The sequence below is a fragment of the Sphingobacterium sp. UBA865 genome, from assembly GCF_002295765.1.
Classification (GTDB): Bacteria; Bacteroidota; Bacteroidia; order Sphingobacteriales; family Sphingobacteriaceae; genus Sphingobacterium; species Sphingobacterium multivorum.
The window spans coordinates 172,557-230,227 of sequence record NZ_DBGB01000041.1 but is presented as its reverse complement, the minus strand read 5'-3'; the positions used below and the strand labels follow the sequence as shown (position 1 = coordinate 230,227).

General features: G+C 40.3%; 51 protein-coding genes and 3 tRNA genes (2 of these 54 cut by a window edge). 38 read left to right on the top strand and 16 right to left on the bottom strand.

Going from position 1 to position 57,671, the window contains the following annotated elements; translation table 11 throughout:
- The 5 genes from B2O97_RS23090 to B2O97_RS23070 all read left to right on the top strand — a co-directional run.
- Window positions 1-486, top strand: partial view of a sigma-70 family RNA polymerase sigma factor gene (locus B2O97_RS23090; RefSeq protein ID WP_115047393.1) — the 3' portion only. Its footprint begins 84 nt before the window's first position; only the last 486 of its 570 coding nucleotides appear in the window; the start codon falls outside the window, past its left edge; it ends in the stop codon at window positions 484-486.
- A gap of 64 nt (window positions 487-550) precedes the next feature.
- Window positions 551-1,735 (top strand): FecR family protein, encoded by a 1,185-nt coding sequence (locus B2O97_RS23085; protein ID WP_115047395.1) that lies wholly within the window; start codon window positions 551-553, stop codon window positions 1,733-1,735.
- 116 nt (window positions 1,736-1,851) lie between these two features.
- Window positions 1,852-5,340 (top strand): SusC/RagA family TonB-linked outer membrane protein, encoded by a 3,489-nt coding sequence (locus tag B2O97_RS23080; RefSeq protein ID WP_115047397.1) that lies wholly within the window; start codon window positions 1,852-1,854, stop codon window positions 5,338-5,340.
- 18 nt (window positions 5,341-5,358) lie between these two features.
- Window positions 5,359-7,101, top strand: a complete 1,743-nt coding sequence (locus B2O97_RS23075) for a RagB/SusD family nutrient uptake outer membrane protein (protein ID WP_201303574.1) — start codon at window positions 5,359-5,361, stop codon at window positions 7,099-7,101.
- 27 nt (window positions 7,102-7,128) lie between these two features.
- Complete coding sequence (locus B2O97_RS23070; RefSeq protein ID WP_115047401.1) at window positions 7,129-8,037, top strand: glycerophosphodiester phosphodiesterase family protein; 909 nt, start codon at window positions 7,129-7,131, stop codon at window positions 8,035-8,037.
- 85 nt (window positions 8,038-8,122) lie between these two features.
- Here B2O97_RS23070 and B2O97_RS23065 read toward each other — a convergent pair whose 3' ends face one another.
- Together B2O97_RS23065 and B2O97_RS23060 are read right to left on the bottom strand one after the other, a co-directional pair.
- Window positions 8,123-9,208 carry an SGNH/GDSL hydrolase family protein gene (locus B2O97_RS23065; protein WP_115047402.1) on the bottom strand — a complete coding sequence of 362 codons (1,086 nt, stop codon included), beginning with the start codon at window positions 9,206-9,208 and terminating at the stop codon, window positions 8,123-8,125.
- 237 nt (window positions 9,209-9,445) lie between these two features.
- Window positions 9,446-10,294 (bottom strand): helix-turn-helix domain-containing protein, encoded by an 849-nt coding sequence (locus tag B2O97_RS23060; RefSeq protein ID WP_115047403.1) that lies wholly within the window; start codon window positions 10,292-10,294, stop codon window positions 9,446-9,448.
- Window positions 10,295-10,493: 199 nt separating this feature from the next.
- On the opposite strand from B2O97_RS23060, the gene aroE reads away from it, so the two are divergent.
- Both aroE and B2O97_RS23050 read left to right on the top strand, forming a co-directional pair.
- The gene (aroE, locus tag B2O97_RS23055) at window positions 10,494-11,279 is read left to right on the top strand and encodes a shikimate dehydrogenase (RefSeq protein WP_201303573.1); all 786 of its coding nucleotides are present in this window, start codon (window positions 10,494-10,496) and stop codon (window positions 11,277-11,279) included.
- Window positions 11,279-11,641, top strand: a complete 363-nt coding sequence (locus tag B2O97_RS23050) for a phage portal protein (RefSeq protein WP_070563767.1) — start codon at window positions 11,279-11,281, stop codon at window positions 11,639-11,641. Before aroE ends, B2O97_RS23050 begins: the two co-directional genes overlap by 1 nt.
- A gap of 277 nt (window positions 11,642-11,918) precedes the next feature.
- Here the strand turns inward: B2O97_RS23050 and B2O97_RS23045 are convergent.
- A tRNA-Ile gene (locus B2O97_RS23045) sits at window positions 11,919-11,992 on the bottom strand.
- 89 nt (window positions 11,993-12,081) lie between these two features.
- Here B2O97_RS23045 and B2O97_RS23040 point away from each other — a divergent pair.
- The 8 genes from B2O97_RS23040 to B2O97_RS23005 all read left to right on the top strand — a co-directional run bounded on the left by B2O97_RS23040 (window position 12,082) and on the right by B2O97_RS23005 (window position 19,764).
- Window positions 12,082-12,714 (top strand): HAD family hydrolase, encoded by a 633-nt coding sequence (locus B2O97_RS23040; RefSeq protein WP_175441966.1) that lies wholly within the window; start codon window positions 12,082-12,084, stop codon window positions 12,712-12,714.
- Between the two features lie 90 nt (window positions 12,715-12,804).
- On the top strand, window positions 12,805-12,999 hold the full coding sequence (rpsU, locus tag B2O97_RS23035; RefSeq protein WP_046672133.1) for a 30S ribosomal protein S21: 195 nt from the start codon (window positions 12,805-12,807) through the stop codon (window positions 12,997-12,999).
- Window positions 13,000-13,100: 101 nt separating this feature from the next.
- Entirely contained in the window at window positions 13,101-13,982 is an 882-nt protein-coding gene (locus B2O97_RS23030) for a tyrosine-type recombinase/integrase (RefSeq protein WP_070563761.1), read from the top strand.
- A 14-nt stretch (window positions 13,983-13,996) separates the two neighbouring features.
- Window positions 13,997-14,356 carry a ribosome hibernation-promoting factor, HPF/YfiA family gene (gene hpf / locus B2O97_RS23025; RefSeq protein ID WP_070563758.1) on the top strand — a complete coding sequence of 120 codons (360 nt, stop codon included), beginning with the start codon at window positions 13,997-13,999 and terminating at the stop codon, window positions 14,354-14,356.
- Window positions 14,357-14,599: 243 nt separating this feature from the next.
- On the top strand, window positions 14,600-14,992 hold the full coding sequence (locus B2O97_RS23020) for a DUF6686 family protein (RefSeq protein ID WP_236560268.1): 393 nt from the start codon (window positions 14,600-14,602) through the stop codon (window positions 14,990-14,992).
- 373 nt (window positions 14,993-15,365) lie between these two features.
- Window positions 15,366-15,893, top strand: a complete 528-nt coding sequence (locus B2O97_RS23015) for a ferritin (RefSeq protein WP_070563752.1) — start codon at window positions 15,366-15,368, stop codon at window positions 15,891-15,893.
- 224 nt (window positions 15,894-16,117) lie between these two features.
- Window positions 16,118-18,796, top strand: a complete 2,679-nt coding sequence (locus B2O97_RS23010) for a TonB-dependent receptor (RefSeq protein WP_236560267.1) — start codon at window positions 16,118-16,120, stop codon at window positions 18,794-18,796.
- Window positions 18,793-19,764, top strand: coding sequence for an NAD(P)H-quinone oxidoreductase (locus tag B2O97_RS23005; RefSeq protein ID WP_312128085.1), 972 nt, complete (start codon window positions 18,793-18,795; stop codon window positions 19,762-19,764). The genes B2O97_RS23010 and B2O97_RS23005 overlap by 4 nt, the downstream gene beginning before the upstream one ends.
- Here B2O97_RS23005 and B2O97_RS23000 read toward each other — a convergent pair.
- Window positions 19,753-20,616, bottom strand: a complete 864-nt coding sequence (locus B2O97_RS23000) for an AraC family transcriptional regulator (protein WP_070563746.1) — start codon at window positions 20,614-20,616, stop codon at window positions 19,753-19,755. The two genes, B2O97_RS23005 and B2O97_RS23000, sit on opposite strands and share 12 nt — an antisense overlap.
- Before the next feature lie 144 nt (window positions 20,617-20,760).
- Between B2O97_RS23000 and fucP the strand changes: the two genes are divergently transcribed.
- The 8 genes from fucP to B2O97_RS22960 all read left to right on the top strand — a co-directional run bounded on the left by fucP (window position 20,761) and on the right by B2O97_RS22960 (window position 28,883).
- Window positions 20,761-22,026 (top strand): L-fucose:H+ symporter permease, encoded by a 1,266-nt coding sequence (gene fucP / locus B2O97_RS22995; protein ID WP_070563743.1) that lies wholly within the window; start codon window positions 20,761-20,763, stop codon window positions 22,024-22,026.
- A 10-nt stretch (window positions 22,027-22,036) separates the two neighbouring features.
- Window positions 22,037-22,369, top strand: a complete 333-nt coding sequence (locus tag B2O97_RS22990; RefSeq protein WP_046672141.1) for an L-rhamnose mutarotase — start codon at window positions 22,037-22,039, stop codon at window positions 22,367-22,369.
- 2 nt (window positions 22,370-22,371) lie between these two features.
- Complete coding sequence (locus tag B2O97_RS22985; RefSeq protein ID WP_070563740.1) at window positions 22,372-24,030, top strand: UxaA family hydrolase; 1,659 nt, start codon at window positions 22,372-22,374, stop codon at window positions 24,028-24,030.
- Between the two features lie 49 nt (window positions 24,031-24,079).
- Window positions 24,080-25,393 carry an alpha-L-fucosidase gene (locus B2O97_RS22980; protein ID WP_286710414.1) on the top strand — a complete coding sequence of 438 codons (1,314 nt, stop codon included), beginning with the start codon at window positions 24,080-24,082 and terminating at the stop codon, window positions 25,391-25,393.
- Window positions 25,394-25,395: 2 nt separating this feature from the next.
- On the top strand, window positions 25,396-26,160 hold the full coding sequence (locus B2O97_RS22975; RefSeq protein ID WP_046672143.1) for an SDR family NAD(P)-dependent oxidoreductase: 765 nt from the start codon (window positions 25,396-25,398) through the stop codon (window positions 26,158-26,160).
- A 41-nt stretch (window positions 26,161-26,201) separates the two neighbouring features.
- Window positions 26,202-27,059 (top strand): fumarylacetoacetate hydrolase family protein, encoded by an 858-nt coding sequence (locus tag B2O97_RS22970; protein WP_070563737.1) that lies wholly within the window; start codon window positions 26,202-26,204, stop codon window positions 27,057-27,059.
- 25 nt (window positions 27,060-27,084) lie between these two features.
- On the top strand, window positions 27,085-27,912 hold the full coding sequence (locus B2O97_RS22965) for an amidohydrolase family protein (protein ID WP_286768255.1): 828 nt from the start codon (window positions 27,085-27,087) through the stop codon (window positions 27,910-27,912).
- A 179-nt stretch (window positions 27,913-28,091) separates the two neighbouring features.
- Window positions 28,092-28,883 carry an SDR family oxidoreductase gene (locus B2O97_RS22960; protein ID WP_070563731.1) on the top strand — a complete coding sequence of 264 codons (792 nt, stop codon included), beginning with the start codon at window positions 28,092-28,094 and terminating at the stop codon, window positions 28,881-28,883.
- A gap of 248 nt (window positions 28,884-29,131) precedes the next feature.
- On the opposite strand, the gene B2O97_RS22955 is transcribed toward B2O97_RS22960, so the two are convergent.
- Window positions 29,132-29,204: transfer RNA gene (locus B2O97_RS22955), tRNA-Phe, on the bottom strand.
- A 42-nt stretch (window positions 29,205-29,246) separates the two neighbouring features.
- Window positions 29,247-29,319 (bottom strand) — tRNA-Phe (locus B2O97_RS22950).
- 188 nt (window positions 29,320-29,507) lie between these two features.
- Between B2O97_RS22950 and mnmA the strand changes: the two genes are divergently transcribed.
- From mnmA to B2O97_RS22930, 4 genes are all read left to right on the top strand, one after another.
- Entirely contained in the window at window positions 29,508-30,599 is a 1,092-nt protein-coding gene (mnmA, locus tag B2O97_RS22945; RefSeq protein ID WP_046672147.1) for a tRNA 2-thiouridine(34) synthase MnmA, read from the top strand.
- Window positions 30,600-30,786: 187 nt separating this feature from the next.
- Window positions 30,787-31,851 (top strand): PA0069 family radical SAM protein, encoded by a 1,065-nt coding sequence (locus tag B2O97_RS22940; RefSeq protein WP_070563728.1) that lies wholly within the window; start codon window positions 30,787-30,789, stop codon window positions 31,849-31,851.
- A 52-nt stretch (window positions 31,852-31,903) separates the two neighbouring features.
- Window positions 31,904-32,143 (top strand): hypothetical protein, encoded by a 240-nt coding sequence (locus tag B2O97_RS22935; RefSeq protein WP_115047412.1) that lies wholly within the window; start codon window positions 31,904-31,906, stop codon window positions 32,141-32,143.
- Window positions 32,134-32,445, top strand: coding sequence for a GNAT family N-acetyltransferase (locus B2O97_RS22930; RefSeq protein ID WP_115047413.1), 312 nt, complete (start codon window positions 32,134-32,136; stop codon window positions 32,443-32,445). Before B2O97_RS22935 ends, B2O97_RS22930 begins: the two co-directional genes overlap by 10 nt.
- Before the next feature lie 72 nt (window positions 32,446-32,517).
- Here B2O97_RS22930 and B2O97_RS22925 read toward each other — a convergent pair whose 3' ends face one another.
- The 4 genes from B2O97_RS22925 to B2O97_RS22910 form a co-directional block, all read right to left on the bottom strand.
- A complete protein-coding gene (locus tag B2O97_RS22925) occupies window positions 32,518-33,936 on the bottom strand; it encodes an amino acid permease (RefSeq protein ID WP_046672150.1) in 1,419 nt (472 codons plus the stop codon).
- Between the two features lie 387 nt (window positions 33,937-34,323).
- Window positions 34,324-34,485, bottom strand: a complete 162-nt coding sequence (locus B2O97_RS22920) for a FeoB-associated Cys-rich membrane protein (RefSeq protein WP_083295845.1) — start codon at window positions 34,483-34,485, stop codon at window positions 34,324-34,326.
- Window positions 34,486-34,491: 6 nt separating this feature from the next.
- Entirely contained in the window at window positions 34,492-36,594 is a 2,103-nt protein-coding gene (feoB, locus tag B2O97_RS22915) for a ferrous iron transport protein B (protein ID WP_115047414.1), read from the bottom strand.
- Complete coding sequence (locus tag B2O97_RS22910; protein ID WP_046672175.1) at window positions 36,594-36,833, bottom strand: FeoA family protein; 240 nt, start codon at window positions 36,831-36,833, stop codon at window positions 36,594-36,596. Before B2O97_RS22910 ends, feoB begins: the two co-directional genes overlap by 1 nt.
- Before the next feature lie 128 nt (window positions 36,834-36,961).
- Here B2O97_RS22910 and B2O97_RS22905 point away from each other — a divergent pair, with 128 nt between their 5' ends.
- Window positions 36,962-37,411, top strand: a complete 450-nt coding sequence (locus B2O97_RS22905; RefSeq protein WP_201638729.1) for a MarR family winged helix-turn-helix transcriptional regulator — start codon at window positions 36,962-36,964, stop codon at window positions 37,409-37,411.
- Between the two features lie 5 nt (window positions 37,412-37,416).
- On the opposite strand, the gene B2O97_RS22900 is transcribed toward B2O97_RS22905, so the two are convergent.
- Both B2O97_RS22900 and B2O97_RS22895 read right to left on the bottom strand, forming a co-directional pair.
- Window positions 37,417-38,226, bottom strand: a complete 810-nt coding sequence (locus B2O97_RS22900; protein WP_075993914.1) for a ZIP family metal transporter — start codon at window positions 38,224-38,226, stop codon at window positions 37,417-37,419.
- Window positions 38,226-38,807: a phosphatase PAP2 family protein gene (locus B2O97_RS22895; RefSeq protein WP_120336230.1), complete on the bottom strand. Its 582-nt coding sequence runs from the start codon at window positions 38,805-38,807 to the stop codon at window positions 38,226-38,228. Before B2O97_RS22895 ends, B2O97_RS22900 begins: the two co-directional genes overlap by 1 nt.
- A 200-nt stretch (window positions 38,808-39,007) precedes the next feature.
- On the opposite strand from B2O97_RS22895, the gene glmM reads away from it, so the two are divergent.
- Both glmM and B2O97_RS22885 read left to right on the top strand, forming a co-directional pair.
- Window positions 39,008-40,390, top strand: coding sequence for a phosphoglucosamine mutase (glmM, locus tag B2O97_RS22890; RefSeq protein WP_286768254.1), 1,383 nt, complete (start codon window positions 39,008-39,010; stop codon window positions 40,388-40,390).
- An 88-nt stretch (window positions 40,391-40,478) separates the two neighbouring features.
- Window positions 40,479-42,554: a Na+/H+ antiporter gene (locus B2O97_RS22885; RefSeq protein WP_286768253.1), complete on the top strand. Its 2,076-nt coding sequence runs from the start codon at window positions 40,479-40,481 to the stop codon at window positions 42,552-42,554.
- Window positions 42,555-42,698: 144 nt separating this feature from the next.
- Here B2O97_RS22885 and B2O97_RS22880 read toward each other — a convergent pair whose 3' ends face one another.
- From B2O97_RS22880 to B2O97_RS22865, 4 genes are read right to left on the bottom strand one after another with little or no spacing between them, the layout of a single operon-like run.
- Entirely contained in the window at window positions 42,699-43,721 is a 1,023-nt protein-coding gene (locus tag B2O97_RS22880) for a WD40/YVTN/BNR-like repeat-containing protein (protein WP_286768252.1), read from the bottom strand.
- Between the two features lie 13 nt (window positions 43,722-43,734).
- A complete protein-coding gene (locus B2O97_RS22875; RefSeq protein ID WP_248932455.1) occupies window positions 43,735-44,208 on the bottom strand; it encodes a hypothetical protein in 474 nt (157 codons plus the stop codon).
- A gap of 1 nt (window position 44,209) precedes the next feature.
- A complete protein-coding gene (locus B2O97_RS22870; protein ID WP_075993909.1) occupies window positions 44,210-44,767 on the bottom strand; it encodes a hypothetical protein in 558 nt (185 codons plus the stop codon).
- 27 nt (window positions 44,768-44,794) lie between these two features.
- Window positions 44,795-45,817, bottom strand: coding sequence for a LacI family DNA-binding transcriptional regulator (locus tag B2O97_RS22865; RefSeq protein ID WP_286768251.1), 1,023 nt, complete (start codon window positions 45,815-45,817; stop codon window positions 44,795-44,797).
- A gap of 120 nt (window positions 45,818-45,937) precedes the next feature.
- On the opposite strand from B2O97_RS22865, the gene B2O97_RS22860 reads away from it, so the two are divergent.
- The 8 genes from B2O97_RS22860 to dctA all read left to right on the top strand — a co-directional run.
- Window positions 45,938-47,422, top strand: coding sequence for a xylulokinase (locus tag B2O97_RS22860; protein ID WP_286768250.1), 1,485 nt, complete (start codon window positions 45,938-45,940; stop codon window positions 47,420-47,422).
- Between the two features lies 1 nt (window position 47,423).
- Window positions 47,424-48,752 carry a xylose isomerase gene (xylA, locus tag B2O97_RS22855; protein ID WP_286768249.1) on the top strand — a complete coding sequence of 443 codons (1,329 nt, stop codon included), beginning with the start codon at window positions 47,424-47,426 and terminating at the stop codon, window positions 48,750-48,752.
- A 51-nt stretch (window positions 48,753-48,803) separates the two neighbouring features.
- Window positions 48,804-50,480: a sodium/sugar symporter gene (locus B2O97_RS22850; protein WP_088162628.1), complete on the top strand. Its 1,677-nt coding sequence runs from the start codon at window positions 48,804-48,806 to the stop codon at window positions 50,478-50,480.
- Window positions 50,481-50,601: 121 nt separating this feature from the next.
- Window positions 50,602-52,557 (top strand): gamma-glutamyltransferase family protein, encoded by a 1,956-nt coding sequence (locus B2O97_RS22845; RefSeq protein WP_286768248.1) that lies wholly within the window; start codon window positions 50,602-50,604, stop codon window positions 52,555-52,557.
- A 42-nt stretch (window positions 52,558-52,599) separates the two neighbouring features.
- On the top strand, window positions 52,600-53,247 hold the full coding sequence (locus tag B2O97_RS22840) for a 2'-5' RNA ligase family protein (protein ID WP_075993905.1): 648 nt from the start codon (window positions 52,600-52,602) through the stop codon (window positions 53,245-53,247).
- A gap of 84 nt (window positions 53,248-53,331) precedes the next feature.
- A complete protein-coding gene (locus B2O97_RS22835; protein WP_286735337.1) occupies window positions 53,332-55,209 on the top strand; it encodes an Nramp family divalent metal transporter in 1,878 nt (625 codons plus the stop codon).
- Window positions 55,210-55,329: 120 nt separating this feature from the next.
- Window positions 55,330-57,240, top strand: coding sequence for a class II glutamine amidotransferase (locus B2O97_RS22830; protein ID WP_286768247.1), 1,911 nt, complete (start codon window positions 55,330-55,332; stop codon window positions 57,238-57,240).
- A 131-nt stretch (window positions 57,241-57,371) separates the two neighbouring features.
- Window positions 57,372-57,671, top strand: partial view of a C4-dicarboxylate transporter DctA gene (gene dctA / locus B2O97_RS22825; protein ID WP_145329722.1) — the 5' end (the start) only. It continues 963 nt past the right edge of the window; 300 of the gene's 1,263 nt are visible here — the first part of the coding sequence; its start codon is at window positions 57,372-57,374; its stop codon lies beyond the right edge, outside the window.

The window sequence follows — 57,671 nt, the reverse complement described above, 5'->3', positions numbered from 1 at the left end:
TTATTACATTTTGCACGTACATTTATTCATGTAGAAGCGGCTGAAGAGGTTGTCAGCGATGCTTTCTTTGGTTTATGGAAGCATCGTATTAAGATAGATAATGATCGTCACCTAAAATCATTTTTGTATGTGACCGTAAAAAACATGTGTATTGATGTGTTGAGAAATGTTAAGTCTCTAGCAACATTTCCTATAGAAGATTTCGATTTTGCAAATGAAAAGCCGGAAATATTGGTCAAAATACTTTATTCTGATCTGTTGATGCATTTAGAACAAAAGCTTCAAAAGCTTCCTAATGCACAGCAAAAGGTATTCCGAATGAGCATTTTGGAAGGGATGAGCACGGAGGAAATCATAAGAGAGACAAATATGTCCGCGGAATCAATTTTTGTCCAAAAATCAAAAGCTATTTCCTCACTGCGCAAATCATTTGTGTACAATCCTTTGATGCTAATTGTGCTACAATATCTTATAGATCATAGATAATTTAATTTTTTTGGTAAGGTTGTAAACCTGTTTACGTATTAGAAGTAAATAGATTAAAAAGGAAGTGAAAGATTTAGCGGATTTACTAGAGAAAAAAGCAACAGGAGAATTAACCCCCGCTGGAGAGAAGGCACTTCAGGATTGGGCGAATAAAGATCCTTTATTCAAAAGTCTGATTGAACGTATAGATAACGAAGAACTATTTCTAAAAGACCTTAAAGAATTCCAGGATATCTCCACAAAACCTTTGTCAGAAGATCATCGTTTGTGGGATGCTATCCGTAGGGATGACAACACTAGAAAAAATAGATTCCGTTACAGTTGGATTGCTGTGGTCGCAGCAATTTTGGTTTGCTTTATCTACTTTTCTCCATATTTTTTGGTTTTTAGAGACAAGCAAATTTTTCAGACAGCACCTTTAGCCGATACTCGCAAAGATATTCTCCCCGGCAGAGACATCGCTTTTATCACGCTATCTAATGGAAATAGACTTACATTGGATGACATGGCTGTAGGAGCGGAGGTTACAGCAAATGATTTGCATATCCGAAAGGATCAAGATGGTTCATTAATTTGTGAAACACAAGAAAATGGAGGAGACCAGCGTGGCATGCTATTAAATCATGTTATAGAAACACCGCTTTCGGGTCAATATAAAATAACATTGACAGATGGTACACGAGTATGGTTAAATGCAGGATCACGGCTCTCGTTTCCATCACGCTTTAAAGGGGACGAACGATCGGTAATTTTAGAAGGTGAGGCTTTCTTTGACGTTAGAAGAATGCCTGAAAAACCATTTAAAATAGCGGTTAAACAACAGTTGGTTACAGTGCTAGGTACATCTTTTAATATCAATGCATATCCTAATGAGCCAAATGTGAAAACCACTCTTGTTGAAGGTAGTCTAAAGGTTGCTGCCGGAAACCAATCAAAAATTATAAAACCTGGACAGCAACTATTGGTATCGAATGGACTTCAGATGTCTGTTCATTCTACCATTGTGGAGGATGAAATTGCCTGGAAATTGGGTTATTTTAGTTTTAGATCAGATAACTCCATGGTTGTGCTAAGGCAATTGGAACGTTGGTATAACATTCATATTGTTATGAGTGAGGCTGTAAAAAAAGAGTTGAAATTGATAGGTAAAATAGATCGTAAAGCATCATTGGACCAAGTTATACGGATGTTTCGGACAAGTAATATTGATTGCAAGCTACAAGGGCATACCTTGATACTCGATATTTAACCACTAAAAATTTTCTCAACAATAATGAATATCCCCAAAGAGTAGTTGGCAGGATATGGGGACGCCCATGTCATATCCACGACTTTACTATATTTTTTATATGACAACATTGTAAAATGAATATTAAATCATTTCTTTCTACCTGCTGTTTGCTGCTTGGAGTCGCGGCAGTAAATGGTCAACAAATTACCTATAAAGCTCAAAATGTTGCTTTAGATCGGGTACTATTGGAAATAGAAAAGCAGAGTAACTGCTTCTTTCTATATCAACAAAAAGATGTTCAGAACAAGAGTTTAAAAGTTATAAATTGGGAAAAAGTCTCACTAAGGCATGCCTTAGATAGTATAGCTTACACACAAAACATGCAATACAGTATCGAAGGCAAAACAATTGTGTTTTCCATCGATACAAAGAAGAAGAAAAATGATTTCAACGGGTTAAAAGTGGAAGGATTGATTGTAGATCATAAGCAAGAACCATTAATAGGAGCAACTATACGTGTCAAAAACAAAGAAGATATCACGGTGGCTGACGAGTATGGCCGATTTGAATTCTTGTCGTTACATCAAAATGATATTTTAATTATTTCTTCTACGGGCTATGAAGAAAAGGAAGTTAATATAGGTAGCAATAATAGGCTACGGGTTGTACTAAATCAAAAAATAACGGCTTTAGAGCAAGTTATTGTTCAAGTAGGTTATGGACAGCAAAAAGCGAAAAACCTAACGGGAGCAGTGTCTGTCGTCCAAGCAAAGGATATTGAAAATAGGATCGTTTCGGGAACAGCACAAGCTCTACAGGGAATGGATCCTGCATTAAATATTACGTTTGGCACGGGGGCAATGGATGGTGGCTATGGAATCAATGTCAGAGGTACACCTTCAATCAATGGCGGTACGCCTCTGGTTTTAGCAGATGGTATTGAGGTCAGCCTAAGTCAGATCAACCCAAATGATATTGAGAGTGTGTCGATTTTGAAAGACGCATCTTCAGCCGCGATTTATGGCGCCAAAGCTTCTTCTGGTGTTATTTTGATAACAACTAAACAAGGGCGCGATCGAGGTGGTAATGGAGTAATTACATATAGTGGGCGCAAAGGTTTTTTACAAAATACGACATCGACAGACTTTATCAATACGGGCTATGATCATGTATCCATTGTGAATAAATTTTATAACATCTATCAGGGGACAGATATGGCAATCTATACAGAAGATGAAATGAAAATGCTGGAAGAACGAAAAAATGATAAGGTTGAGAATCCGGACCGACCATGGACCTATGTGCGAGATGACGGAAAGTATGCTTATTACGGCAATACCGACTGGTATAACCATTTCTATCGAAAAACCAGGCCAATGCAAGAGCATAATCTGACAGCTAATGGGGGGAATGAAAAGATCAAATATCATGTAAGCGGTAGACTATGGTCGCAAGATGGAATTTTTAATATTTACGAGGACCGCTTTCAAAGTTACTCGATGTTTTCAAAACTTGATGCACAAATCAAACCGTGGCTGAAGTATACTGGAACATTGAATTTCACTTCGTCCAATTATAAGTATGCAGGATATTATGATGAACAATTTACCATCAGAGCTTTACAAAGCAATATTTTATCTTCATTTGTACCTTTGAATCCGGATGGCTCCATTATGCAGTATCCCAATCAATTGAATGCTAATTCGCCGATAGGAGCTGGACATGGTGGCTTTTTAACAGCAAATAAAGCACGGAACTCCCGGGGTAACACGTATACAGTGTTGTCGAATAGGCTGGATGCTGAAATCACCAAGGGGTTGGTGTTGACTGCACATCATGCATATGGAAATAGGAAAAGATTGTATAAGTACCGCAATTTACCTTTTGATTATTCCCGTGAAGAAGGAGTATTGCTGAATTTTACGTCAGGAACAATTTCTAATTACTATCAAGAAAACCATTATCAGGTTCAGGATCACAACTTAAATGTGTATGCGACTTATGACCGCGATTGGGGGGCAAAGCATCATCTTACAGCGATGAGCGGTATTCAATATGAAAATTACCGGGAGACAAATCTCTCTGCACGGAAAAATGATCTTCTGAGCGAATCTCTAAGCTCTTTCTCTTTAGCTACAGGAGAGGCAACGGTCGGTCAAGCGATAGCTGCTTTTCGAACTTTAGGTATTTTTAGTCGTGCAAATTATAGTTACGCGGGAAAATATCTTTTGGAAATGACCGGTCGCTGGGATGCGACATCACGATTTGAACCCAATCAACGATGGGGATTTTTTCCATCGGTATCTGCTGGTTGGCTGATGAGCGACGAAAGTTTCTGGCAACCTTTGAAACAGATTTGGAATTCAAGTAAGTTACGAATTTCGTACGGTAGTTTGGGGAATCAGCAAGTTGGCAATTATGCTTACATCGAGGAGATTAAAACCTCTAATAGTATGAATTATACCTTTGATGGGACAACGAAGGCCAACTATGCGAATGTTTCGGATCCTATCTCATCGTCTTTAACTTGGGAGACTGTCAATACATCCAATCTTGGAGCCGACTTTTTGTTTTTGAATAGTAAGCTTTCATTTTCAGGTGATTATTTTATCCGAGATACAAAGAATATGCTGGCTCAATCGCTCACTCTACCTGCTGTCTATGGAGCGAATACCCCAAAAGGAAATGTTGCTGATTTAAGAACAAAAGGATGGGAACTTAAATTGAGCTGGCAAGACCAAATTAAACTGGATCATCCTTTACGATATCATGTAACGGCAACCTTGGGTGACTATAAAACAACCATTACTAAATATAATAATCCGGACAAACTGATTAGTGAGTATTACGTCGGAAGACAATTCGGTGAAATATGGGGCTATCGTGTAAAGGGATTGTTTGCAACTGATGAAGATGCTGCAGCCTATCAAGCGAGGCTGAATGATAAAGCAGTTAACAACAGAGTTTATACGAGTAAAAAGGAGAATTACCTCCGCGCTGGCGATGTGGAATTTATCGATCTTAATGGTGATGGCATTATCAATCAAGGCTCTGGGACAGTTGGAGATCCTGGAGATAAACAAATTATCGGCAGTACGCAACCGCGTTACAATTATTCGTTACGATTTGGTGCGGATTGGAACGGATTTGATGTGTCTATTTTCCTGCAGGGTGTCGGAAAGCGGAACTGGTATCCCACCGAATATGCCTATGATTTTTGGGGTCCATATTCCTTTCCTTCACTATCGTTTATTCACAGGGATTTTATGAATAATACGTGGTCTGAAGAAAATCCAGAAGGATATTTTCCCAAGCCGAGGGGGTATGCTTCTTATTCTTCAGGGGCATTAGGAGAAGTAAATGACCGTTATTTGCAGGACGTAGGCTATTTACGTCTAAAAAATCTCACAATAGGCTATACATTCAAATGGAAGGAAAAATCATCCACAAATATTCGGGTATACGCTTCAGGGGAAAATTTATATTATTGGTCCAAGTTGAAAAAATATAGTAAAACAGTAGATCCGGAATTGACGGTAACTTCTTCTACCTATGATGCAAACAGTGGTGTAGGCTATAATTTTTCGAAAACGATGATTTTCGGTTTGAATATCGTTTTCTAATTCTTTAAATAAAAAGCTATGATAACTATAACTATAACTAAAAGGGTAATTTTCGTGTTTGCTGTCCTATTGCTAATGGGCTGTAAAGATCAGCTTACACTAATGCCAGAGGATACGTTGAGTCCAAATAATTACTTTTCGAGTCGGGAAGAGCTGCGATTGTGGACGAATCAGTTTTACGGTCAATTGGATGAAGCGGATGAGCTGGCAGGTCAAAATGCTGACGATCATGTTGATAATTCTTTGGGAGCTTTGATTTTAGGACAACGTGATGCTGCAAGTGAAACTGGTTGGAACTGGTCACTTTTGCGGAGTATTAATTACTATTTACAAAATTCGTCCAATTGTGCTGATTTGGAAGCAAGAAAGCAGTATGATGGTGTAGCATATTTTATGCGGGCTTACTTCTACTTCAATAAAGTTAGGCGTTTTGGTGATGTACCCTGGTATGATCAAGTGCTGTCGTCTTCTGACGATGAGCTACTCTTTAAATTGAGAGATAACAGGACGCTTGTCATGGATTCAGTTATGGCAGATTTAGATAGAGCCATTGGTATGTTACCAATTGCCAAATCGGTATCAACTGTGACCCGTTGGACAGCTTTGGCATTGAAAACTAGAGCTGCTTTGTTTGAGGGTACGTATAGAAAATATCGGGGTATTGCTGAAGCTGATAAATATTTGTTGCAGGCAGTTCAAGCAGGCGATGAATTTATAACCAATAGCGGTTACACGCTTTATAAGGCTACATCAGGTATGAGTTATAGAGAGTTGTTTGTAAGTGATGATGCGATTGCGCAAGAGGTAATTTTGGCAAGGATATATAGTTCAACCGTTAACCTTATGCATGGTATACAGTTTAATATTATCAATAGTAAGCAGGGGATGACAAAACGTTTTATGAATCATTATCTCATGAAAGATGGTACCCGTTTTACGGAGCAGCAAGGATGGCAACAATTAACTTATAGTAATGAATTCGGCAATCGTGATCCACGGATGGCTCAGACCATCCTTCATCCAGGCTATAAACAGATTGGTAGCACGCAGGTTACTAAAAATCAATTAAGTTCTGCGACGGGATATCAGCCCATCAAGTTTGTTTCTTCATCGGCTTTTAGTGGCGCCTCAAAGGGAGTTAGTGATTTCCCATTATTTAGAGCTGCTGAAGTTTATCTCAATTTTGCAGAAGCAAAAGCTGAATTGGGAACACTGACACAAGGAGATCTAGATAAGTCAATCAATAAAATACGGGAACGTGCGGAAATGGCATCACTCCAATTAAACTGGGCTAATCAGTATCCCGATGAACTCCTATTAACTTACTATCCGCAGGTATCAAAAGACAATATGAAAGGTGTAATTTTAGAAATAAGGCGAGAACGAACGGTGGAACTTGTTATGGAAGGATTCAGGCAGTGGGATATTATCCGCTGGCACGAGGGGCAGCAGTTGGCCATGCCTTATTATGGCTGTTATTTCCCAGGCCCCGGCCGTTATGATATGGATAATGATGGTGTGGATGATCTTGTCTTATGGACAGGTGTCAAAGAATCAATAGCTAATGGAGTCAGCAAAGAAATTGGAGTAGACATCATTTTATCCCAGGGAACAAACGGATATGTTATAGCCTATCCCACAGTTAAAATTACTTGGAATGATAATCGCGATTATCTTTGGCCGATTCCCACAAGTGAACGGGTGCTCTCAGGTGGACGTCTGGTACAAAATCCAGGATGGGAAGATAGCTCAGGTTTTTAAGATTGTTCAAATTTAAAAGTTACTAAAATGGGAAAAGTGAAAAATATATTACTACTATTAGTTTTATTGTTAAATGGACTCGTTCAAGCACAAAACACAGTAGATAGAGCTCGTGTAATACGTCGGGCGCTATTGGAGCGAAATTCTGATCATGTTTTTGTAGTGACGCACCGAGGTGATTGGCGAAATTATCCCGAAAATTCTATTTCTGCTATAAAGAGTGCCATTCAAATGGGAGCGGATATTGTAGAGTTGGATGTACAGCGGACAAAAGACGGCGTGTTAATTCTGATGCATGACAAAACTTTAGATCGCACTACAACTGGCAGTGGTCTGGTAAAAGATACTGAATTTAATACTATTCAGACTATGTATCTGAAGAACGGAGCCGCTATTCGGACCAAAGAAAAAGTGCCGACATTAGAAGAAGCTTTGATTGTGTCAAAGGGTAAGGTTTTACTCAACTTAGATAAAGCTGACGATTATTTTGATGAAATATATGAATTACTAAAAAAAACAGGAATGTCGCATCAAATAATTATGAAGGGAAATCGATCAGCTACTGAAGTAAAAGAAAAATATGGTTCATACTTGACGGATATATTATATATGCCCATCGTTGATCTAGATAAGCCAAATGCCTTAACGAGTGTCGCTCAATTTTTAACAGAAATAAATCCGGTGGCGATTGAATTCGTGTTTTCTGATAAAAAAAACACAAAGGTTACTACCTTGCCGAAGCTTTTAGAAAATAAAAGTTTGATTTGGTACAACACACTTTGGGACACATTGTCAGGAGGGAATGATGATGATTCAGCATTAGCTAATCCGGATGCAATCTATGGTTATTTAATCAATCAATTGCATGCACGTATTATTCAAACCGATAGACCTATATTTTTGATTGATTATTTAAAAAAAATCGGAAAGCACTAATTGTAAAGACATTTTATAACAGATCTATGTGGATGCAAAAATGAGTGAAGCTTGTTTGGGTTTCACTTATTTTTGCATTTTGACTTTACTTCAATGCTTTTAAAATAGCTTTTTGGATAGTGTTAGCAATTCTTTTAAAACCTAAATCACTAAGGTGGACACCATCGGTAGTCGCTTCGTGGTCTGTTCCGATCAACTCGTCCGAGGAAATATAATAAATTTTCTTGACACCGTCTTTTACTAGCTTATCATATCCTTTTTTTGCGTTGTCGTTTTGTTGTTTCACACGCTTTCCAAGAACTAGGTCAAAATTTCCGTTTTCTCGAGATACAGTTTCCACCAGTATAATCGGAGTTGAGGGATTTTTTATCCTAACCTGTTTGATAAAAGGTATAATCCGTTCTTCAATTTCTTGTGGGCTTGGATTTGGGATACAATCTAGTACATAACAATCTGCCGGTACTGACGCTACATATTCGCCCACCTCTTTCTCCATTTTTGCACTTCCACTGAATCCGAGATTGATGACATCAACTCCTAGTTCTCGCTGTAAAATGGCAGGGTATGCCATACCCGGACGACTTGCAGAAGCCCCTTGCACTATACTTGAACCATAGATAACAATCCGTTTGTTTGGATCTATTTTTGGAGATCTTGGGATTGCAATATGCGCATGAGTAGATACTCCTACAGCTATCGATGTCGTGGTATTGTAAAGAGGTAAGTAAAGCATAAATTGTTTGAGACTGTTATCCATATTGTTGATTAATATATGCTCATTATTTGTGCTATCTTTCAGTGGTTTGCCTACATTTACGAATTGCCATTTCCCATCTTTTAGACAATATAAATCTAAACCACTATGACCAATAGGAGTCATATTTGCAGCATATCTAGCCGATTCAAGCTGCCATTTTGCTGCAATGAACCGGGAATCAGTTTCAAATAAGAATGCGATTCCAGCACTATTTTTTGCTAACTTTTGGACAGCGCTTGGTAGATCAATTTTTTCGTCATTGGGTATACGTTCATAAATTGGTGAAGATTTCTTTGCTTTGCCAATGATTTGAAGTTCAGAGGCAGGGATATATTTAATGTTTTCTTGAGCTTGTAAAGAATAGAATAGCAGGAGACTTGAGATAGAGCTCAATAAAGGTTTTATGTAATGCATTGTAGATTTTTCTTCTCTAAAAATAGTTTTTTTTGTCCGTTTGAGTATTTGTTTTAGGTTAAGTTTTAATGAATAAAATGTAAATTTTTAAAAATATCTGTTGATCAGACTTTAGAGGAATACGATAAATTCTTTTATAATTAATTACCGACTATTTTTCGATATGAAATCATGGAAATATATCTTAAAAGTGTTTTTTCGATGATTTTTTTGACAGTTAAAGGTTATTATAGATGCTTAAACTGTATTTTCAAGGTGTAAATTTCTATATACTTTTGGGGTCAGACCTATATGGTTTTTAAAAAATTTGTTTAAATGGCTTTCATCGGTAAAACCAAATTCATATACGATCTGCGATAGTGAAACGGTCGGAACAGTTAATCGAGTTTGAATTAAGTTTATGCGGTATTCGTTGACATAATTTCGATAACTTATACCAAACTTTTTTTTGAAATAATCACTGAAATAACTATTTGCAATAGAGAAGTGAGCGGCGATGTTTTTAATCTGAATAATTGACGGTTGGTAGATATGTTGATGTATGAAGGAAATGAGCTCTTCTTTACCGGGCTGACCATTGTCAATTCTTATATGAAGTTTAGCAGCAGCTTCGCTAATTAAGACTAAGATAGATCGTATCTGATAAAATATGAGCGCTGAACGAGAGATATCCTTCGAAAATTTGTACAATACTATATTCTCAATAATATTTCGAAGTATAGCATTGGGAGGTTCATCTATTTTTAATTTCACTTCCTTTAATAACTTATTCTTCATTATTCGGACAGGTTCATATAAATTGAAATTATCTACTGTATGCTGTGAGTGTTCTGACAGATATGCGTCTGTGAACTTTATAAATGTGAAGTGAGTACTTTTGTTTATCTCAAAATAATGTTCGTCTTCTGGACTTATTATAAACAGATCTCCTTCCCCATATTGAAACCTATTATTGTTCAGTAAATGAATGCCACTACCTTTGTGGATATAAACCAGTTCATAATAAGTATGGCTATGAAGGGGTAAATGAAAAGTCTTTTCTTCATAATCATGAATAACGAGTTGATCAAACTGTATTTTCTTCATTTTAAAAGTGCTTACGATAAAAATACAAAAAATACCTTTAAATATACCTGGGCGTGGCGCCGGTAATATGCAATCTTTGTAATAGAAGATTTATCATTTTGTATCAATTACTTTATTTCACATTTATGCAAGATAACATTGATTTTTTGCCTTTTATTACGGGCTCTTTTGCCAAACCAGCTTCTGAGATCCAACTGTAATGATGATTGAAGCAGCTTATAGATATCACAGTATCAACGCTCGTTATCTGAATTGCGAGGTTGAGCCTATGCATCTGGCAGATGCTATCAAAGGAGCAAAAGCCATGGGATGGATTGGTTTCAATTGTTCTATTCCACACAAAATAGCGGTCGTTCCATATCTTGATGAATTAGGAGGCTCTGCACGATTGATAGGTGCGGTTAATACTGTAGTTAGAAGGGGGAACCTTTGGATAGGTGAGAATACAGATGGAAAAGGATTTTTAAAAGCGCTAGAAATTATTGAAGATCCTAAGGACAAGTGTATTACAATATTTGGTGCTGGAGGCGCTGCTCGCGCAATTGCAGTTGAATTGGCGTTAGCGGGAGCCCATACAATTATTATTGTAAATAGGGACAAATCTAAAGGTGAAGAACTTGCCGATCTGATAAATAGTAATACTAAAACTAACGCGTTATTTAACTGTTGGGAAGGAAGGTATAAGATAAAATTATCAACGAATATTTTGATCAATGCAACTAGTGTAGGGCTGTTTCCCAATGTGGATCAAAAACTCGATATTGAATTTGATCTTATCGGAAAGGAGATGATTATCGCAGATGTTATACCCAATCCCCCAGATACTCATTTTATAAGAACCGCTCGAGAAAAGGGATGTAGCGTTTTAAATGGTCTTAGTATGCTCGTTAATCAAGGCAGAATAGCAATTAAATATTGGATGGATATGGACGTCGAGCCTTCTGTTATGCATTCAGCGTTGGCCAATGTTTTAAAAATACACTAATGATCAAATTTAAACGTGTAGAGCATATACTCATAAGTGTTCCTTTAGGCGGGCTAGCTTCAGCGCAAAGGTTTTATGCTGAGATATTGCGTTTGAATCAAATCCTTGGTAATCATCCCAGGGGGGCTATTTGGTTTGAAATCGGAGATATCCAGCTTCATATTCGTGAAGAAAAGTACCATCAAACAAATTCTGATATACATCCTGCGTTTGAAGTTTTCGACTTATCCCATGCTAAATTATTTTTGAAGAATCAGAATATAATCGTAAAATACTCGTCCAAGATAGATGGTCGAGAACGATTTTTTTTTCGAGATCCATTCGGAAATAGGTTTGAATTGATCGAATATCTAAGGTGCTAATATAGTGTAAACTTTACAGAAAAGGTATTATTTCCACATCGTAGGTACCATCTGATTTCTTGTGGTGTTCATAAACTTTTGCGCTGACGGTTGCTATAGTTTTTTCTTTAGCAGGTGAAAAATCCCGTTAGATATCTTTTTACGTGAAGTTCAATAAAAAACTATGCAAAACAGGCTGAAATGGTGTGATTCTCCTAGACCTTTACATCGTCGGAAAACGATGCGTAGAAACGAAAAAAGTCGCTTTTCTATATAGAAAAGCGACTTTTTTGTTCTGTGCTCCCACCTGGGCTCGAACCAGGGACCAAAAGATTATGAGTCTTCTACTCTAACCGACTGAGCTATAGGAGCAGGTCTTTTGTTTTGTCAATTTAAACAGCTGTTGTGCCGTTTTGACGATGCAATTATCGATATTTGTATTGATATTTCAAAATAATTCGATGGAAAAAATTAAAAATATTGTTCTTGATTATGGGAATGTGATCTTTATGATCGACTTTGTAAAATTGAAAGATGCTTTTACTCAGTTAGGTATAGAAAATGTTGATGCCGTATTTGGACATCATGGTCAAAGTGCACTTTTTGATAATTTTGATAAAGGAAAAATTGATTCGACGCAATTTCGTGAAGGGATAAGAGAATTAACCCAAAACCCAGCACTGACGGACGCACAGATTGATACGGCCTGGAACAGTTTACTGATCGGTGTACCACAGGGAAATCATGAGATTTTAGTCCAGTTGAAAGATCGATACCGTACCTTTTTGTTAAGTAACAACAATGCAATTCATTATGCCTATTGTATGAATGATATTCATGAGAAATATGGTGTTGCCGACAATGAAGGTTTTTTTGAAAAGACCTATTACTCTCATTTGGTAGGGATGCGCAAACCTGATGCGGAGATTTTTGAATTGGTTATGCAAGAGCAACAATTGGATCCGGCGGAGACTTTATTTATTGATGACAGCCCTCAACATCTAGCGACAGCAAAACAATTGGGTTGGCATACGGCATTGTGTACGAAGGAGAAACCGCTAAGAATTTTGTTGGAAGAATTCGAATTGCTATAAAAAATAATTTTGTTTTCCTTTTTAAAAATAAATAGCTTACCTTTGTCCCACTTTAAATTTAAAAGCGGCGAAAGGAGGTATATATAACGCATGATTATCGTAAATGTAAAAGAAGGAGAATCTTTAGATAGAGCATTGAAACGTTTCAAAAAGAAATTCGAAAAAACTGGAGTTTTAAGAGAGTTGCGTTCACGTCAAGCTTACGAAAAGAGATCTGTAACTCGTCGCATTCAAGTGAAAAAAGCGATTTACAAACAATCTTTGAATCAAGATGTAGCTAACTAATTGATTCGCTGAGAATTTTAAAATATAAAGGGAAAAGCAATGCTTTTCCCTTTTTTTTGTGCTTTTAAGTTTGTAATTTAAGCTATATAGCAAGGGAAAATATGTTGGAAAAGGAGTTTATTCGGTTTTTGCAGATTGAAAAAAGGTATTCAGAACATACGGTTATTGCCTATAAGCATGAGTTGGAGATGTTCCAGTCTTTTTTGGATCGTGAGGGACTGACTGTGCAGGATATCGTATACCGTGATTTACGTCATTATTTCGCGCAAATGGTAGAGTCCGGAAAAAATGCAAGTTCAGTCAACCGGAGTATGTCCTCCATGCGAACTTATTTTAAATTTTTGCAAAGAGAAGAGTGTATTGCGAAAAATCCCATGACGCTTATTAAAGCGTTAAAAACTGCTAAAAAATTACCGGTTGTTGTTGAAAAGGAAAAGCTGGTCCGTTTGTTGGATCAGATGGGGCAGGAGCAGGATGGGTTTGAATCCTGCCGCGATTATATGGTTATGGAATTGTTGTTCGGTACCGGGATTCGGTTGGCAGAATTGTTGAAAATTAAGGAGCAGGATATAGATTTTTTTAATAAAAATATTCTTATATTAGGTAAAAGGAACAAAGAACGCTTGGTTCCGATCAATAATCTTTTATTGAAAGAATTGAAAAACTATTTGCAACAAAAGGCGACGCAATTTGTTGATACTAATAACAGCTTACTAATCGTTACGAAAGAAGGAAAGCCAGCATATGCCAAGCTGATCTATGCTATTGTACATCGGCAATTGACGCTGATTTCTACTCAAGGTAAGAGAAGTCCTCATATTTTGAGACATACTTTCGCAACGGCCCTGTTGGACAACGGGGCGGATTTAAATGCAATTAAAGAGCTGCTGGGGCATGCAGGGCTTGCGGCAACACAAGTGTATACGCATAACTCAGCAGAACGATTGAAGTCAATTTATAAACAAGCTCATCCAAAAGCTTAAAAAAAGGAGGAAAAATGAACATTACTGTGCAATCCATTCGATTTACTGCTGATCAAAAGCTAATCGAGTTTATCAAAAAGAAAACAGGAAAATTGGAGCAGTTTTTGGATTCCATTATTGGTGGCGAATGCTACCTGCGATTGGAAAATGTCGATGATGAGGCAAATAAAATTTCAGAAATTAAATTAAATATCCCGGGAAGCCAGCTTTTTGCGAAAGGGCAAGCGAAGAGCTTTGAGGAGGCGACAGATATTGCTGTCGAATCCTTGCGTAGACAGATTAATAAACATAAAACAAAGACAAAAAATACAGTTATCAATGGACGTAATGAAGTTCTTACCCTAGAGGAAGAAGAAGAGGAAGAATACGATTAATAACTATTAAAATATAGATGTAAATGTAGGAGGTCAGTTATAGAAACTGGCCTCTTTTTTTGTACCGCTCTATTGTAATTGGTCCGTAAGAACCTAACGTGGATTTTCGGGGCTGTTGATCCATGTGAAATTAGGAAGGATTTATTTCCATTACTCGCTGAAAGGCTTATTTATATTAAATCAAAATAATCTTCTGTTTTACTTGGATTGATTATAAATAATATTTATTTTTGATCGATTTAAATGATAAGGGAAATAGAAATGTCAAAATTGGTTTGTCCGTTAGCACATGTTGAGGAAGTGTTTTCAACTATAGTAGGTACAGTTTATCAATGTAGCCGCAAAAATTGTTTCTGGTTGGAATATAATAATGAAACAACGTCTTTCTCGGTATCGGATTTTTTGAAATTTAAGAAACGTATCGATGGGATTGATGTTGAGCATATGCTTCATGATACAACACGCTCATCTGATTTTGAAATCATTATGCCTTTTCGTACAGAAAGATGTTTCATCTTAACTGTAGCGGATGTGCTCCAGTTGCGCGAATTATTAGATGGCGCTAAATTTATGATGGAATTGAATAGCGTTGTCAGAACTTGTTTGCAGGTTTCGCCATTTGCGGTTTTCGCTTAGGTAGTATATATAAACGAATTTAAAAAGCGGTGTACGTCTATGATGTACACCGCTTTTTGTTTTGTGGTGACCTTATTTAATTTTAATTTAAATAAGTCTCAATGGACTACCTTTTGTTTTTTGGTTGGCATTCCTGATTTTAAGTCCTTTCTGCCACTTATTGTTTTATTTGATGGCTTATTGAAAGTATCAATATTACGTATTTGTAATTGTATTGATTCTAAACAAGTTGTGGTTTGTTTGTCTAATTTAGACTGAATTTGTATTACATATTCTTGATACACATTTTGAATATCTGCTGTATCTTTGTGATGTAGTCAGGTGATCATGTGTTTCACTTGTTCATGTTTTAGAAATTAAACTTAAGGTAAATATGAAAGATTTATTGAAATTAAAATCTTCTTTGAAAGAAGAGATCGAAAATATATTGAATGCACAGATTAAAGTTGAAGCTCATTCTTCAGCATTATATTTGGCAATGTCTTCATGGTGTGATGATCAGGGTTTGGAAAATGCTTCCGAGTTTTTTGCGAAACAATCCAACGAAGAACGCGAGCACATGTTGAAGCTTTTCAATTATATTAACAACCGCGGTGGTCGTGCAATTTCTCCGGAAGTTACAGGTATTCCTCAAGATTTTGAATCATTCCGTGGTGTATTTGAGCAAACATTGGAACAAGAGATGTTTGTTACTGAACAATTCAATAATATTGCGGATAGATGTGCGAAGGAAAAAGACTACGTAACTTTTAACTTTGTTCAATGGTTCTTGGAAGAGCAAGTGGAGGAGGAGTTTGTTGCAAGACGTATTCTTGAATTATTCGATGTAATCGGTGAAGATGGTACTGGCCGTTGGGAAATTGATAAGCACCTCGTTAAGGTTACCTTTGCGGGTGAATAATAAATTGTAAAAAATAGTGTAAGAAACGAGCTGTTGAGAAAACAGCTCGTTTTTTTTATATACAAAATCACAACTTTTTACGTTAATAGCTTAAGAATTCTTATATTGAATTGTATTATTGCAAAGTCTATTTGATGGAACTAAAGGACGGGAATATTATCCGGTTAGTACTTTTTTTAGCTATAACGAACTTGTTTTTTTTACCCAAAACCACTTTAGGGCAGGTGTCAAAAAAAGAGGTTTATGGCATTGTTGTCGATACAGCTGGAAGGCCCCTAAATGGTGTAAGTGTTCACCTGACGAGTTCCCGCGATACCTTGTTCTCATCAACTTCCGCAACAGGTTATTTTCATTTTAATCGTGTACTGGGTAATGATATTCGTATTAGCTGTAGCCAGCTGGGCCTTAGTATCTTGGAACGTAGTTATCCCTTGTACAATAGCACGACAGCTAAATTGGATGTTGGAAAATTGACCATGTTTCCCCATGTATCCCTTTTAAAAGAAGTTGTTGTACTAAAATATAAACCCATTGTTTATAAGCAGGATACTGTTCAATTTAATCTGGATGCTTTTCAATTTGATCGTCGGGCACTCTTAGAAGAGGCTCTTAAGGCATTACCCAATATTCAGGTCTCGCGGGATGGTTCTGTCTACGCCTTCGGTAAGCCCATATCCTCTGTTAAGGTGGATGGTAAAAAATTCTTTGGTGGCGATGTGCTCACCGCCACACGCAATCTTCCTGCAGATTTTGTGAAAAGCGTTCAAGTTATTGATTTTTATGGTGACGAGGCGACGGCAAAAGGAATTAAAAGTGCTGAATCCGAAAAAGTTCTGAATATTGTGCTCAAAGATGATAAGAAGAAAATTACTTTTGGTCAAGCTACGCTTGGCGGTGGTTCGGTAGATCGTTACTTGGGGAGTGCTGGACTGAATCGTTTCAATGACGGTAAAGAGTACTCTGTTATCGCCTCGGTCAATAATACCAATACCAACCTTTTTTCTTTCGGTTCGCCCAATGGCGGGGAACGGGAGCGGGAAATGGGCGAGCTAGCGGATTTTGCGGACCCGACAGACGGCGTCAATAAAATCGGCTCTGTAGGTGGTAGTTTCTCTAGTCCGCTTTCTAAAACGGTAACAGCAAGCGGAAAATATAGCTTTACGCAACGTAATAATTATATCCAGGGAAATTCCTTATTACAATCGATATATGGGTATGGCAAAGCCGCGAATAATCTGATTAGTAATTTTGAAGATTACAAAATAAAATCAATCGATCGTATCCATAAAATGGACTGGGATTTTGATATGAAGCTGTCGCCCAAAGATCAGCTTAAAATATCGCCCAAACTATCTTGGACCAATTCGACCAGCAATACGTTAAAAGATAGAAGGATCCAAAATAATCGGTTAAGTAGTACGGGGAACTACGGCGCGGCCAATAGTACAGAAAGCCCTGCTGCGGCTTTAGATCTTTTTTACGTGCGAAGTTTTACTAAACCGGGGCGGAAAGTACTTTATACTTTGCATACGGATTTTAATTCCTTGGATAAAGATGAGGAAGTGCGCGATTTTAATAGAGCGATCGACAGCAGCTTGAAGGTGCCAAAAATAACGGAAACTTACCTGAATCAAATGGTCCGTTCCAGCAATGAGAATAAAAATATCCAAAGTCGCTTGTCGTTGGTGGAGCCCGTTGATTTAGGTGGTACCTTGGAGATCAATTACGATTTCGATTATACCAAAATTGATGCCCGTCGCTCTACTTTTGACAATAACAATAATTTTAACAACGGGCCCATACTGGTGGATTCACTTAGTTTGAAGTACGACTATTCTTTCGCAAGCAATAAAGTCGGCATGATTTACCGCCAAGACTTAAGCGAAAAAGTAAAGGTAAACTTCGGTTTTGCAGTTCAGCCGTCCGAATTAACGGGAAGTTCAACAGATAAACTGATAAAAACCTCCTATTCAAATGTTAATCTCGTGCCCTCTGCTGGATTGAAATGGAAGTTTACCAAAGAAGAGGATCTTTCTATGGACTATTATGGACGTAATAACCAGCCTAGTTTCTATCAGATACAGCCGGTGGTGGACAATACCAACACACAGAATATTGTGATCGGAAATAAGGATTTGAAATCTGAATTTGCACATAGTATTGTTTCAAAGTATCGCAAATCCATCACGCGGAGGGGACAATATCTGGAAGCCAGTCTTGCTTTTAACTTAGTAAATGATAAGATTGTAGCCAACCGGACAATTGAACCTAATTCAACGATACAGAAAACGACTTATCGCAATACAGAAGGCTACTATGATATTAAGAGCTATTATTTGTTTACAGCTTCTTTATTGTCGGATAATTTGCAGATGAGCTTAAATGGCAATGCAGATTATTACAACAATATTTCGTACGTCAATGATAAAAAGAGCTTTGGTGGACACTTTTTGTTTACACAAGCCCTTCAATTCCGCTATACCTGGAGTGATATTTTTGAAGCGGAATTAAATGGCAACTATTCGTTGAACAGGGCCACATTTGACTGGCCTGTACAAGATAATATCACGGCGCATTCTGGAATCGTTGGTTTGGGATCTAAAGCTTATTTGGGCAAACATTTTACCATGGGACTTGAACTTTCTCAAAAATTTAATGCGGGTTATTCGAGCTCATGGAACAATATTAATCCAACGATAATCAACGCCTATATGGAATATACTTTTGGAAGGAATAACTTGGGTATGTTGAGATTTCAGGGATTCGATCTAATGAATCAGAATACTGGAATTTCACGTGCCGTGGTGGGAAATGATATTTTAGACGTTCGAAACAATCGTTTGGCTCGTTATTTTATGCTTTCGCTCAATATAAGATTACAGAAATATCCCAAAAAATCATGATGAAAGCTGTCATTATTACTGAACCGGGCGGACCCGAAGTTTTGGAAGTCCGCGATGTGGAGATGCCGCAGATCGGTGAACTGGAAGTTTTAGTAGAAGTAAAGGCTGCAGGTGTAAATAGACCTGATGTTTTTCAGCGTAAAGGGAACTATCCGGCACCTGCCGGGGTGGATGCGCGGATACCTGGATTAGAAATAGCAGGGGTTATTGTCGCAAAGGGAACCGGGGTCGCTGACTGGAACATTGGTGATCGTGTATGTGCACTCGTAGCGGGTGGAGGTTATGCAAACTATGCTAAGGTCTATCAGGGACATTGTTTGCCTATTCCCGATCATTTAGATTTCGCGGAAGCAGCCTCGCTGCCTGAGACCGTATTTACAGTATGGGACAATGTCTTTCGAAGAGGGAATTTGCAGACCGGCGATCATTTTTTGGTACACGGTGGTGCTGGTGGGATTGGCAGTACGGCAATTCAGTTAGCGGCCTTGTTTGGTGCAGCAGTATATACGACAGTCAGCTCATCTGAAAAGGCTAGCTTTTGTAAATCATTGGGAGCAACCAAAACAATAAATTATAAAACGGAGGATTTTCTGGAGGCGCTGAAGCCTTTGGGGGTTGATGTTATTTTAGACAGTATTGGTGGTTCATATTTTGAGAAAAATATCAACCTTTTGAACCCCGATGGTCGTTTAGTATATATTAATGCGATGGAAAGCGCAATAGTCGAGTTAAACTTGCTCAAATTAATGCAGAAACGGATTGTTTTAACGGGAAGTACATTACGGGCGAGAGACCGTGAATTTAAGCAAGTGCTACGGGATGATATCTGGTCTCAGGTATGGCCGAAACTTAGCGCTGGCGATTTCAAACCGACCTTATACCGGGTGCTTCCTTTTGCCGAGGCTGCTGAAGCCCATCGATTGATGGAAGATTCAAGCTTATTGGGTAAAATCGTCTTAAGTTTTTGATCGCTGAAAGCTGAGCGGCGTGGTGCCGGTTACATTTTTGAAGTATTTATGGAAGCTTGAAAAGTTTTGAAAACCTGATTCAAAGCAGATCTGCTTCACCGTCTGTTTGTTTTCTATTAATAAATTGCAAGCGGTTTTCACGCGCATTTCGATCAGAAATTGAAAGAGCGTTTTTCCGATCTGTGATTTGAAATAACGGCAGAAGGAATTTGGGGTCATTCCCGTGAGAGAGGCAAGTTCTTGCAGGCGTATCTGGTCGCGATAATTTTCACCGATATATTGCATGGCAATCTGCATACGGTTGGCATCCTGATCTTGCAGCTGGATGGTAAAAGTGGGGCTCGTTAACAGATCATGTTGTTCTTCGGCCGAAATATACTGTAATATTTCTAATAAATGAATAATACGTGGGGTACCTGTTGCTGCCAAGATAGCGTCAATTAATTGCGCAGTTTTTAGTCGGCTGCACTCCAATAATGAAATGCCTCTTTTGGAGACGCGAATAAGGTCTTTGATGGATTTATTTTCAGGTAAATTAATAAAATCATTTCCCCAAAAGTTCTCTTTAAAATGAAGCACACGAATATCTGCGCTTTCTGCTTCTTCCTCTTGAAGATAAATTTCGTCAAATAACCAATAATGAGGTAGGTTTGAACCCACAAGGGTGATATCGCCCGATTCAAAGCGCCGGACACTATCGCCAATAAATTGGGTGCCTGAGCCTTTGGCGAAATAAATTAATTCCAGTTCTTCGTGGTAATGCCAAAGATTATGGTACTGAGGTGTATTGTCTCTACGCGCGTTGAACGAATGCTCAAGATTGCTGTTTAAATGAAGCAGCTGTGCTTTCATAATTATGAAATATATGCAGTAAAGTTACATAATTCAGTTTAGCTATGGTAATATAGCTTAATAATTTGATAATATACTTGAATATTGTCTAGCATTTTTAAGCTTATTTTACATTAAATAACTACTTATAACCATTTGAAAAATATGACGAATAAAAAGAGTTACGCATTTGCCTTGATTTTGGTGACATCCTTGTTCTTTTTCTGGGGATTTATTCATAACCTTGATCCGATCTTAATTCCGCATTTGAGGAATGCGTTTAGTTTATCCCATTTCCAGGCTTCCTTAGTCGATTCGGCTGTATTTATCGCTTATTTTGTGATGGCGATTCCTGCTGGAATTATCATGAAAAAATATGGCTATAAAGCGGGTATTTTGATCGGATTGATCTTTTTTGCCATTGGCTGTTTTCTTTTTGTACCTGCGGCCAATACGATAAGTTATGTTTTCTTTTTGGGGGCATTGTTCGTTGTAGCCTGTGGTCTTACCATTCTGGAAACCGCTGCAAATCCGTATGTAGCGATTTTGGGAGATCCAGCTTCTTCGGCGCAACGGCTTAATTTTGCGCAGTCCTTTAATGGACTAGCAGCCTTTGTTGCTCCGATTTTTGGTGGAAAATTTATTTTATCCCATGAACCCAAATCACAGGAAGAACTGGCGCAAATGGCTGAGCAGGCAAAGATGGCGTATATTCAGTCGGAAACAGCTGCTGTGAAATTGCCTTATGTAGTATTGGGAATATTGATTTTATTGATCGCTGCCTTGTTTTTCTTTACCAAATTACCTGATATCAAAGATGCCGAGGAAGAAGGTAGAGCTGGTTTTTTCCACGCGTTGCGTCATAAAAATGTGCGTTGGGCCGTGGTGGCTCAATTTTTCTATGTGGGAGCGCAAGTCTGTATTTTAAGCTTCCTGGTATTGTATGCAACAGAAGCTGCGGGCATATCGGGTAAGGATGGGGCCGATTATGCTGGGTTTGCGGGATTGGCTTTTATGTTGGGCCGGTTTATCGGTACATTTTTTATGCGTTTTGTATCAGCATCCCAGCTTCTGATCATCTATTCCGCTATAGCGATCGTTCTATCCCTATTTGTCATCTTCGGATCAGGTATTCAGACCTTGTATGCATTGATCGGTATTGCATTCTTTATGTCTATTATGTTTCCGACGATATTCGCGTTTGGTGTACAAGGTATCGGTGCCGATACCAAATCTGCTTCCAGTTTGATCGTCATGTCTATTGTTGGTGGTGCTTTGTTACCTCCAATTTTGGGCTTTATCTCGGATAAAACAGGACATTTCCAGTATGGCTATTTTGTGCCATTGGTTTGTTTTATTGTTGTCTTATTGTTTGCTTTCCAAAATAGAAATGTCAGTATTGCGGAAACCGAAAATCTTAAATCACATTAATTAGTTAGTAATGAAAAGATATGTCATGGCTTTAGATCTTGTGGACGATCCACAATTGATCAAGGAATATGAGGATTACCACCGTGAGGTTTGGCCGGAAATAAAACGTTCGATTCTGGATGCAGGTATTCTGCAGATGGAGATCTATCGTTTTGAAAATAGATTGTTTATGAACATGGAGGTGGGTGAAGACTTTTCATTTGAGAAAAAATCGGCTATGGATGCTGCCAATGAAAAAGTACAGGAATGGGAACAGCTGATGTGGAAATACCAGGCGGCCATTCCGGGGGCAAAGCCGGGAGAGAAATGGGTAATGATGACAAAAATATTTGAATTAGTATAATTATGGCTATACAGCGCTATTTACAGATCCATCCAATGGATAATGTCCTTGTTGCATTACAGGACTTGGCTGCGGGAACAACGATTGTTTTTGAAGGTAAGGAATTTACATTAAAGCAAGCTGTTGCTGCCAAACATAAATTCACCATCCAGCCAATGGAACAAGATACGGAGATATTGATGTATGGTGTTCTGGTAGGAAAATTGAATACTCCCCTAGCTGAAGGGGAACTCATTACCACTGAAAACTTGCGCCATGCGTCGGAAGATTTTAAAATGGGCAATCGCAAGACAGCCTGGACAAGACCTGATGTTTCTGCATTTAAAGATAAAACGTTCAATGGATTCCACCGTTCAAATGGGACTGTTGGAACGGCCAATTACTGGTTGGTTATTCCATTGGTTTTTTGCGAAAATAGAAATGTATTGACCCTGAAGGCTGCTTTTGAAGAAAAGTTGGGCTATAAAGTAAAAGCCAATAATTACGTGTCTGAGGTAGAAGATCTCATTAGCTTATATAAGTCTGGTGCTGATGTAAATGCGATTCTTAGTCAGGATCTACTTGCTAATTCGACTTCCAGTGAGCAGGAACGCCTGTTCAAAAATGTCGATGGAATCAAGTTTTTAAACCATGAAATGGGCTGCGGCGGAACCCGCATGGATTCGGATGCCTTATGTGGCCTTTTGGCTGGTTATATCACCCATCCGAATGTGGCGGGGGCAACGGTATTGAGTTTAGGATGTCAGCATGCGCAGGCTTCCATTCTGAAAGCTGAAATTGAAAAGCGAAGTCCAGGTTTTGATCGCCCACTGTATATTTTCGAACAACAGAAAGAAGGAACTGAAAAAGAGCTTATGCAAAAGGCGATTAAAGCAACTTTTGCAGGGATGATGCAAGCGGATAAAAATGAGCGCAAACCAGCCTCATTGGACAAATTGTGTATAGGTCTGGAATGTGGTGGTTCAGACGGATTTTCGGGCATCTCGGCCAATCCGGCGCTCGGATTTGTATCAGATATTTTGGTGACTTTAGGCGGATCGGTGATTCTGGCGGAGTTTCCTGAATTATGCGGCGTGGAACAGGAGTTGAGTGATCGTTGTATCGATGAGCCAACGGCGGAGCGTTTTATGTCGCTGATGCGTACTTACAATGCAAAAGCTGAAGCTGATGGTTCGGGATTCTATATGAATCCTTCTCCGGGCAATATTCGTGATGGTTTAATTACTGACGCAATTAAGTCTGCTGGGGCCGCCAAAAAAGGAGGAACATCACCTGTTGCAGCAGTGATTGATTATCCTGAATTGGCCAACGGTCCGGGGTTAAACTTATTATGTACGCCTGGTAACGATGTGGAAAGTACAACTGCAGAAGTGGCAGCAGGTGCCAATATCGTCTTGTTTACGACGGGCTTGGGTACACCTACAGGTAACCCGATTACACCGGTTGTGAAACTTTCCACAAATACCAAGACTTTTGAGAAAATGCCTGATATCCTGGATTTGAACTGTGGTACCATAATCGAAGGTACAGAGACTATTGAGGAAGCCGCACACCGTATTTTGGATTATGTAATAGAAGTTGCTTCTGGTGAAGTGAAACCGAAGGCGGTGTTGTTGGGGCAAGACGATTTCATACCATGGCGTAGAGGTGTTTCTTTGTAGTTGGGTATAATGAGTTTATTGAAAATCCATGACAACTAATCATTTACATATGAAACTTAAACATGTAATCTGTGGTTTAGCCTTGCTGATGGGATCAGTATCCGCGAGCTATAGCCAGCAACATTATCAACCGAGTCCCGAAAATCTGAAAAATAGGGAGTGGTTTGAACAATCTCGGTTTGGTGTTTTTATCCATTGGGGGGTATATAGTGTGCTGGGGGATGGTGAGTGGGTCATGAACAACCAGAATATCAGTTTGGATGAATATGCATTGCTGCCTAAATTTTTCAATCCAATTTCCTTTAATGCGAAAGAATGGGCGAAGTTATTTAAACAGGCAGGGGCAAAGTATATCACCTTTACGACCAGACATCATGATGGATTTTCGATGTGGAACAGCCAGGTTTCGGACTATAATGTGGTGAAGAAATCTCCCTTCAAACGCGATATTGTGAAAGAGTTGGTGGAAGCTTGCCGTGCCGAAGGGATAAAAGTGATGTTCTACTATTCGCTTTTAGACTGGCACCGGGATGATTATCTGCCTGTTGGTAAAACGGGTGGTGGCATTGCGGGGCGCGATTCAACGAAAGGGGATTGGAATCGTTATGTCCAGTTTATGAAAAGCCAATTAACGGAGCTGTTGAGCAACTACGGTGAGATCGATGGGATCTGGTTTGATGGTCATTGGGACAAGCCCAATGAAGATTGGCATTTCAAAGAAATCTATGAATTGATTCATACCTTACAGCCACAGTGCTTGGTGGGTAACAACCACCATCTGGCGCCATTTGAAGGGGAAGATTTTCAGATGTTCGAACGTGATTTACCCGGGGAGAATACTACTGGGTTCGGCACGAAAGCGCATGATGTTGGGAAACTACCGAAGGAAGTATGTGGAACAATTGCAGGATCTTGGGGATTTGAGCTGAAAGATCGGACACGAAAATCCTTTCAGGAAGTGCTGAAATACCTGGTCAAGGCAGCTAGTCATGGTTCCAATTTATTGCTCAATGTTGGCCCGATGCCAAACGGTGAGATTCAGGACTATCAACAGGAGCGCTTGAAAGAACTTGGAAAATGGCTATCGGTGTATGGTGAAACAATCTATGGAACAGCGGGTGGGGCGGTGTCACCAACAGACGATTATGCGTTGACAAAAAAAGGAAACCAAGTGTATCTACATGTGTTTAAAACGGATAAAAAGGAATTGTTGATTAATAACCTTCCTTATCAGGTGAAAAAAGTAAGCACATTTATCGGAAAGAAAGAGATTAAGTTTAGTTATAAGAACAATAGTCTACGCTTGGATTTGCCAACATCGACAGATGAAGCAGATTTGGTATTGACATTAACAATTAAATAACAATGGGAAAATTAGAACAAAAAGTAGCTGTAATTACCGGTGGTGGTAGTGGGATAGGCCGTGCGATCAGTCTGCAATTTGCTGCAGAAGGAGCAAAAGTTCATATTCTGGATTTGAATGAAGATGGCGGTAAGGCTGTAGTTGATGAGATCTTGGCTTTGGGTGGTCAGGCTGCATTTAATCGTTGTAATGTAACTGATCAACAAGAAATTACTGCTATAGCACAAAATATCGGAAAAATTGATATTTTAGTAAATAATGCTGGTATCGCTCATGTTGGTAATTTGGAAAATTGTCAATCAGAAGATTTTGAGCGTGTTTTTAATGTGAATGTTAAGGGAGCTTATAATGCATTGCATGCTATTGTGCCGATGATGAAGGCGCAGGGTTCGGGAGCAATCCTTAATTTAGCATCCATAGCTGCATGGGTTGGTATCACGGATCGTTTTGCGTATTCGATGAGCAAGGGGGCTATTTACGCGATGTCAATGTCTGTAGCACGGGATTACATGGCCTACGGTATTCGTTGCAATAGCATTTCGCCTGCACGTGTACATACCCCATTTGTGGATGGATTTATCGCAAAAAACTATCCTGGAAAAGAGGAAGAAATGTTTGAAAAACTATCAGCAAGCCAACCAATAGGCCGCATGGCGCAACCAGAAGAAATTGCCAAATTAGCACTTTTCTTGTGTAGTGACGATGCTGGATTTATTACTGGAAATGACTACCCTATTGACGGTGGTTTTATTAAATTGAATAATTAAAAAGCTAAAAATAAAATATCTATTATCTCAATACTATAAAAATGAAATTAATACGTTTTGGAGCTCAAGGCAAGGAGAAAATCGGTGTTCAGATCGATGGTGTAAATTACGATGTAAGCGCATTTGGTGGTGATTACAATGAACAATTCTTTGCCGAGAATGGTGTAGCCCGTTTAGAAGAATTTGTGAAGGCAAATGAAGGTAAGTTGATTGAAGTTCCTCAAGGCGAACGTATCGGAGCACCTTTTGCCCGCCCATCCAAAATTGTTTGTATTGGATTGAACTATTTAGACCATGCCAAGGAAACAAATGCACCAATTCCTGCTGAACCGATCATCTTTATGAAATCGACCACTTCGTTGGTAGGTCCATACGATAATGTGATGATTCCGAAAGATTCTGTAAAAACAGATTGGGAGGTGGAATTCTGTATTGTGATCGGTAAAAAAGCTTCTTATGTAGAAGAGCATGAAGCTTTAGATTATGTGGTCGGTTATGTATTGCACAACGATGTTTCCGAACGTGAGTATCAGCTGGAACGTGGCGGTACTTGGGATAAAGGAAAAGGATGTGATACGTTTGCACCGATGGGACCTTTCATGGCGACAAAAGAAGAAATCAAAGATATCAACAATGTGCGTCTATGGTTGAAGGTAAACGGAAAAACCTACCAAGATGGTAATACCAAGGATTTAATCTTTTCGGTGGCGCATGTAGTATCCTATGTGTCTAAATTTATGACTTTGTTGCCAGGAGACGTGATATCAACAGGTACTCCGGCAGGTGTTGGCTTAGGATTTAACCCACCGATTTATTTGAAGCCTGGCGATGTGATCGAGTTAGGAGCAGATGGTCTTGGAGAATCCCGTCAGACTGTGGTAGCGTATTCAAAAAATTAATTGCTCATTAGGTTTTCTTTTCATTATGCGTATAGATACCCATCAGCATTTCTGGAAATTCGATCCAATTAGAGATAGTTGGATTACCGAAGAAATGCAAGTCATCAGACGTGATTTCACCCCTTTGGATATTCAATTTGTGCTTGAACGAAATGGATTTGGAGGGAGTGTTGCTGTTCAGGCGGATCAATCCAACGAAGAGACTGCTTATTTGGTTCAGCTGGCTAGTGATTATCCTTTTATTAAAGGCGTAGTGGGCTGGATTGATCTTCAAGCAGCGGATATTCGACAACAGTTGGATGGCTATCAATCAGCTACGGTCATCAAAGGATTTCGTCATATTGTTGAAGGAGAAGCTTACCCTGATTTTCTCATTCGCCCTGCGGTATTAAACGGGCTGAAGGCCTTAGCAGATTATGGTTATACGTATGATCTGCTCATCCGTCCACGACATTATGCGGCAACGTTGGATTGTGTGCAGCAAAATCCAAATCTTCAATTTGTATTGGATCATATTGCCAAACCGCCGATCAAGTCGAAAGCATTTGATGAGTGGGCGGCGTTTATCGATGCGCTATCTGCCTTTCCAAATGTCGTATGTAAAGTTTCGGGACTTGCAACAGAGGCCGATTGGGAAGGATGGAAACTTGATGATTTTAAGCAATATCTGGAGCATATCTTTGCGCGTTTTGGAAAGGAGCGCATTATGTACGGGTCAGATTGGCCGGTATGTCTATTGGCGGCATCCTACGAAGAAAGTATTGCCATCGTTGAGGATAAATTAGGGCAATTTACGGCTGAAGAGAAGAACGCATTTTGGGCAGAGAACGCAATACGCGTGTATAATCTTTAAAAGGAAAAACTTCAGCATGCTATGAAAGGGAAAAATAGCATGCTGAAGCTTTTTATTGGTCATGAAGCTGGATAATGGGCTTAATGACGTCAATATAAATTAATCAATAACCAGAGAACGAATTCATTGTTGCGAATGTTAACCACAACCAATGAAACAAACCATTCAATAAAAGTATTATGGATCTTCATTTAAAAGATAAAGTTGTTATTGTTACCGGCGGAGCAAAAGGAATCGGGCGGGCTGTAGTCCACGCGTTGGCTAAAGAACAGGCTATTCCCGTCATTGTTGGCCGTAAACAAGCCGATAATGAAAAAGTCAAGGAAGAAATCAAGCAATTTGATGTGGATGCACTCTGTATCGAAGCAGAATTATCAAAACCAGAAGATTGTGAAAGAGCCGTTCAAAAGACATTGGACGTGTATGGGCGGATCGATGGTTTGGTGAATAATGCCGGACAAAATGATGGTGTCGGATTAGCATCAGGTAATTATGAAAAATTTGTTGCTTCGCTGCACAAGAACTTAATTCATTACTATCTGATGGCACATCACGCTTTGGATGCGTTGAAAGCATCTAAGGGCAGTATCGTGAATATTTCGTCCAAAACTGGTGAAACAGGGCAGGGCAATACCTCGGCTTATGCGGCATCCAATGGTGGACGTAATGCACTTACGCGCGAGTGGGCCGTAGAATTGTTGCCTTACTCGATTCGTGTAAATGCCATTATCGTGGCAGAATGTGCAACTCCCCAATACGACACCTGGATTCAAACCTTATCAAATCCGGAGGAGACATTGAAAAAAATTACGGACCGTATTCCATTGGAGCATCGCATGACCACAGCAGCGGAAATCGCGGATACAACCGTCTTTTTGCTGTCTGATAAGTCCAGTCATACAACTGGCCAATTGATTCATGTGGACGGTGGTTATGTGCATCTGGATCGGTCGATTATCGCTGAATCGTAGCGGAAAAGCGATTGGGTTTTGGAAATTAGACTTGAGTGGTTTTTAAAATGACAACTCCGGTTGATTTCCAAAATCCATGATCTTTTTTTTGATAATATCCCTCAATCAATCAATGAAAATAACACCCATTGAATTCAGGCAGTAGGGGTATGATGAATTTTCTATACGGCGGAGATGTGGGGGGGATGTTATATAAAATGCAGTTAGCTAAAACAAAAAAAGCTTGTTCATTGAACAAGCTTTTTTTGTGGTGCCACCTGGGTTCGAACCAGGGACACAAGGATTTTCAGTCCTTTGCTCTACCAGCTGAGCTATGGCACCAGTTGACCTTTTATTTAAATCTGTGATCATCAGATTGAAGCGTGGTGCCACCTGGGTTCGAACCAGGGACACAAGGATTTTCAGTCCTTTGCTCTACCAGCTGAGCTATGGCACCGCTTTTTTGCTATGGGTTTGTTCCCCTATTGCGATGCAAATATAGTCCGATAATTTGAATTCTAAAACTTTTATGCAGATTATTTTCGTACTTTTTTCGAACGTGTTGATTTTGATCGAGATAAAATTACAAGAAACTAACATATAGGAAAAGGAATAAGCTGTATCTTTGCATTTCAATAATTAGAGATGAGTAAAAGAGGAAGAGTTTTAGTTGCAATGAGTGGAGGGGTAGATAGCTCCGTTGCTTCTGTCATGCTCCACGAACAAGGATATGAGGTTATCGGTATCACGATGAAGACATGGGATTATGCATCCGCAGGTGGCTCGTCGAAAGAAACCGGATGTTGTAGCCTTGATAGTATCAATGACGCTCGTACATTAGCCGTAAACTATGGTTTCCCTCATTATATATTAGATATACGTGATGAGTTTGGAGATTTTGTGATTGACAATTTTGTAGAAGAATATATTGCTGGGCGCACGCCTAACCCATGCGTGTTGTGTAATACCCATATTAAGTGGGAGGCTTTGATGAAACGCGCTGACAAATTGGACTGTGAGTTTATCGCTACCGGGCACTATGCTAATATCCGTATGCACGATAATGGTCGCTATGTGATATCAAAAGGTAAGGATGAAAACAAAGATCAATCTTACGTTTTATGGGGCGTGTCACAAGAAAATCTTGCCCGGACACAGTTTCCGTTAGGATCTTTCACGAAAAAGGAGATTCGTCAGATGGCTTTGGATATGGGACAGAAGGAATTGGCCAATAAGTCGGAGAGTTATGAAATCTGTTTCGTTCCTGACAACGACTACCGTGCGTTTTTGAGACATAAGGTGCCAACGTTGGATCAACAAATTGGTCCCGGTAACTTTATTCTTTCCGATGGTACCGTTGTAGGTAAACATATTGGTTACCCTTATTTCACCATCGGTCAACGTAAAGGCTTAGGAATTGCCTTGGGGAAACCGATGTTTGTGATTGAGATCCTTCCGGAAAGTAATACGGTCGTATTGGGTGAAGAACATGAACTTGAAAAGTCACATGCTTACGTTCGTAATGTGAACTTTGTGAAATATGCAGGACTAGATCAACCGATGGAAGCAATTTCAAAGGTACGTTACAAAGACTCTGGTGCTTTGTCGACCATATCCCAAGAAGGCGATAAAGTGCGTATAGATTTTGTGCACAATGTGAAAGGTATTGCTCCAGGGCAATCGGCCGTTTTTTATGAAGGCAATGATTTACTCGGTGGTGGTTTCTTAATGAAATAAATAGAAGCTGGACTGAGATCTAAAATAAGAATTTTAATCCCTATACTGTCGATGCAGTATAGGGATTTTTATTTGGTTTAAAATACGTTTTATTGGGACTTCAAACTAGAAGATATTCGCTTTCTCTCTTTGTGGAAAATGGGAAATTTTAATTTGTTTTTACTAATAAAATTAGTAATTTTAACCTATGAATTCATCGGAATATTTGAAGGGCAGAGGGGCGCAGATCAATCCCAATAACAAATTTTTTTCTAATCAATACGTGCAGGAACATGTGGAGGGGCTGGATGAAGAATTTTTGGGTGCCGAGAAAACACAATTCATTCCGACACATCCAAAATCCATTATATCCAAATCAAATAGCCCGGATCTCCGTTTTGAACGATCCATTAATCCTTATCAGGGCTGTGAGCATGGTTGTATTTACTGTTACGCGCGCAATTCGCATGAATACTGGGGCTTTAGTGCTGGGTTGGATTTCGAGCGTAAGATCTTAGTCAAACACAATGCGGCTCAGCTTCTCGAACAGGAGTTTAGAAAATCGAGCTACCAACCCGATTTGATTATGCTTTCAGGCAATACAGACTGTTATCAACCGATTGAACGGAAGCTGGGTATCACACGCTCGCTTTTAGAATTGATGGTCAAATACCAGCATCCGGTCTCCATCATCAGCAAAAATGTACTAATGCGACGGGATTTTGATCTTTTGCGCGAGCTTGCAGCGCACGAGCTGGTTTCCGTTGCCGTGACCATCAATTCGCTGCGCGAAGAGGTTCGTCAGAAAATGGAACCTCGGACTGCTACAGCGTCGGCCCGGTTGAAACTGATTGAGGGATTGACTGGGATAGGTGTACCCGTCATGCTGATGATGGCTCCCATCGTTCCGGGGATCAATAGTGATGAGATTTCAGATTTGATCCGTTCAGGAGCAGATGCGGGAGCCATTACGGCCTCCTATACCATCGTGCGGCTCAATGGACAGATTGGTGGTATCTTTAAAGATTGGCTCTATCAGAACTATCCTGATCGTGCTGAAAAGGTTTTACATTGGATCGAAGCCTGTCATGGTGGAAAAATTAACGATACCGATTTTGGACGGAGGATAAAGGGGGATGGCCATATGGCCGAGAGCTTACAGCATTTATTCAAGCTTTCCGTCAAGAAATATATGAATAATGGGACGCTTCCATCCTTGAGAAGGGATCTTTTCCGCTTACCCGATGCAGGAACGCAGCTGGGCTTATTTTAGTTATTGTTGTCAAATGGTAGCATTAAATTAAGCCATTTGTGTAATTTTAAACATGGAAATTAGAACAGAACGGCTTAAGCTTAGATCCGTAGAGAAAATAGATTTGGAAAAGATCCATTCCCTATTAATGTATCCTGAATCTGCATTATTTAATCCGAGTGGATTTCCGAATGGAATAGCCCATACAGAGCAAATGGTGGAAGCTTGGTCGGCGCAAATCAATGAATTGGATGCCAGAAAGGATTATACCTTTTATATAGAAACCCTTGAAGGGAAGAGTTTATTGGGTTAATTAATATCAGTGTTGTCAAGCTGCGCTATCGAAATTCAGAAGTATGGTTTAAGCTTGTTGCGACAATGTGGAATAAGGGCTATGCAACAGAGGCATTGAACCGAATCCTGACATTTGGTTTCAAGGAACTTAATTTTCATAGAATTGAGGGCGGTTGTGCTGTTGGAAATATCGCTTCCGCTAAAGTAATGGAGAAAGTCGGCATGGTCAAAGAGGCGCGCAGACGGAAAATTTTGCCGTTAAAAGATGGTTGGAGCGACAATTATGAATTTGCTATTCTCGAGGAGGAATACCCGCATTAAATTTTAGCAAGAAAGCCTGATTCATGCAATGAATCAGGCTTTTTTGATTGATAAGATCAAGGTTCCAGTGAACTAAGATTTCTTTCTTTTGATCAAAACATAACTCACATAGAGTAATATAAGCCAAGCAGGGATCAATTCTACCGGAAGTTTCATCCCTGTTATCCACATGATGCCAAGTACAGCGATCAAAAAGATCAGACAGATATAATTACTTAAAGGATACAGAAAGGATGGAAACTTGGTGCGTAAGTGGGCATCGAGTTTATTCTTTCTGAAATACAAGTGTGTAATGGAAATCATGACCCAGTTTATAATCAGTGAAGATACCACCAGCGACATCAGGATCTCCAAGGCATTTTTAGGTGCTACATAGTTGATAAATACACAAATCGCCGCGAACAGTGCCGAAACTAAAATCGCGTTAATAGGCGCATGATTCTTGTTGAGTTTCGAAAGAAAACGGGGTGCATTTCCCTGCTCTGCCAATCCATATAACATTCTGCTATTGCTGTACACGCTGCTATTATAAACAGATAATGCAGCGGTAAGGACAATAAGATTTAGCGCATTTGCGATAATTTTTGTGAAATAGAAGGTCTTTCCAAAGATCGTAAATTCAAACCCATTGAGTTTGTCAAACACCAGCACAAAGGGACTTGTATCGGCGGTGATATTTGTCCACGGTGTCAAAGAGAAAAGAATAATCAATGCACCTACGTAAAAGATTAAGATTCGATAGATAACCTGGTTGGTCGCTTTGGGGATGTTCTTTTCGGGATGCTCGGCCTCGGCAGCAGTGATACCAACCAACTCCAGGCCACCGAAAGAAAACATGATCAATGCTATGGCGGAAAGAAGGCCTTCAAAACTTCCATCCGCTGTTTGGCTAAACCAACCTTTTGGGAAAAAACCACCATGTGAAGTCAGGTTGCTGAGACTTGCCTGCTCCCCTCCAGTACCGCTTACCAATAAATATGCACCAAAAACAATCATGGCAATGATTGCAACAACCTTGATAATGGAAAACCAAAATTCCGTCTCGCCATAAATTTTGACTGAGGCAAGATTAAGGGCGTTGATTGCAAAGAAGAAAAATAAACTTGATGCCCATAAAGGTATTTCCGGCCACCAGAATTGTACATAAACGCCTATCGCTGTGAGTTCGGCCATGCTGACTAAGATATACAGCACCCAATAGTTCCAGCCCGAAGCATAACCCGCAAAAGAACCCCAGTATTTATTGGCGAAGTAGCTAAAACTTCCTGAAACAGGTTCCTCAACAACCATCTCACCCAACTGGCGCATAATAAAAAAAGCAATAATTCCGGCGAAAGCATAGCCGAGGATAACAGCTGGCCCAGCCAATGTGGCAGCCTTCCCAATACCTAGAAATAAGCCCGTTCCGATTGCACCACCCAGGGCAATTAATTGAATATGTCTGTTTTGAAGTCCTCTTTTTAACTCCTCCTTATTGTTCTGTTTCTCCATGTGTATGGTTAATACGGTTACTAGTCTGTTTTAATCTGGTCCTTAGATACGGAAAAACCCATGAGGCTATTTGCTCCCGCCAAGGATCGTTTGAGCAAAATCAATGACGCCAGAAGAATTACCTGTTTATCGTAAAGCTTCCCAGCGAACGATTTGCCCTAAGCGCATAAAGTTAATAAAACACTTAGGTATTTGTGCACATTCTGTTGTGGTTTTAATGTATTTCGTTGTTTTTTTATAAACAATAGCGAGGGGCCTGTTTGACTCAGAAATAGAAAGCGCCGTAATTTGGAAATACGGCGCTTTATGAATTAGCAGCTAGTGTGATTTTTGGCCACTCTAACTAATAACGAAATCTTATTTGTAAATGCTACTCAAAAAGATAAATTAATTTGCTTTTTGTGTTTTTTCTACGCCGCAGTCGCATCCGCAGCCTTTCGAGCAGCTCGACTTGCCCTTTAGTGATTTTCGGACATTTTTAACGACATACCATACAGCCGCCAAAACGAGCATTCCTACGATGAGATATTGTACTGTTAAATTATCCATAGCTTTTTATTTTAAAAGTTGATAAGCAATCAAGGCACTGAAATACGCCAAGCCTGTCATAAAACCAAGCTGTATCAAAGTCCATTTCCACGAGCCTGTTTCCCTCTTTACTGCTGCAATTGTACTCATACATTGCATAGCAAAAGCATAGAAAAGTAATAAGGATACACCAGAAGCTAAATTATAAGCCGGTAAACCGGTATTCCTGTTAATTTCGCTTTTCATTTTGCCTAATACCGTTGTTTTAGATGCTTCATCTTCGATATCCACTTCGTCACCAAGGCTATATACTGTGGCCATTGTGCCTACAAAAACTTCACGGGCAGCAAACGAAGAAATAAGACCTATGCCCATCTTCCAGTCGTAGCCTAATGGTTTAACAACAGGTTCAATAGCCATGCCAAGATAGCCAAGGAAAGAGTGTTCCAGACGGTAAGATGAAACTTCATGGTCCAAATCGGCTTCGGACAGGTTGGGGTTATTTTTTGTCACATATTCCTCCGCCCGGCTAAATTTATCGTTCGGACCAAAACTACCCAATGCCCATAGGATAACGGAAATGGCTAAAATGATTTTACCTGCGCCGAAAACAAAGCTTGATGCTTTTTCCCATACATTTAAGGCTACGTTTTTCCAATCTGGAGTCTTATAGGTGGGGAGTTCAAAGATTAGAAATGATTTGTGTTTTGATTTGATGACTTTGGTCAGGATAATCGCCGATAGCAAAGCTGCGAATATTCCAAGTAGGTACATCACAAACAATACAATACCTTGTATTTGAAAGCCCCCTAATTTCGTGTCCGGTATCACCAGTCCGATCAGAACGATATAAATAGGTAGACGTGCTGAGCAGGTCATAAAAGGCGTTACCAGAATAGTGACCAGTCTTTCTTTGCTATTTTCGATGTTACGTGCCGACATAACCGCAGGAACAGCACAGGCTACGCCCGAAATCAATGGAATCACTGATTTTCCATTCAGCCCGAAAGGGCGAAGCCAGCGGTCCATCAGGAAAACAACACGGCTCATATAGCCCGTTTCTTCCATGATCGAGATAAAGATGTATAAAATAACGATCTGTGGAATGAAGATCACAATTCCGCCAATACCTTTGATAATACCATTGCTGAGCAAGTCGGTCAATGGCCCTGCCGGCAATGCTGTTTGTATATAGGCTGCAAGATCACCAAATAAACCATCGATAAAATCCATGGCTGGTCCAGACCAGGTATAAATTGCCTGGAAGATTAAAAAGAGGATTCCAAAGAAGATGACATAGCCAAAGATGGGATGAAGCAGGATGCTATCAATCGTATTGGTTTTGTTTTTATTGGAGGATTCATCCTTTGCATAGATTTCAGCAAGGCTGCTATCCAGGGATTTACTACGCAAAATGGCTTCGTCTTTTTGCAGTCTCTCGGCGCGTAATTGGTGTTTTTCACGGATTTGTTGAATCGCCTGATTTTTTTCTTTCGATAAAAAGGATACCTCGCCTTTGGCCAGGTATTGCCAGGTATGGTATTCCGTATCTAATGGAAAAAGACGTTTGGTTTCTTCTAATGCGGCATCAGCTTCCTTGGGTAGGCTAAATTTGCTGATATACATGGGCGGAACAGCATCAAAGTTTTTGATCAGCTGATCGATACCTTGTCCCGTACGTGCATTGGTTTCGTAGACTTTTGTATTTAATAGTTGCTCAAGCTTCTGAACATCTATTGTAATTCCTTTTTCTTTGGCTTCATCTATCATATTGATGACAAAGATGGCCGGCAGACCGAGCTCCCGGGCCTGCTGATAAAGAATAATAGACCGCTTTAAGTTCGTAGGTTCAGCGACGACAACGACAAGGTTAGGTCTGAAACTACTTTCTTTATTGACTAAAGTGTTGAAAACAACTTCTTCGTCCAGCGAACTTGGGAACAGGGTATATGTTCCCGGTAAATCAATAATACGATAAATTTTGTTGTTGGCTTTTACTTGCCCCTCACGTTTTTCGACCGTAATACCGGGATAATTTCCTACTTTCTGATTTAATTTTGTAATCCGGTTAAATAGAGATGTTTTACCCACATTTGGATTACCCAAAAGTGCAATAATCGGGTTATTCATTATTTCTGATCAATAAGGATGACTTTAGCTTCTGATTTGCGGATAGCAATTAAGGCGTTATTAGCACTAATATTTAGACATATAGGACCGTCCAAAGGTGCGATATGTTTCACCTCTACTTCAGTACCGGGAATAAACCCCAATTCGAAAAATTTAGCTGGAATTTCGTGTGAATCAAAATCTATAATTACCGCTTTTTCCCCTTTTTTTAGCTTATCTAAGCTAGTTCTATTACGCATTTGCCTGTTTTTTTGAATTCTTCAAATATACAGAATTTCTACCATTTAGAATGATTCTAATGTCATAGTTATGTATTTAGTAAAAAACAGCTATCTTTACTATTCAGAACGATTAATTATCAACCAGAATGAAGATTGAGGACGAAATCAAAGTAAGTAAATTCAGCAATGAATGGCATCGTTGTACGGTAAATATTCTATACACGTACAATTGGATTAACAATGAGCTTGAACAGCGTGCTGCCAAAGAAGGAATCACTTTGAAACAGTTTAATGTCTTGCGCATATTGAGGGGCCAATATCCTAAGCCTGCAACCAATAATCTGATTAAATCAAGAATGTTGAGCACTACCCCGGACATCTCGCGTATGATTGATCGCATGGTTTCCAAAGAATTGGTTTCACGTTGTCAATCGGGTGGGGATAAAAGGGCAGTGGATTTGGTTATCACTGAGAAGGGCCTCGAGATTCTTAAGAGTTTAGATGAGGATATGCTGATGAAGGATCTTTTACCTAATCGAATTAGCGAAGAAGAAGCTGTTACCTTAAACACACTGTTGGATAAACTTCGCGGCTAAAGAAATTAATGCGCATGATCATGATGTTCATGATCATGCGGTTGTTGATGCTGATCGTGCCCATGATCATGTTCTCCGACAAATAAGAAACTTCCGAGTGCAATAGCAACACCGGCTATCACAGCAATCATTTTCTTTTTATTGAATTTATGATGGTCAATTGAGCCCGATTCAAAAAGTATCGTCGTTGATATGTGCAAGAAAATACCAATAACCACAGCCATGATTTTATCAAAATATTGCTGGATATTGCCTACTTCACCCGCACTGATGGCTTTGCTCAGCAAAAAACCAAATGGAGTCATTGCCGCAAATAAAGCTAGTGTAATGAGGATGGTGTTTTTCTTTAAATGCGTGCTTATTAGAATACTTCCCAATGCAAATGCCGCCGGAATGTGGTGGATGGATATGCCTAGTGCAAGTTCAGTCTGATGTGTTGCCGCAAGTGGCATGCCCTCAAGAAAAGCATGAAGACATAGACTGAACATAATACCGATTGGAAAACGATGATTGTGGTGGTCGTGATCATTGTCGGTATGGATATGGCCATGCTCGATCCCTTGGGAGAACTGTTCAAGAAAGAGCTGGAAAAGAAATCCAGCAAGCACATAAATACCCAATACCTCAGGTGAAGTATTGTTAGACTGATAGACATGTGGAATGAGGTGCAGTACCGTAATAGAGAATAAATAGGCTCCACTGAAAGAAAGGATGAGTTTAAGGAAACTGGTTCCTTTCTTTTGTACAAAAAATACAGCAATTCCACTTGCAAATGCAGGTATGAATAAAATTAAAATCAATAAAATTGAATTCATTATACGTGTTCAGTTTTAAAAAAGCTAGGCACAAACCGTTTGAATAAGTAGCCTGTTGCCAATCCAACCAGGATACCTAAGGCTGAGCCACAGAGGACATCAAACGGGTAATGGACACCAACATAAATTTGAGAGACCGAAATTAGGGTTGCCCAGGTAATACAAAGCCAAAGCGCATGTTTCCATCTTCTCCGGAAAAGTACAATCCAGAAAAAAGCAAGGGAAAAATGATTGGCCGCATGAGAGGAGGTAAAGCTAAAGCCAGAGCCACATCGCACACGGATGTTGACATTTTCTTTAAACTCCACGTCGTTACACGGTCTGATCCTTTTTACAGTCTTTTTGATCAAATGAGATGATATACCATCGGAAATTCCGAAGGTAACCAAGGTCATGGCAACAATTAGAATTCCTGTTTTTCCATAGGTCTTTATGAAAAATATGATCAGAAATAAATACAAGGGGGCCCAAGTGTATGGATTGCGTAATATAGGCAATAACCAATCAAATACGGGGTTACTCAAGCCCTGATTAATGGCCAGAAAAATCTCTTGATCGATGTGTACTAATTGTTGAATCATAAATGTTGTTGATGACAATGAAATTCCCAAACTTTAAAAACTCACTTTTCAAAAGTAAAAATAATTTCATTGCAAACGGTTGTTTCTTTTAAAAACAACTTTGTTGCAACAAATATACGTTAAATATTCATTAATTATAATTTTAATTCGATATTTTATTGCCATTGTGCTAAATTTACACGTTAATCAATTCAAAAGAAATGACTTTAATTAAATCAATATCAGGAATACGAGGTACGATCGGCGGGCGTGCTGGAGAGGCACTTACCCCGATAGATATCGTTAAGTTTACGGCTGCTTATGGCAAAATAATTGTTAAGCAGAGTGGTATCAAAAAAATTGTTGTTGGAAGAGATGCGCGTGTTTCTGGTGAGATGGTAAGTAATTTGGTGATTGGAACCCTGCAAAGCATCGGTGTTGATGTGGTTGATTTAGGTCTTTCAACAACGCCGACGGTAGAGATTGCTGTACCTATGGAAAAAGCTGCTGGTGGTATTATTTTGACTGCTTCACACAATCCAGGTCAATGGAATGCGCTAAAGTTACTGAATGCAAAGGGCGAATTTATTTCAGATGCCGAAGGGCAAGAGGTATTGGCCCTTGGAGAATCCTTAGACTTTGATTTTTCAGAAGTTGAAGCATTAGGACAGGTTCATAAAGACTATTCATATTTACAGAAACATGTAGACGCTGTATTGGCGTTGGAATATGTTGATAAGGAAGCTATTAAAGCCGCTAATTTTAAAGTTGCTTTGGATGCCGTAAACAGTACCGGTGGTACATTTATACCTGCCTTATTGGATGCGCTTGGTGTGCAGACAATCTATAAAATCTATTGTGAGCCGAATGGTCAGTTTCCGCATAATCCCGAACCATTAAAAGAGAATTTGACAGATCTATCGGCTGCGGTTATTGAAAACAAAGCTGATTTAGGGATTGCTGTAGATCCAGATGTAGATCGATTGGTCTTTATGATGGAGGATGGTGAGCTATTTGGTGAAGAATATACCTTAGTGGCCGTAGCAGATTACTTATTGCAGCATAAAAAAGGAAATACAGTTTCTAATTTATCTTCTACACGCGCACTGCGTGATGTAACTAAAGCACATGGTGGCGAATATTATGCCGCTGCTGTTGGTGAAGTCAACGTGGTTACAAAGATGAAGGAAGTCGATGCGGTGATTGGCGGAGAAGGAAATGGCGGTGTTATCTATCCTGCATCTCACTATGGCCGTGATGCGCTGGTAGGGGTGGCCATCTTCTTGACACATCTGGCTAAACTTGGTAAAAAAGCCTCCGAATACCGTGCCTCTTTACCGCAGTACTTTATGTCAAAAAACAAGATTACACTGACTCCGGAATTGGATATTGACAACCTATTGGCCAAAATGGAGGAAAAATATAAAAATGAAGACCATTCAACAATCGATGGATTGAAAATAGACTTTGAAAATGAATGGGTTCATTTACGTAAATCGAATACCGAACCGATTATTCGGATTTACTCGGAGGGACCTACGCCTGAAGCTGCTGAGCAGATCGCGCAGAAGATTATCCGCGAAATTGAAGAAATAATTAAATAAAGACAAAAAGCTGCATATGCAGCTTTTTGTTTTAAGACTGATCTCATCGGAAGAGGATTGTCTTAGCTATTACGAAGTTTTATAATGTATGATTAGAAAGATCATTTTAGGTACGTATTGTTTTCTTAGTTTAATTTTATTTGTCTTTCCGACAAGTGCCCAGCAGCTTATGGACGAAATCAATGGGCTACTGGATCGTTGGCACAAAACTTCGGGTGAGGTAAAGTATGGCCCATTTTTGAATGTTATTGCTTCAGATGGAGTTATTTTGGGTACTGATCATGATGAAAGGTGGGATAAAGCCCATGCGGAGAAGTTCAGCGATCAATATTTCAATCCCAAAAATGCCTGGACTTACACCTATGACAAGCGGCATATCAGCTTTAATGCCGATAGCACGACGGCCTGGTTTGATGAAACGTTTAAGATCAATACCAAGTCCTTTCGTGGCGTGGGCGTATTAAGTAAGCAGGACAATGAATGGAAGCTTCGTCAATACAGCATGTCCATGTCGGCACCTTATGCGGATGTGAAAGCGGCCGTAGGTGGAAAGGCAGGTCAGAAAATTCACAGTAACCTGTTATTGGTTATGGTGCTGTTTTTCTTTATGGCCATGTTATTTGTGCTGAGTCAACGCCTCAAGATCTCTTATCCCATTCTGTTGGTTGTTGGCGGACTTGTGATCTCGTTGATCCCCGGGGCACCTGTCATAAGTGTTGATCCTGATATCGTGTTTATGGTATTTTTGCCACCCTTACTTTTTGAAGCAGCCTGGTATACCAATTGGGGGAATTTTCTGAAGTGGCGACGGTCTATTTTTATCATGGGCTTTGGTTTGGTATTCTTCACATCGCTGGCGATTGCCTACTTTTCGGTCAGTATTATTCCGGGATTTACCTTGGCGCTGGGCTTTTTGCTGGGTGGGATTATCTCTCCTCCAGATGCCGTGGCTGCTAGTTCTGTCCTGAAAGGGGTAAGTATTCCTAAACGGGGAATTGCGATATTGGAAGGGGAAAGCCTGGTGAATGATGCGGCCTCATTGACGGTATTTAGATTTGCATCTATTGCGATTCTTACCGGCCAATTTGTGATGAGCACTGCGACGACGCAGTTTCTGATGTTATCGGTCATGGGCGTCGTAGTTGGTCTGGTCATCGGTCACATCCTCTATATATTCTTACGTTATGTAGCTAAGTCGTCGAGTATTTCAACACCTATAACCCTTATTGCACCTTACCTGATGTATATTGTTGCGGAACATTTTGAGTGGTCGGGGGTCTTGGCCGTGGTTAGTGGCGGATTGTTTCTTTCTTTCCGGGCAGGGGATTACCTCAACTATCATACGCGTATCCAAACGAAAGAGGTTTGGGCGACAGTGGGCTTTCTCTTAAATGGATTTGTCTTTATTTTAATTGGACTTGAACTTCCGGTGATCATCAATGGTTTGGGGGAATACTCCATGGAGGAAGCTATTGATTATGCATTGGCGATTTGTGTAATTGTTATTGTTTTGCGATTAATCGCCGTTTATCTTTCGGCTTTTGTTCCCAGGATATTGTTCAAACGGGTCCGCATCAAGGAAAAGAGTCCAGGATGGAAATTGCCCCTGGTCGTTGGCTGGGCCGGTATGCGCGGAGTGGTTTCTTTGGCATCAGCATTAGCAATACCATTGACGTTATATGATGGAACGGCCTTCCCACACCGAAATCTGATTTTGTTCATTACCTTTGTGGTTATTTTAGTGACACTTGTCTTTCAGGGGCTTACATTGCCTTTGTTGATTAAATTGATAAAAATTGAAGAAGTCGATGAGCAAGCTTCGATGGAAGAACAGATCGATGAGATTCGGGTACGTCTTGGCAAAGAATCTATTGCGTATCTGGATAAACATTACGCAAAGGAAATGCTGGAGCATGAGACAATTGCCCGTGTTAAAGAGCAGATCATCCGGAGCGTAAATGCATCCGAACGAGCAAAAGAGGAGGATACCCGTGCGCAGCTTTCTGCAGTAAGGGGGCTCTATAATAAAATTATGTTGGAACTTTTAGCGCTACGTCGTGACGGTCTGTACAAGATCAAAGAAAGTAAGGCTTTTGACAGTGATGTTATTAAAGAGATCGAGTATTCCCTGGATTTGGAAGAATCGCGTTTGTCGCGCAAGTAGTTGTTTATAAACGAGTAAATCTCGGTTTTTTGCTCGTCGAAACCTAGTGTCGGCGTTGCAAGAAATACGCTTAGTCGAGCAAAAAATAGTGCGCTAGTGTTGTAAGAAATAACGTGCAGAGGTGCAAAAAATAGCGCATTTAGCTTATAATGCTAAATGCGCTATTTTTCCTTTATCGCCCGCTAAAAATATTGCTCGGCCTTTTTTTGCCTTTTGTACGGCATTGAAGCTTTCCTTTCCGATAGACGTCCAGTTTTTTCCGCCGTCATTCGAGAGGTCTGTACCCGAGGTACCTGTGCTGATTAGCTGTTTTTTGGAAATATATATCACGGCCGACTTAAAGCCAGCGGGAGCTGTTTCTGGTGCAAACCATGTTTTACCGCCATCGTTGGTTAGTAGGCTATTTTTTTCTTTGTTTTTATCCGCTTTGTAATCGCCACCGACTACAATGCCAGTTTTCGACGAGTAAAATGCTACGGAAAAAGGACCGGTGCTATTTTTCCCCTGAATGATGGGGCAGCTGTAACGTTGCCATGTGTCCCCCTGATCTTTGCTGCTGTAGATATTGGCTGCTGTTCCACCGGTGGCAATCCAGTATGTCCCTTTATTATCGTAGTATATGGATGTTCCACTGGCTGCAAAACCAGCCTCTCCTTCGGTAATTGTAAAGTGCATATTCGCGGATATATCTTTCCAGGACCTTCCGAAATCGATGCTTTTTAATAGGGGCATTTTCCCCTGAATAGCGTCGCCAAAGGCAATGCCGACCCCTTTTGGTGTAAAAGCAAAACCGTCATAAAATATTTCGGGTCGCTTATCTATGAATACTTCTTTCCAGCTTCGACCGCCATCATGGGTACTTAAGATGATGGCAGGGGAACCTGCCGAAATAATTAAGGCTTCATTCTCATCAAATGCTTCGATATCCCTAAAATCTGTTTTTTCGTAGCCAATTGGATTGACCCACTGCCAGTTTTTTCCGGCATCGGTGCTGAGCCCGACGGTACCGTTGCTTCCGCTTACCCATACCGTTGTATCATCGACCACGCTTAGGCCTCTGTAGCTGCTGTTTCGCTCTTGATTTACGATGTTGATTTTTGCTTGTTGAGCACTCAGCTGGCTCAATAAGAAGGTTTGGATAATAAAGACCAGAAATAAAGGTTTCATGTGGTTATGCTTTTTATTTAAACAAATCTACTCGTCTTTTTGAAATTTTTCCCTGTTTTTTTAAGATTGTTTTGCGGAGCTGAAGAAATCCAACGGTCATTTTCCGTGGTGATTTAAAATAAGGAATGCTCAGTACGACCAACAGCGCGATGCAGGCGGAAGTGCCGAGGGCTCCGCCATAACCAGTAAAAAATTTACTGGTATTGAGCAGTATTGTCGTGAAAATAGCGCCAGCTAGAGCCAAACCGAAATAGGTTGATAACTGGTTTTTGGAGACCATGCCTATAAATGACGCGCCTATAAAAATAGGGGGGATGTACTGTGCGAGATAAGGAGAAACACTTTGTGGGAAGAAATGTAGAAAACCTGCAACAAGTAAGGTCAGCAATGCCGATGAACGCACTGCCCCTTGGTGAAACTTGGTGTTGACATAGTATGTCGCCGTGCTCCCGATGATGCCAACTAGGTATAAAATGAATGTTTCCATATTACTTAAAAATATATAAAAGGAGGTAAGTCAGTGAAACACCAAGAAAGGCCAATGTGCCTAGTTTACCGCCGACACCATTTAATAAACTTTTCGATACAATCAGAAAGATCGCTGTAAAAATACTCGCTGCTAAAATAAAAGAGAACCCATGAGCCACTTGCGCATTGGACATTCCTACAAATGCGCCGCAATAAATTGCTGCTGGAAGGTGGGGCAGATAAGTCGAATTTTTGTTGATATTTGGAATGAAAGAGGCTATGGTACCTGTCAGCGCTGCCCCCAATACAGGACCCAAACCGAAGATCTGATTGAAATAGTAGGATGAAATCGCACCTATAGGTACCCAAATAGCAATTTTAATCGATTCATATTCATGCCTGTGATGATGAATGGGCGATTTAAGGTAACTGTATAAGATCAGTAGGGACAATAGGCCAATAAAAGCCAATACAATATAAGAATGTGTATTTTCTACAAAGATGGCCACTAAAAAAAGGGCCTGAATGACGAATAATAAGCAGATGCTTATTATCCTAAATTTCTGCCGGGCTTGCATTTAAACAAATTTAGGCAAAGGTACTGATTATTTGTCTATTCTATTGGTAGATTTTCTTTTTATCAATATGGGATCAAGAACAATCTGTTCGATGGCATCGTACGGATTTTTTTGTTTGACCATTTTCAGAAAGAGTTTTGCACATTCTTCCCCCATTTTGTTGGCCTGTTGATCAATACTTGACAGTGTAGGGCTAATAAAGGAAGAAAAGGTCTGGTTTGCAAAACCGATCACTCCTGTTGCTGGAATGGCAATATTTGCAGTTTTTAATGCCTGTATAATCCCGACAGCTGTAAAGTCATCACCACCAATAAAGGCGTCCGGTTGGATTGCAGATTTTAGAATCTGTTTAGTTCCTTTGATGCCGGCTTCAATGGATAAGTCGCCGCGAATGATAAAGTCTTTCTGCGGGGAAATCTGCGCATCTTTTAAGGCTGCTTCGAATCCATGGAAACGATCCTGGAAAATAGCGATTTCTTTGTCCGTTGTGATAAAGGCAATGTTTTTATAGCCCTGTTCGAACAGATGTTGTGTGGCAAGATAACCCGCTTTAAAGTCGTCGAGTTTCACGACGGGAGCGGGAATATCTTTATGGGTACGGTCAAAAATAACCAGGCATTTGCGCTGATTGATCACTTCCTGAAAATGCTGGGTTTCTTGCGTCTCCAGCGACAACGAAGCAATGATGCCGTCTACCTGAGCTTCAAGTAAGGTCTTCACGCCATTGACTTCATCTTCAAACGATTCATTCGATTGATAAAGCAATAGGCTGTAGTTGTGTTTTTTTAACTCTTTTTCAATGCTATGTACGGCTTCTGCAAAAAAATGAATTTGCATGGTAGGAACAATGACACCGATGGTATTGGACTTGCCCGAGGAAAGAGAAGAGGCCAACTTATTGACGCTGTAATTCAATTCCTTTGCTTTGTCGAGCACCAGCTTTCGTGTCGCCTCGCTGATCGTAGGCACATTATTCAATGCGCGCGATACGGTAGAGACTGTCACTCCAAGCGCACGGGCTATATCATAAATTGTCGTTTTTTTATTCACGCTCCAAAGTAAATAATTTTATTTAATATTTTGATAATTCAGAAACATACCCTACTTTTATGCAACCGGTTGCAGTGTAAGGCCGATGTTGTTTTTTATAACCAATTTGAATTGATTACCATGTATTTATTAGGTATAGACGTAGGTACTTCTTCTGTAAAAGTTTCGATTGTCGAGGCATCTTCACAACGTAAGGTTTGCTCGGTGCAATATCCGGACGTAGAAGCTCCCATCATTACGTTGGAGCCCAATTGGGCAGAACAGAACCCGCTCGATTGGTGGGACTACTTTAAACAGGCTTTATTGAAGGCAAATGCGTTAGGGTTATACGATCCCAAAGCGATTTCCGCCATTGGTATTGCCTATCAGATGCACGGCTTAGTTATCGTCGATAAAGATCAGAACGTGTTGCGAAATGCAATTATCTGGTGCGATAGCAGGGCTGTAGAAATAGGGAATGCTGCTTTCGATGAAATCGGAAGATCTTTTAATCTGAGCCATCACTTGAATTCTCCGGGGAATTTTACGGCGTCTAAGCTGGCTTGGGTGAAGGCTAATGAACCGGCGATCTATGAAAAAATAGATAAGATCATGCTGCCGGGCGATTTTATCGCCATGAAACTTTCGGGACAGGTGACAACTTCCATATCAGCCTTGTCTGAGGGAATATTTTGGGATTTCAAAAACAATAAGCTGTCGGATACCATCATGGATTATTATGGCTTTGAGGATCATCTTATTCCTGAGATCTTACCCGTGTTTTCGACCCATGGACAGATTAAAACAGCTGTTGCCGAGGAGCTTGGCCTCTCTGGCACAGTGACTATCAATTATAAAGCTGGTGATCAGCCCAATAACGCACTTTCCCTCAATGTCCTTCAACCCGGGGAAGTTGCCGCGACCGCGGGCACTTCAGGGGTTATCTATGGGGTGAGCGACCAGTTGATTGCAGACCGCGAATCGCGCGTAAATACATTTGCCCATGTGAATTATCAGGAGAATGATATCCGGACAGGGGTATTGCTCTGTATCAATGGAACAGGGATTATGAATAGCTGGGGGAGACGTTTGATGGGCCACGATTTGTCTTATGAGCAGATTAATGCGATGGCTGGCGCATCTCCTATCGGTAGCAAAGGATTGCAGGTTATCCCATTTGGCAACGGTGCCGAACGGATGCTCAACAACCAAACCGTTGGGGCTTCAATTTCAGCGATAGATTTGAATAGGCATGAGACAAGCGATATGCTGCGTGCTATACAGGAAGGTATTGCATTTGCTTTTCGCTATGGTTTGGATATCATGCGCGAAAATAATCTGCATCCAAATATGATTCGTGCAGGTTATGCGAATTTATTCTTGAGCTCCGTTTTCAGGGAGTCATTTGTGGGGGCCACTGACGTTCCTGTAGAAATCTTTAATCATGATGGCAGTATTGGTGCCGCTCTTGGAGCAGGTATAGGAAGTGGGTATTATGCCGATTTTACAGAAGCTTTTCGTTCTTTGAAACCCGTGTATACAGTGGAACCTCAATTTGTAGCGCAATATGAGGAGCACTATCAGCAATGGAAGGAATTATTAAACAAACAAATAAATAACAAATAAGATGAATATTATCAAAGGGAAAAAGGAATTTTTCAAGGGCGTTGGCCAAATTCAATTCGAAGGAAAAGACAGCACAAATCCATTGGCTTTCCGTTATTATAATCCAAAACAAATTGTTGGTGGCAAGACCATGGAAGAGTATTTTAAATTTGCCTGTTCATACTGGCATTCTTTCAACGGTAACGGATCTGATCCATTTGGCGGACCGACACATCAATTTCCATGGGATGAAAGCAACGACGTAATCACGAGGGCAAAAGATAAAATGGATGCAGCATTCGAATTTATTAGTAAAATAAACATACCCTATTATTGCTTTCATGATGTGGACTTAGTTGATTATTCGGATAATGTGGTTGAAAATGAAAAACGTCTGTCGACTATCGTTGATTATGCGAAGGAAAAACAACAGGAAAGCGGTATAAAATTGCTTTGGGGAACAGCCAATCTTTTTAGCCATAAACGCTACATGAATGGAGCAGCAACTAATCCAGATTTTCATGTTCTTGCACATGGTGGCGCACAGGTCAAGGCAGCCTTGGACGCAACGATTGCTCTTGGTGGTGAAAATTATGTGTTCTGGGGTGGAAGAGAGGGGTATATGAGCCTTTTAAATACCAATATGAAGCGTGAGCAGGAACATCTTGCCCAGTTTTTACACATGGCCAAGGATTATGCCCGCAAAAATGGTTTTAAAGGAACTTTCTTTATAGAGCCGAAACCATGTGAGCCTACAAAACATCAATACGATTATGATGCGGCTACCGTGCTGGGCTTCCTGCGTCAGTATAATCTTTTGGAAGATTTTAAATTAAATTTAGAGGTAAACCATGCGACATTGGCCGGACATACGTTCCAGCATGAGCTACAGGTTGCTGTAGATGCAGGTAAATTGGGCTCCATTGATGCTAACCGTGGTGATTATCAAAATGGATGGGATACGGATCAATTTCCGAATGATATTAATGAATTGACCGAAGCCATGTTGATTATTTTAGAAGGTGGTGGATTCCAAGGTGGAGGTGTGAATTTTGATGCCAAAATCCGTCGCAACTCAACAGATCCTGAAGATTTGTTTTATGCACATATCGGTGGTATGGATCTTTTTGCACGCGCGCTTGTTACGGCAGATCGTATCCTTCAAGACTCGGATTACAAAAAAATACGGGCCGATCGTTATGCTTCTTTTGATACAGGTCATGGTGCATCATTTGAAGAACGAACACTGACCCTGGAGAACTTAAGGGATTTAGCAGTGGAATTAGGAGAACCAAAAACGATTAGCGGTAAGCAGGAGTATTTAGAAAATTTGGTCAATAGATATATATAGTTCTAAAAATATTTCTATATTAGGCGATCAAATTAAACCAATTACCAATACATGAATAATTATTTAAGCACAAAAGATTACATCGTTTTCCTGGTATACTTTGTTATTGTGGCAGGTTACGGATTATGGGTGTATTATCGCAAGAAATCTGAATCTGTAGGTTCCAAAGACTATTTTTTGGCTGAGGGGTCATTGACTTGGTGGGCTATCGGAGCTTCACTTATTGCGTCCAATATTTCGGCCGAGCAATTTATCGGTATGAGCGGTTCCGGATTTAAGATGGGATTGGCTATTGCGACTTACGAGTGGATGGCTGCCATTACACTGATTGTCGTTGCGGTATTTTTTATCCCGGTATACTTAAAGAACAAGATCTTTACGATGCCACAGTTTCTCCATAAACGATATAATGGAACTGTTGCGATGATCATGGCCGTTTTCTGGTTACTGTTGTATGTTGTCGTCAATTTGACTTCTATCCTCTATTTGGGAGCCATTGCGGTAAGTAGTATTTCCGGTATCAGTCTGGATGCCTGTATGTATGCCATTGCGATTTTTGCTGTGATCATTACATTGGGGGGAATGAAAGTAATCGGTTATACGGATATTATTCAGGTTTTCTTTTTGGTATTGGGTGGTTTGGCGACCACTTACCTAGCCTTGAACCTCGTTTCAGAGCACTATGGTGGCTCAGGAGTACTGGAAGGCTATCACTTGATGACCGAAAAAGCTTCCGACCACTTTCATATGATTCTGGATCGTAAAAATGAGAACTATCTCGATTTACCGGGGCTAACCGTATTGATTGGCGGTATGTGGATCGTTAATTTGAATTACTGGGGGTGTAATCAATACATCACGCAACGCGCGCTTGGAGCAGATTTGAAAACCGCGAGAAATGGTATCTTGTTTGCCGCATTTCTGAAGTTATTAATGCCTATCATTGTTGTGTTGCCGGGTATTGCAGCCTATGTCATGTGGAAAGATGGCTTGTTTCAAAATGAAATGATGCAACATGGTGAGGTAAACCCTGACCACGCTTATCCAGTTTTGTTGAATTTATTGCCAGCGGGTTTAAAAGGCTTGTCTTTTGCAGCACTAACAGCTGCAGTGGTCGCTTCTTTGGCAGGTAAAGCAAACAGTATCGCTACAATCTTCTCCTTGGATATTTATAAAAAAGTATTCAATACAGAAGCATCGGACAAGAAATTGGTCAATATCGGCAAGCTAACTGTTGTGGTTGCCATGATTTTGGGTGTGCTGATTGCTCCACATTTGGGTATTGATAAAAAAGGTGGATTCCAATATATTCAAGAATATACGGGTTTTGTATCTCCAGGTATTTTTGCGATGTTCATTTTAGGATTCTTCTGGAAGAAAGCAACTTCAAATGCAGCTTTGTTTGCAACAATTGGTGGTTTTATTTTCTCCATCATCTTCAAGAAATTGCCGGATTGGGTCGATCTGTCATTCTTGTCATCGACAGGTTTCTCCGTTCCAAATCCAACAACAGGAGTCTACGAAATTCCATTTTTGGATAGAATGGGATTCGTCTTCATCATCTGTATTATCGGTATGATTCTCATCAGTATAGTCGACAATAAGCGCGGTGTCGTGCCAGCTGGATTGGAAGTTGATACCACGATGTTTAAACCACACCGGGCGTTTTTGGTCATTGCATTGATCGTAGCGCTATTGGTTACAGCATTATATTCTATTTATTGGTAAACCAATAGCAAATAAGATTTTAAAAACTCCTATCAATCTCGGTTGATGGGAGTTTTTTGTTTGTTTTAAAAATACCTATCTTGGTTTTACTAAAACCATTGCTTAACGAAAGATTGCTGCTATGAAAAGAAGATCCCCCTTGCTACTGATGACGCTGTTTGGATTGCTCACTACCTGTACGCCGATGCTGAGTTCCGCCCAGCGTACACAGAAACCACCTTTACATGGAAAACATTGGATGGCTATTACGGGTAAGCCCTTGGCGGCAACAGCGGGTGCCCAGCTATTTCAACAAGGGGGAAATGCGGTGGACGCTGCTTGTGCAATGCTCGCAGCAACCTGTACGATGTGGGATGTACTGAGTTGGGGCGGAGAGACGCAAGCGTTAATTTATCATCCGAAACTAAAGAAGGTCATTGCGATAAATGCTTTGGGGGTAGCACCCAGTGGAGCGACAGTCGATTTTTTTAGATCAAAGGGCTACGAATTTCCACCAGAATATGGTCCTCTTGCTGCTGTCACACCGGGTACACCCGGCGGTTTGTGCTATATGTTGGCTCATTATGGAACGAAAAGTCTAGCAGAAGTATTAGCTCCTGCTCTTGAAATGGCTGCAGGGTACCCGATTGATGCGCAAACTGCAACGAGTATTGAACGTGGCAAAGAGCGCATTAAAGAATGGCCATACAGTAAAAAGGTGTTTTTAGTACATGATGGTAAATCCTGGGAAGCTCCCGAGGCGGGAGAGGTTTTCGTGCAGCAGGATCTGCATAAGACCCTGTCCAAATTGGTAGAAGCCGAAAAGCAGGCTCTTGCGGCGGGAAAAGACCGGAAAGCTGCAATCATGGCTGCTTATGACCGGTTTTATACCGGCGATATTGCAGATGAATTTGTCCGTGGCAGTAAGGAGCAAGGTGGCTTAATCACGAAAGCAGACTTAGCCAATTGGAAACCCATTGAGGAGGAACCATTGCATGTCAATTATAAGGGCGTTGACGTGTATAAATTACAAGAATGGACACAGGGACCAGCCATGCTACAGAGTTTGCAGTTGCTGAAAAACTTCGATCTAAAGGCAATGGGTTATAATTCTGCTTCTTATATTCATACACTCTATCAGGTTATGAACTTGGCCTTTGCCGATCGGGATTTTTATTACGGTGATCCCTACGGTAAACCTAAGACACCAATTCAAGGCCTTTTGAATGAGTCCTATGCCAAGACTAGGGCCGCAACCATTGATCTTAAGCAAAATAACCCGAATGTACTTCCCGGAGACCCTTATCCCTACGAAGGTAAGCAGAATCCGTATCTTTCGTTACTTGAGCAGCGTAAGAAAGAGTTTACGCCACATACGGAGCTGAAAAATGATTTTGTCCCTAAACATGACGCACGCTCAAGTTCGTCGCGAACGGAATTGCCAAAAAAAGCTCTTTTGGCATCTTTAACGGTGGATAGTGCTTATGTCGACCGTTTATTGCGGGGAACCACAAGCGTTGAAGCTGCGGATGAAGAAGGTTGGGTCGTTTCGATCACACCAAGTGGTGGTTGGCTCCCTGCCTATATTGCCGGGAATACCGGGGTGGGCATGAGCCAACGTTTGCAGAGTTTTGTCTTAGATTCGTTGATTAACCCGTTCAATGTGGTCGAGCCGGGCAAAAGACCTCGTGTGACGCTCACCCCTTCAATGGCCTTGAAAAACGGAAAACCTTACCTTTCTTTTGCCGTGCAGGGCGGAGATACACAGGATCAAAACCTATTGCAGTTTTTCTTGAATATGGTCGAGTTTGGTATGACGCCACAACAAGCCAGCGAGGCGGCCAATATCAACAGTAACCAGCTTTGGCTATCGCTGGGAGGAACGAAGACCGATGATCGAAAACCGCGCTCAGGTAGCCTTCTATTGGATAAAAATACGGCACCAGCAATTATTGAACAATTAAAGAAAATGGGGTATAGCATACAGCTCGGTGATCGTACCAGTGGACCTATAAATGCTATTTATTTCGACCAGCAGCACCATACACTTTGGGGTGGCAGCAGCAACAATGGGGAGGACTATGGCATCGGGTGGTAGTGTCTCATTAGCTTGCTGCTGGGTTTTGGTTTTGTTATCTCCATGGTATTTGTTATCTTACCTACTGATCGGAAACTGATTTTTGTTATGGAGGGTAGTGTCAATAAATATTCGTTTGTTTTTCAGCCTGATGAAGCTGGTATTGTCTTGGTAGATGGCTTAAAACGGCGACTACGTGCATCGTTAGCCGAACTGTTTCCCGACAAAAACAAAGGCTGGTATCCCAGTTGCAATTCCAAAGCCCATGTAACGATATGTGCTTTTGAAGCAGATGGGAGTAAACTGACAATGGCTATTGAGGCTTTGCAGGAGACTTTGGTCTATGAGCGGAGTCAGTATGTTTATTTCGATCATTTTTCATCATTCGCCGGTGGTGCGTACTATATTGCACCGACTGTGCACGCCCGGAGTTATCTCAAGGACCGGGCGCGAAAGGTTGTTCAAACTTTAGCGGAGTTTGATTTGATCGAGATTAGCGACGAACCCCATATTTCGATTGGACGACGTCTGGAACCAGAACAGCTTGAAATTGCAAAAGAACAGTTGCGGTCTGTCGACCTGAGCTTTATGTGCAAGGGCGTTCATGTGCGGCAGTTTAAACCTGATTTAGGGCAGTACGAGATCATCGATTTCATCCAATTTGGCAACCAATCAAAGGAAAATTCTGGCCAGCTGGCATTTAAATTCTAATAATATCGCGGTTTAATTGCCTAATAATGTAAAGCTTTTTATCTTTAAGGCCGACAATAGACGATATTGCACTTATAGTACTTTATGCATTACGACGAATCTCATCATAAATCCCTATCTGATATCCATGAAAGTGTAGATGTCAATCAAGGGAAATCCAAATTTAAGAAGATACTTAGTTTCTTTGGTCCGGCTTATCTCATTAGTGTGGGGTATATGGATCCAGGTAACTGGGCTACCGATCTTGCTGGAGGAAGCCAATTTGGCTATACCCTGATTTGGGTGCTGTTGATGAGTAATATCATGGCGCTAGTACTACAGAATCTATGTGCCCGTTTAGGTATTGTACGCGGTAAAGACCTTGCGCAGTGTAACAGGGAAACCTATCCTAAACGGATGAATTTTGTGCTCTATGTACTTGCTGAAATTGCAATTGCAGCCTGCGACCTGGCGGAGGTTTTGGGTATGGCAATCGGTCTTAACCTCCTTTTCGGCATTGATCTGCTCTGGGGGGTAATGATCAGTTTTGCAGATACTTTCTTATTGCTCTATCTTCAGAAGCTAGGGATGCGGAAAATGGAACTTTTTATCATTGGCCTGATTGCGCTTATCGGCATGTGTTTCATGGTAGAAATGTTTTTGGCGAAACCGGATTTTGCCGAGGTGGCCACTGGATTTATACCCAGTATCCCGAATAGTGCCGCACTATATATTGCCATAGGCATTATAGGCGCGACCGTCATGCCGCATAATCTATATTTGCACTCGGCTCTTGTACAGACACGGAAGATTGACCGGAATGAGGTTTCTATTCGAAAATCGCTCAAGTATAACTTTTGGGATAGTGCCATTGCCTTGAACCTGGCCTTTTTGGTAAATGCCGCGATATTGATTCTTGCAGCCTCTGTTTTTCACAAAAACGGTATGCATGACGTAGCCGAACTTGAAGATGCTTACCACCTACTGGGCAATCTTCTTGGAACGGAATGGGCCTCAAAATTATTTGCTGTTGCCTTGATTCTTGCCGGGCAGAGCTCAACGGTGACGGGAACCCTAGCCGGTCAGATTGTGATGGAGGGATACCTTCGATTGCGGATTAGTCCGACTTTGCGAAGGATTATAACCCGGCTTTTGGCGATTATCCCGGCTGTATTGGTGATTCTTATTTCGGGCGAAGGTCGGGTTGGACAGCTGCTGATCTTTAGTCAGGTGATCTTGAGTATGCAGCTCGCTTTTGCCGTCATTCCGTTGATCCATTTTGTGAGCGATAAAGTCAAGATGGGTATTTTTGCCATTAAACCGCTAACAAAAATTGTGGCCTGGCTGATCGCGGCCATTATTGCTGTTCTGAATTTTAAATTGGTCTACGACGAAGTGGTCGGCTGGATTGGTGAAGCTGATAATATTGTGGTAACGGTATTATTGGTGATGGGCGCTGTGGGTTTGTTTGCCTTATTGATGATGACCGTATTATACCCCATTTTACTCAAATCGAAACCAACGGAGCTGGAGGTTCACCCACCATTTGAGGCATTGCATTTTGAACATAAGGGCTCTTTTAAGAAAGTTGTGATTGCGTTGGATTTCTCAAATTCAGATCAGAAAGTAATCCAATATGCTTTACAGTTGTCGCATGACGACACGACCTTTGTCGTTGTACATATTGTTGAGAGTGCATCGGTGAAATATACCGGGGATTCGACGGATGATTATGAATCGCGTCAGGATTTGGAACGGCTGAAATTGTATGCTGATTTTCTATTGTCGCAAGGACATCAAACTGAATATGAACTTGGATACAATAACCGGATCAAGAGTATTGCAGAAGTATGTGAAAAATACGGCGCCGATCTATTGGTCGTTGGAAGCCATGGGCACAGCGGTGTGAAGGATTTTGTTTTTGGTGAGACAGTTAACAAGCTACGGCATGCGGTGAAAGTCCCTGTTTTTATCGCCCAATAGGTCTTAAGGAGCTATCCCAAAGAGCATCTGTCTATTCACTGTAATTTTATTGCTGAAAAAGTGAAGGGAGGGGTCGGTAAGTGCTAAATAATTTGTACTTTTGCGACATCAAATCAAGATATGAGCGACGCTATTAAACACGAGTGCGGAATCGCACTAATTCGCCTGTTAAAACCCTTATCTTATTATCAGGAAAAATATGGTACGCCATTTTATGGCATCAACAAATTGTACCTATTAATGGAAAAACAGCACAACCGTGGACAAGACGGGGCTGGAATTGCAACCATTAAATTTGATGTTAAACCTGGAAATCGTTACATTTCGCGTTACAGAGCAATGGGCTCAACTGCTGTGGCAGACATATTCGAATATGTACAGAAAAAATTTGCTTCTGTTCAGAAAGCATTTCCGGAGGAGTCAAAAGATACGCAATGGTTAAAAGATAACGTAAGTTTTACGGGAGAAGTACTTTTAGGACATTTGCGCTATGGAACGCATGGAAAGAACAGTATCGAAAGCTGTCACCCATTTTTAAGACAAAACAATTGGATGTCTCGTAATTTGGTGGTAGCGGGTAACTTCAACATGACCAATGTGGATGAATTGTTGCAACAATTATATGAGTTGGGACAACATCCAAAGGAAAAAGCAGATACCGTAACCGTTTTGGAAAAAATTGGCCATTTCTTAGATGATGAGAACCAGGATCTTTTCGATCAATTCAAAAAAGAAGGTCATTCTAATATTGAGATCAGCTCGCTGATTGCTAAAAATATTGATGTTACCAAAATATTGAAGCGTTCGGCCAAAACTTGGGATGGCGGTTACACCATCGCAGGTATCTTTGGTCATGGTGATGCTTTTGTTATGCGCGACCCAGCTGGTATCCGTCCGGCGTTTTATTATCAGGATGAGGAAATCCTGGTTGTAGCATCGGAAAGACCGGTCATCCAAACTGCATTCAATATTCCTATTGGTGCTGTGAAGGAAATTAAACCAGGCCATGCCCTGATCGCTAAAAAAGATGGTACAGTATCCCAAGAGATGTTTAGACAGCCCGTAGAACAACGTTCTTGTTCTTTCGAACGGATTTACTTCTCACGTGGATCAGATGCTGATATCTATCAAGAACGTAAAGAATTAGGAAGATTACTGGTACCTCAGGTATTGGAATCTGTTAAAAATAACATCAAAAATACCGTATTCTCGTTTATTCCAAATACAGCTGAAGTATCTTACTATGGCCTAATGGATGGTATCAATGCCTACGTTCGGGATTTTCAAAAAGATACTTTATTGAATCGTTCAGAAAAAATTTCTGATGAAGAATTGGATGAAATCTTGAGTATTAAACCTCGTTTTGAAAAACTCAACGTGAAGGACGCTAAACTGCGTACGTTCATTACGCAAGATGCGGACCGTACAGACATGGTACAGCACGTATACGATACAACGTACGGTATTGTAAAGGATCACGAAGATACGATCGTTGCCATTGATGACTCGATTGTTCGGGGAACAACATTGAAACAAAGTATTTTAACGATCCTAGATCGTTTGAATCCGAAAAAAATCGTGATCGTTTCATCTGCGCCTCAGATCCGTTATCCAGATTGTTATGGTATCGATATGTCACGTATGGGTGAGTTTGTCGCATTCGAAGCCGCAATTAATCTCCTAAAACAACGTGGTATGGCACATATTATCGATGAAGTTTATCAAAAATGTGTATTATCAATGACTCAGGACGTTAATGATATCGATAATTATGTCAAAGCGATCTATGCACCTTTTACTGATGAAGAGATTTCGGAAGAAATTGCTCGTATCGTAAGACCTCACCACCTGAAAGCAGAGCTTGAAGTAATTTACCAAACTTTGGATAATTTACACAAAGCTTGTCCAGACCATAAGGGTGATTGGTATTTCTCCGGTGATTACCCAACACCTGGTGGAAACAAGGTTGTCAATAAAGCTTATATGAACTGGATTGAAGGAAAGAATGTAAGAGCATATTTCAGCAACTAAGTTCAAAATTATAATAGGAAGGGATGCATTTATGCATCCCTTTTTTTTTATATTCGTACCAATTAATTTCAATATCCTAAATTAAAAAACCGATTAAAGCAAGGGAATTGCTGTCCGTAAATAAATCTATCATGAAGCATATTTTTAAGAGCCTCTATTTTCAAGTCATCGTGGGTATACTTGTGGGGATCATCTGTGGTATCTATTACCCCGATTTTGCTGTTAAGCTAAAACCATTAGGAGATGCTTTTATTAAACTGATCAAGATGGTTATTGCGCCATTGATTTTTAGCTCCATTGTGATCGGGATAGCGGGAATGCAGGATACGAAAAAAGTGGGGAAAATCGGTTTAACCTCCATTATCTATTTCGAGATCATGACAACGATTGCCCTGATTATCGGTCTGGTCTTTGTTAATTGGATACAGCCG

Excerpts from the sequence above, each read along its gene's own strand:
- B2O97_RS23005 (WP_312128085.1), top strand. The coding sequence starts at position 18,793 with ATGATGAAAGCTGTCATTATTACTGAACCGGGCGGACCCGAAGTTTTG.
- B2O97_RS22990 (WP_046672141.1), top strand. The coding sequence starts at position 22,037 with ATGAAAAGATATGTCATGGCTTTAGATCTTGTGGACGATCCACAATTG.
- B2O97_RS22860 (WP_286768250.1), top strand. The coding sequence starts at position 45,938 with ATGTATTTATTAGGTATAGACGTAGGTACTTCTTCTGTAAAAGTTTCG.
- B2O97_RS22885 (WP_286768253.1), top strand. The coding sequence starts at position 40,479 with ATGATTAGAAAGATCATTTTAGGTACGTATTGTTTTCTTAGTTTAATT.
- B2O97_RS23030 (WP_070563761.1), top strand. The coding sequence starts at position 13,101 with ATGTTGGAAAAGGAGTTTATTCGGTTTTTGCAGATTGAAAAAAGGTAT.
- B2O97_RS23050 (WP_070563767.1), top strand. The coding sequence starts at position 11,279 with ATGATCAAATTTAAACGTGTAGAGCATATACTCATAAGTGTTCCTTTA.
- B2O97_RS22850 (WP_088162628.1), top strand. The coding sequence starts at position 48,804 with ATGAATAATTATTTAAGCACAAAAGATTACATCGTTTTCCTGGTATAC.
- B2O97_RS22985 (WP_070563740.1), top strand. The coding sequence starts at position 22,372 with ATGGCTATACAGCGCTATTTACAGATCCATCCAATGGATAATGTCCTT.
- mnmA (WP_046672147.1), top strand. The coding sequence starts at position 29,508 with ATGAGTAAAAGAGGAAGAGTTTTAGTTGCAATGAGTGGAGGGGTAGAT.
- B2O97_RS23065 (WP_115047402.1), bottom strand. The coding sequence starts at position 9,208 with ATGCATTACATAAAACCTTTATTGAGCTCTATCTCAAGTCTCCTGCTA.
- B2O97_RS22830 (WP_286768247.1), top strand. The coding sequence starts at position 55,330 with ATGAGCGACGCTATTAAACACGAGTGCGGAATCGCACTAATTCGCCTG.
- B2O97_RS22965 (WP_286768255.1), top strand. The coding sequence starts at position 27,085 with ATGCGTATAGATACCCATCAGCATTTCTGGAAATTCGATCCAATTAGA.
- B2O97_RS22970 (WP_070563737.1), top strand. The coding sequence starts at position 26,202 with ATGAAATTAATACGTTTTGGAGCTCAAGGCAAGGAGAAAATCGGTGTT.
- B2O97_RS22925 (WP_046672150.1), bottom strand. The coding sequence starts at position 33,936 with ATGGAGAAACAGAACAATAAGGAGGAGTTAAAAAGAGGACTTCAAAAC.
- B2O97_RS23020 (WP_236560268.1), top strand. The coding sequence starts at position 14,600 with ATGATAAGGGAAATAGAAATGTCAAAATTGGTTTGTCCGTTAGCACAT.
- B2O97_RS22905 (WP_201638729.1), top strand. The coding sequence starts at position 36,962 with ATGAAGATTGAGGACGAAATCAAAGTAAGTAAATTCAGCAATGAATGG.
- B2O97_RS22895 (WP_120336230.1), bottom strand. The coding sequence starts at position 38,807 with ATGATTCAACAATTAGTACACATCGATCAAGAGATTTTTCTGGCCATT.
- B2O97_RS23000 (WP_070563746.1), bottom strand. The coding sequence starts at position 20,616 with ATGAAAGCACAGCTGCTTCATTTAAACAGCAATCTTGAGCATTCGTTC.
- B2O97_RS22840 (WP_075993905.1), top strand. The coding sequence starts at position 52,600 with ATGGTATTTGTTATCTTACCTACTGATCGGAAACTGATTTTTGTTATG.
- B2O97_RS22940 (WP_070563728.1), top strand. The coding sequence starts at position 30,787 with ATGAATTCATCGGAATATTTGAAGGGCAGAGGGGCGCAGATCAATCCC.
- B2O97_RS23015 (WP_070563752.1), top strand. The coding sequence starts at position 15,366 with ATGAAAGATTTATTGAAATTAAAATCTTCTTTGAAAGAAGAGATCGAA.
- B2O97_RS22910 (WP_046672175.1), bottom strand. The coding sequence starts at position 36,833 with ATGCGTAATAGAACTAGCTTAGATAAGCTAAAAAAAGGGGAAAAAGCG.
- hpf (WP_070563758.1), top strand. The coding sequence starts at position 13,997 with ATGAACATTACTGTGCAATCCATTCGATTTACTGCTGATCAAAAGCTA.
- B2O97_RS23060 (WP_115047403.1), bottom strand. The coding sequence starts at position 10,294 with ATGAAGAAAATACAGTTTGATCAACTCGTTATTCATGATTATGAAGAA.
- glmM (WP_286768254.1), top strand. The coding sequence starts at position 39,008 with ATGACTTTAATTAAATCAATATCAGGAATACGAGGTACGATCGGCGGG.
- B2O97_RS22875 (WP_248932455.1), bottom strand. The coding sequence starts at position 44,208 with ATGGAAACATTCATTTTATACCTAGTTGGCATCATCGGGAGCACGGCG.
- B2O97_RS22835 (WP_286735337.1), top strand. The coding sequence starts at position 53,332 with ATGCATTACGACGAATCTCATCATAAATCCCTATCTGATATCCATGAA.
- B2O97_RS23080 (WP_115047397.1), top strand. The coding sequence starts at position 1,852 with ATGAATATTAAATCATTTCTTTCTACCTGCTGTTTGCTGCTTGGAGTC.
- xylA (WP_286768249.1), top strand. The coding sequence starts at position 47,424 with ATGAATATTATCAAAGGGAAAAAGGAATTTTTCAAGGGCGTTGGCCAA.
- B2O97_RS22845 (WP_286768248.1), top strand. The coding sequence starts at position 50,602 with ATGAAAAGAAGATCCCCCTTGCTACTGATGACGCTGTTTGGATTGCTC.
- aroE (WP_201303573.1), top strand. The coding sequence starts at position 10,494 with ATGATGATTGAAGCAGCTTATAGATATCACAGTATCAACGCTCGTTAT.
- B2O97_RS22920 (WP_083295845.1), bottom strand. The coding sequence starts at position 34,485 with ATGGATAATTTAACAGTACAATATCTCATCGTAGGAATGCTCGTTTTG.
- B2O97_RS22935 (WP_115047412.1), top strand. The coding sequence starts at position 31,904 with ATGGAAATTAGAACAGAACGGCTTAAGCTTAGATCCGTAGAGAAAATA.
- B2O97_RS22900 (WP_075993914.1), bottom strand. The coding sequence starts at position 38,226 with ATGAATTCAATTTTATTGATTTTAATTTTATTCATACCTGCATTTGCA.
- B2O97_RS22980 (WP_286710414.1), top strand. The coding sequence starts at position 24,080 with ATGAAACTTAAACATGTAATCTGTGGTTTAGCCTTGCTGATGGGATCA.
- rpsU (WP_046672133.1), top strand. The coding sequence starts at position 12,805 with ATGATTATCGTAAATGTAAAAGAAGGAGAATCTTTAGATAGAGCATTG.
- B2O97_RS22880 (WP_286768252.1), bottom strand. The coding sequence starts at position 43,721 with ATGAAACCTTTATTTCTGGTCTTTATTATCCAAACCTTCTTATTGAGC.
- B2O97_RS23040 (WP_175441966.1), top strand. The coding sequence starts at position 12,082 with ATGGAAAAAATTAAAAATATTGTTCTTGATTATGGGAATGTGATCTTT.
- B2O97_RS22870 (WP_075993909.1), bottom strand. The coding sequence starts at position 44,767 with ATGCAAGCCCGGCAGAAATTTAGGATAATAAGCATCTGCTTATTATTC.
- fucP (WP_070563743.1), top strand. The coding sequence starts at position 20,761 with ATGACGAATAAAAAGAGTTACGCATTTGCCTTGATTTTGGTGACATCC.
- B2O97_RS22975 (WP_046672143.1), top strand. The coding sequence starts at position 25,396 with ATGGGAAAATTAGAACAAAAAGTAGCTGTAATTACCGGTGGTGGTAGT.
- B2O97_RS22960 (WP_070563731.1), top strand. The coding sequence starts at position 28,092 with ATGGATCTTCATTTAAAAGATAAAGTTGTTATTGTTACCGGCGGAGCA.
- feoB (WP_115047414.1), bottom strand. The coding sequence starts at position 36,594 with ATGAATAACCCGATTATTGCACTTTTGGGTAATCCAAATGTGGGTAAA.
- B2O97_RS23075 (WP_201303574.1), top strand. The coding sequence starts at position 5,359 with ATGATAACTATAACTATAACTAAAAGGGTAATTTTCGTGTTTGCTGTC.
- B2O97_RS23070 (WP_115047401.1), top strand. The coding sequence starts at position 7,129 with ATGGGAAAAGTGAAAAATATATTACTACTATTAGTTTTATTGTTAAAT.